This is a genomic window from Corynebacterium sp. MSK195 (assembly GCF_030228885.1).
GTDB lineage: Bacteria > Actinomycetota > Actinomycetes > Mycobacteriales > Mycobacteriaceae > Corynebacterium.
This window is the reverse complement of record NZ_JASPGT010000002.1, coordinates 112,837-165,889: the sequence shown is the minus strand read 5'-3', so window position 1 is coordinate 165,889 and position 53,053 is coordinate 112,837. Positions and strand designations below refer to the sequence as shown.

58 protein-coding genes, 1 pseudogene and 1 riboswitch are annotated in these 53,053 nt (G+C 58.9%); of the genes and pseudogenes, 40 read left to right on the top strand and 19 right to left on the bottom strand.

Annotated elements, in window-relative coordinates:
• From QP909_RS02660 to tuf, 11 genes and pseudogenes are all read left to right on the top strand, one after another.
• A partial coding sequence (locus tag QP909_RS02660; protein WP_284766036.1) for a putative Ig domain-containing protein occupies positions 1 to 1,647 on the top strand: 1,647 nt, incomplete at its 5' end.
• Positions 1,648 to 1,732: 85 nt separating this feature from the next.
• A pseudogene (locus QP909_RS02655) lies at positions 1,733 to 2,251 on the top strand (DNA-directed RNA polymerase subunit beta'); the annotation flags it as partial.
• A 533-nt stretch (positions 2,252 to 2,784) separates the two neighbouring features.
• The gene (locus QP909_RS02650) at positions 2,785 to 5,517 is read left to right on the top strand and encodes a Rib/alpha-like domain-containing protein (RefSeq protein WP_284766035.1); all 2,733 of its coding nucleotides are present in this window, start codon (positions 2,785 to 2,787) and stop codon (positions 5,515 to 5,517) included.
• 476 nt (positions 5,518 to 5,993) lie between these two features.
• Positions 5,994 to 6,135, top strand: a riboswitch (TPP riboswitch).
• Positions 6,125 to 6,739: an ECF transporter S component gene (locus QP909_RS02645; RefSeq protein WP_284766034.1), complete on the top strand. Its 615-nt coding sequence runs from the start codon at positions 6,125 to 6,127 to the stop codon at positions 6,737 to 6,739. (Overlaps the previous riboswitch by 11 nt.)
• Positions 6,740 to 6,753: 14 nt before the next feature.
• Positions 6,754 to 8,181, top strand: coding sequence for an ABC transporter ATP-binding protein (locus tag QP909_RS02640; protein WP_284766033.1), 1,428 nt, complete (start codon positions 6,754 to 6,756; stop codon positions 8,179 to 8,181).
• The gene (locus tag QP909_RS02635) at positions 8,174 to 8,944 is read left to right on the top strand and encodes an energy-coupling factor transporter transmembrane component T family protein (RefSeq protein WP_284766032.1); all 771 of its coding nucleotides are present in this window, start codon (positions 8,174 to 8,176) and stop codon (positions 8,942 to 8,944) included. Before QP909_RS02640 ends, QP909_RS02635 begins: the two co-directional genes overlap by 8 nt.
• Positions 8,945 to 8,970: 26 nt before the next feature.
• Positions 8,971 to 9,522 carry a nucleoside/nucleotide kinase family protein gene (locus QP909_RS02630; protein WP_284766031.1) on the top strand — a complete coding sequence of 184 codons (552 nt, stop codon included), beginning with the start codon at positions 8,971 to 8,973 and terminating at the stop codon, positions 9,520 to 9,522.
• A 232-nt stretch (positions 9,523 to 9,754) separates the two neighbouring features.
• The gene (rpsL, locus tag QP909_RS02625; RefSeq protein WP_005322866.1) at positions 9,755 to 10,126 is read left to right on the top strand and encodes a 30S ribosomal protein S12; all 372 of its coding nucleotides are present in this window, start codon (positions 9,755 to 9,757) and stop codon (positions 10,124 to 10,126) included.
• 6 nt (positions 10,127 to 10,132) lie between these two features.
• On the top strand, positions 10,133 to 10,600 hold the full coding sequence (rpsG, locus tag QP909_RS02620) for a 30S ribosomal protein S7 (RefSeq protein WP_005322865.1): 468 nt from the start codon (positions 10,133 to 10,135) through the stop codon (positions 10,598 to 10,600).
• Positions 10,601 to 10,923: 323 nt separating this feature from the next.
• On the top strand, positions 10,924 to 13,053 hold the full coding sequence (gene fusA / locus QP909_RS02615; protein ID WP_284766030.1) for an elongation factor G: 2,130 nt from the start codon (positions 10,924 to 10,926) through the stop codon (positions 13,051 to 13,053).
• A gap of 392 nt (positions 13,054 to 13,445) precedes the next feature.
• Positions 13,446 to 14,636 (top strand): elongation factor Tu, encoded by a 1,191-nt coding sequence (gene tuf, locus QP909_RS02610; protein WP_284766029.1) that lies wholly within the window; start codon positions 13,446 to 13,448, stop codon positions 14,634 to 14,636.
• Positions 14,637 to 14,858: 222 nt separating this feature from the next.
• On the opposite strand, the gene QP909_RS02605 is transcribed toward tuf, so the two are convergent.
• From QP909_RS02605 to QP909_RS02590, 4 genes are all read right to left on the bottom strand, one after another.
• Complete coding sequence (locus QP909_RS02605) at positions 14,859 to 16,553, bottom strand: ABC transporter family substrate-binding protein (RefSeq protein WP_284766028.1); 1,695 nt, start codon at positions 16,551 to 16,553, stop codon at positions 14,859 to 14,861.
• Between the two features lie 111 nt (positions 16,554 to 16,664).
• Positions 16,665 to 18,569 carry a dipeptide ABC transporter ATP-binding protein gene (locus QP909_RS02600; protein ID WP_284766027.1) on the bottom strand — a complete coding sequence of 635 codons (1,905 nt, stop codon included), beginning with the start codon at positions 18,567 to 18,569 and terminating at the stop codon, positions 16,665 to 16,667.
• Positions 18,566 to 19,558: an ABC transporter permease gene (locus QP909_RS02595; protein ID WP_005322860.1), complete on the bottom strand. Its 993-nt coding sequence runs from the start codon at positions 19,556 to 19,558 to the stop codon at positions 18,566 to 18,568. The genes QP909_RS02600 and QP909_RS02595 overlap by 4 nt, the downstream gene beginning before the upstream one ends.
• Positions 19,559 to 20,542, bottom strand: a complete 984-nt coding sequence (locus tag QP909_RS02590) for an ABC transporter permease (RefSeq protein WP_023020541.1) — start codon at positions 20,540 to 20,542, stop codon at positions 19,559 to 19,561.
• Between the two features lie 332 nt (positions 20,543 to 20,874).
• Between QP909_RS02590 and QP909_RS02585 the strand changes: the two genes are divergently transcribed.
• Positions 20,875 to 21,573, top strand: a complete 699-nt coding sequence (locus QP909_RS02585) for a hypothetical protein (RefSeq protein ID WP_284766026.1) — start codon at positions 20,875 to 20,877, stop codon at positions 21,571 to 21,573.
• Here QP909_RS02585 and amaP read toward each other — a convergent pair.
• Genes amaP through QP909_RS02555 form a run of 6 tightly spaced genes read right to left on the bottom strand, consistent with a single transcriptional unit; the run spans position 21,562 to position 24,683 of the window.
• Complete coding sequence (gene amaP / locus QP909_RS02580) at positions 21,562 to 22,137, bottom strand: alkaline shock response membrane anchor protein AmaP (RefSeq protein ID WP_284766025.1); 576 nt, start codon at positions 22,135 to 22,137, stop codon at positions 21,562 to 21,564. The genes QP909_RS02585 and amaP overlap by 12 nt on opposite strands.
• Positions 22,130 to 22,696, bottom strand: coding sequence for a DUF6286 domain-containing protein (locus tag QP909_RS02575; protein WP_284766024.1), 567 nt, complete (start codon positions 22,694 to 22,696; stop codon positions 22,130 to 22,132). Before QP909_RS02575 ends, amaP begins: the two co-directional genes overlap by 8 nt.
• A complete protein-coding gene (locus tag QP909_RS02570; RefSeq protein WP_284766023.1) occupies positions 22,689 to 23,654 on the bottom strand; it encodes a lysophospholipase in 966 nt (321 codons plus the stop codon). The genes QP909_RS02575 and QP909_RS02570 overlap by 8 nt, the downstream gene beginning before the upstream one ends.
• Positions 23,654 to 23,848, bottom strand: coding sequence for a hypothetical protein (locus QP909_RS02565; RefSeq protein WP_005322852.1), 195 nt, complete (start codon positions 23,846 to 23,848; stop codon positions 23,654 to 23,656). The genes QP909_RS02570 and QP909_RS02565 overlap by 1 nt, the downstream gene beginning before the upstream one ends.
• 2 nt (positions 23,849 to 23,850) lie before the next feature.
• Positions 23,851 to 24,198 (bottom strand): hypothetical protein, encoded by a 348-nt coding sequence (locus QP909_RS02560; RefSeq protein ID WP_049378862.1) that lies wholly within the window; start codon positions 24,196 to 24,198, stop codon positions 23,851 to 23,853.
• Positions 24,199 to 24,203: 5 nt separating this feature from the next.
• Positions 24,204 to 24,683 (bottom strand): Asp23/Gls24 family envelope stress response protein, encoded by a 480-nt coding sequence (locus QP909_RS02555; RefSeq protein ID WP_284766022.1) that lies wholly within the window; start codon positions 24,681 to 24,683, stop codon positions 24,204 to 24,206.
• A gap of 719 nt (positions 24,684 to 25,402) precedes the next feature.
• Between QP909_RS02555 and rpsJ the strand changes: the two genes are divergently transcribed.
• The 11 genes from rpsJ to rpsQ are packed head-to-tail and all read left to right on the top strand — an operon-like array spanning position 25,403 to position 30,564.
• Positions 25,403 to 25,708 (top strand): 30S ribosomal protein S10, encoded by a 306-nt coding sequence (gene rpsJ, locus QP909_RS02550; protein ID WP_003848085.1) that lies wholly within the window; start codon positions 25,403 to 25,405, stop codon positions 25,706 to 25,708.
• A gap of 23 nt (positions 25,709 to 25,731) precedes the next feature.
• On the top strand, positions 25,732 to 26,388 hold the full coding sequence (gene rplC, locus QP909_RS02545) for a 50S ribosomal protein L3 (RefSeq protein ID WP_238800390.1): 657 nt from the start codon (positions 25,732 to 25,734) through the stop codon (positions 26,386 to 26,388).
• Positions 26,385 to 27,038: a 50S ribosomal protein L4 gene (rplD, locus tag QP909_RS02540; RefSeq protein WP_005322847.1), complete on the top strand. Its 654-nt coding sequence runs from the start codon at positions 26,385 to 26,387 to the stop codon at positions 27,036 to 27,038. Before rplC ends, rplD begins: the two co-directional genes overlap by 4 nt.
• Positions 27,038 to 27,340 carry a 50S ribosomal protein L23 gene (gene rplW / locus QP909_RS02535; protein ID WP_005322846.1) on the top strand — a complete coding sequence of 101 codons (303 nt, stop codon included), beginning with the start codon at positions 27,038 to 27,040 and terminating at the stop codon, positions 27,338 to 27,340. The genes rplD and rplW overlap by 1 nt, the downstream gene beginning before the upstream one ends.
• 25 nt (positions 27,341 to 27,365) lie before the next feature.
• Positions 27,366 to 28,202: a 50S ribosomal protein L2 gene (gene rplB, locus QP909_RS02530; protein WP_204610252.1), complete on the top strand. Its 837-nt coding sequence runs from the start codon at positions 27,366 to 27,368 to the stop codon at positions 28,200 to 28,202.
• Positions 28,203 to 28,215: 13 nt separating this feature from the next.
• On the top strand, positions 28,216 to 28,494 hold the full coding sequence (rpsS, locus tag QP909_RS02525) for a 30S ribosomal protein S19 (protein WP_005276936.1): 279 nt from the start codon (positions 28,216 to 28,218) through the stop codon (positions 28,492 to 28,494).
• 3 nt (positions 28,495 to 28,497) lie between these two features.
• On the top strand, positions 28,498 to 28,860 hold the full coding sequence (rplV, locus tag QP909_RS02520; RefSeq protein ID WP_005276938.1) for a 50S ribosomal protein L22: 363 nt from the start codon (positions 28,498 to 28,500) through the stop codon (positions 28,858 to 28,860).
• The gene (rpsC, locus tag QP909_RS02515) at positions 28,860 to 29,603 is read left to right on the top strand and encodes a 30S ribosomal protein S3 (protein ID WP_023027807.1); all 744 of its coding nucleotides are present in this window, start codon (positions 28,860 to 28,862) and stop codon (positions 29,601 to 29,603) included. The genes rplV and rpsC overlap by 1 nt, the downstream gene beginning before the upstream one ends.
• Before the next feature lie 3 nt (positions 29,604 to 29,606).
• The gene (gene rplP, locus QP909_RS02510) at positions 29,607 to 30,023 is read left to right on the top strand and encodes a 50S ribosomal protein L16 (RefSeq protein ID WP_023020553.1); all 417 of its coding nucleotides are present in this window, start codon (positions 29,607 to 29,609) and stop codon (positions 30,021 to 30,023) included.
• On the top strand, positions 30,023 to 30,253 hold the full coding sequence (gene rpmC / locus QP909_RS02505; protein ID WP_005322842.1) for a 50S ribosomal protein L29: 231 nt from the start codon (positions 30,023 to 30,025) through the stop codon (positions 30,251 to 30,253). The genes rplP and rpmC overlap by 1 nt, the downstream gene beginning before the upstream one ends.
• Before the next feature lie 2 nt (positions 30,254 to 30,255).
• On the top strand, positions 30,256 to 30,564 hold the full coding sequence (gene rpsQ, locus QP909_RS02500; protein WP_049378865.1) for a 30S ribosomal protein S17: 309 nt from the start codon (positions 30,256 to 30,258) through the stop codon (positions 30,562 to 30,564).
• Between the two features lie 74 nt (positions 30,565 to 30,638).
• Here rpsQ and QP909_RS02495 read toward each other — a convergent pair whose 3' ends face one another.
• Positions 30,639 to 31,433 (bottom strand): siderophore-interacting protein, encoded by a 795-nt coding sequence (locus tag QP909_RS02495; protein ID WP_284766021.1) that lies wholly within the window; start codon positions 31,431 to 31,433, stop codon positions 30,639 to 30,641.
• 129 nt (positions 31,434 to 31,562) lie between these two features.
• Between QP909_RS02495 and QP909_RS02490 the strand changes: the two genes are divergently transcribed.
• From QP909_RS02490 to QP909_RS02475, 4 genes are all read left to right on the top strand, one after another.
• Positions 31,563 to 32,510, top strand: coding sequence for an ABC transporter substrate-binding protein (locus QP909_RS02490; protein WP_284766020.1), 948 nt, complete (start codon positions 31,563 to 31,565; stop codon positions 32,508 to 32,510).
• Positions 32,511 to 33,596 carry a FecCD family ABC transporter permease gene (locus tag QP909_RS02485; protein WP_284766019.1) on the top strand — a complete coding sequence of 362 codons (1,086 nt, stop codon included), beginning with the start codon at positions 32,511 to 32,513 and terminating at the stop codon, positions 33,594 to 33,596. It begins immediately after the preceding gene.
• 3 nt (positions 33,597 to 33,599) lie between these two features.
• Complete coding sequence (locus QP909_RS02480) at positions 33,600 to 34,634, top strand: FecCD family ABC transporter permease (protein WP_284766018.1); 1,035 nt, start codon at positions 33,600 to 33,602, stop codon at positions 34,632 to 34,634.
• A gap of 84 nt (positions 34,635 to 34,718) precedes the next feature.
• A complete protein-coding gene (locus QP909_RS02475) occupies positions 34,719 to 35,561 on the top strand; it encodes an ABC transporter ATP-binding protein (RefSeq protein ID WP_284766017.1) in 843 nt (280 codons plus the stop codon).
• A gap of 36 nt (positions 35,562 to 35,597) precedes the next feature.
• Here the strand turns inward: QP909_RS02475 and QP909_RS02470 are convergent, their stop codons facing one another.
• Positions 35,598 to 35,990, bottom strand: coding sequence for a multidrug transporter (locus QP909_RS02470; RefSeq protein WP_284766016.1), 393 nt, complete (start codon positions 35,988 to 35,990; stop codon positions 35,598 to 35,600).
• Positions 35,987 to 36,871 (bottom strand): carbohydrate kinase family protein, encoded by an 885-nt coding sequence (locus QP909_RS02465; protein WP_284766015.1) that lies wholly within the window; start codon positions 36,869 to 36,871, stop codon positions 35,987 to 35,989. Before QP909_RS02465 ends, QP909_RS02470 begins: the two co-directional genes overlap by 4 nt.
• A gap of 20 nt (positions 36,872 to 36,891) precedes the next feature.
• Here QP909_RS02465 and QP909_RS02460 point away from each other — a divergent pair, with 20 nt between their 5' ends.
• Together QP909_RS02460 and QP909_RS02455 are read left to right on the top strand one after the other, a co-directional pair.
• Complete coding sequence (locus QP909_RS02460) at positions 36,892 to 38,100, top strand: glycoside hydrolase family 32 protein (RefSeq protein WP_284766014.1); 1,209 nt, start codon at positions 36,892 to 36,894, stop codon at positions 38,098 to 38,100.
• A 133-nt stretch (positions 38,101 to 38,233) separates the two neighbouring features.
• Positions 38,234 to 40,255 (top strand): sucrose-specific PTS transporter subunit IIBC, encoded by a 2,022-nt coding sequence (locus QP909_RS02455; RefSeq protein ID WP_284766013.1) that lies wholly within the window; start codon positions 38,234 to 38,236, stop codon positions 40,253 to 40,255.
• 281 nt (positions 40,256 to 40,536) lie between these two features.
• Here QP909_RS02455 and QP909_RS02450 read toward each other — a convergent pair whose 3' ends face one another.
• Positions 40,537 to 41,448, bottom strand: a complete 912-nt coding sequence (locus QP909_RS02450) for a hypothetical protein (protein ID WP_284766012.1) — start codon at positions 41,446 to 41,448, stop codon at positions 40,537 to 40,539.
• Positions 41,449 to 42,007: 559 nt separating this feature from the next.
• Between QP909_RS02450 and rplN the strand changes: the two genes are divergently transcribed.
• The 3 genes from rplN to rplE are packed head-to-tail and all read left to right on the top strand — an operon-like array spanning position 42,008 to position 43,249.
• Positions 42,008 to 42,376 (top strand): 50S ribosomal protein L14, encoded by a 369-nt coding sequence (gene rplN, locus QP909_RS02445; RefSeq protein WP_049378875.1) that lies wholly within the window; start codon positions 42,008 to 42,010, stop codon positions 42,374 to 42,376.
• Positions 42,377 to 42,380: 4 nt separating this feature from the next.
• A complete protein-coding gene (gene rplX / locus QP909_RS02440) occupies positions 42,381 to 42,695 on the top strand; it encodes a 50S ribosomal protein L24 (RefSeq protein WP_049378876.1) in 315 nt (104 codons plus the stop codon).
• Positions 42,696 to 42,697: 2 nt separating this feature from the next.
• Positions 42,698 to 43,249, top strand: coding sequence for a 50S ribosomal protein L5 (rplE, locus tag QP909_RS02435; protein WP_005322808.1), 552 nt, complete (start codon positions 42,698 to 42,700; stop codon positions 43,247 to 43,249).
• 108 nt (positions 43,250 to 43,357) lie between these two features.
• Here rplE and QP909_RS02430 read toward each other — a convergent pair whose 3' ends face one another.
• Positions 43,358 to 44,239 (bottom strand): hypothetical protein, encoded by an 882-nt coding sequence (locus tag QP909_RS02430; protein WP_284766011.1) that lies wholly within the window; start codon positions 44,237 to 44,239, stop codon positions 43,358 to 43,360.
• A gap of 141 nt (positions 44,240 to 44,380) precedes the next feature.
• On the opposite strand from QP909_RS02430, the gene QP909_RS02425 reads away from it, so the two are divergent.
• Positions 44,381 to 45,166, top strand: coding sequence for a formate/nitrite transporter family protein (locus QP909_RS02425; RefSeq protein ID WP_284766010.1), 786 nt, complete (start codon positions 44,381 to 44,383; stop codon positions 45,164 to 45,166).
• Here QP909_RS02425 and fdhD read toward each other — a convergent pair.
• Together fdhD and QP909_RS02415 are read right to left on the bottom strand one after the other, a co-directional pair.
• Positions 45,163 to 45,981, bottom strand: coding sequence for a formate dehydrogenase accessory sulfurtransferase FdhD (fdhD, locus tag QP909_RS02420; RefSeq protein WP_284766009.1), 819 nt, complete (start codon positions 45,979 to 45,981; stop codon positions 45,163 to 45,165). The genes QP909_RS02425 and fdhD overlap by 4 nt on opposite strands.
• Positions 45,981 to 46,229, bottom strand: coding sequence for a DUF6457 domain-containing protein (locus QP909_RS02415; RefSeq protein WP_284766008.1), 249 nt, complete (start codon positions 46,227 to 46,229; stop codon positions 45,981 to 45,983). Before QP909_RS02415 ends, fdhD begins: the two co-directional genes overlap by 1 nt.
• 355 nt (positions 46,230 to 46,584) lie before the next feature.
• Between QP909_RS02415 and rpsH the strand changes: the two genes are divergently transcribed.
• The 7 genes from rpsH to QP909_RS02380 all read left to right on the top strand — a co-directional run bounded on the left by rpsH (position 46,585) and on the right by QP909_RS02380 (position 49,959).
• Complete coding sequence (gene rpsH / locus QP909_RS02410) at positions 46,585 to 46,968, top strand: 30S ribosomal protein S8 (protein ID WP_005322799.1); 384 nt, start codon at positions 46,585 to 46,587, stop codon at positions 46,966 to 46,968.
• 15 nt (positions 46,969 to 46,983) lie between these two features.
• Positions 46,984 to 47,520, top strand: coding sequence for a 50S ribosomal protein L6 (rplF, locus tag QP909_RS02405; RefSeq protein ID WP_005322792.1), 537 nt, complete (start codon positions 46,984 to 46,986; stop codon positions 47,518 to 47,520).
• Between the two features lie 3 nt (positions 47,521 to 47,523).
• Complete coding sequence (gene rplR / locus QP909_RS02400) at positions 47,524 to 47,925, top strand: 50S ribosomal protein L18 (protein WP_005322788.1); 402 nt, start codon at positions 47,524 to 47,526, stop codon at positions 47,923 to 47,925.
• 40 nt (positions 47,926 to 47,965) lie between these two features.
• Positions 47,966 to 48,589, top strand: a complete 624-nt coding sequence (gene rpsE, locus QP909_RS02395; RefSeq protein ID WP_005322780.1) for a 30S ribosomal protein S5 — start codon at positions 47,966 to 47,968, stop codon at positions 48,587 to 48,589.
• Positions 48,590 to 48,592: 3 nt separating this feature from the next.
• Positions 48,593 to 48,778 (top strand): 50S ribosomal protein L30, encoded by a 186-nt coding sequence (gene rpmD, locus QP909_RS02390; protein ID WP_239278110.1) that lies wholly within the window; start codon positions 48,593 to 48,595, stop codon positions 48,776 to 48,778.
• Between the two features lie 3 nt (positions 48,779 to 48,781).
• On the top strand, positions 48,782 to 49,228 hold the full coding sequence (gene rplO, locus QP909_RS02385; RefSeq protein ID WP_005322777.1) for a 50S ribosomal protein L15: 447 nt from the start codon (positions 48,782 to 48,784) through the stop codon (positions 49,226 to 49,228).
• Between the two features lie 242 nt (positions 49,229 to 49,470).
• Positions 49,471 to 49,959: a hypothetical protein gene (locus QP909_RS02380; protein WP_284766007.1), complete on the top strand. Its 489-nt coding sequence runs from the start codon at positions 49,471 to 49,473 to the stop codon at positions 49,957 to 49,959.
• A 110-nt stretch (positions 49,960 to 50,069) separates the two neighbouring features.
• Here QP909_RS02380 and QP909_RS02375 read toward each other — a convergent pair whose 3' ends face one another.
• Positions 50,070 to 51,572: an FAD-binding oxidoreductase gene (locus QP909_RS02375; RefSeq protein WP_284766006.1), complete on the bottom strand. Its 1,503-nt coding sequence runs from the start codon at positions 51,570 to 51,572 to the stop codon at positions 50,070 to 50,072.
• Between the two features lie 11 nt (positions 51,573 to 51,583).
• The gene (locus QP909_RS02370) at positions 51,584 to 52,891 is read right to left on the bottom strand and encodes a class I SAM-dependent methyltransferase (protein WP_284766005.1); all 1,308 of its coding nucleotides are present in this window, start codon (positions 52,889 to 52,891) and stop codon (positions 51,584 to 51,586) included.
• Positions 52,892 to 53,053: the final 162 nt, after the last annotated feature.

The window sequence follows — 53,053 nt, the reverse complement described above, 5'->3', positions numbered from 1 at the left end:
GCCAAGGTTGTTGTTAAGGACAGGGATGGCAACAAGGTTGGTGATCCGATTGATGTGAAGATCACTGCGCCGAAGACCGATGCCCCAGACACCTCTAATGCTTCTGTAGTGCCTGACACTGTGACCGTAGTTGAGGGTCAGGAGGCTAAGCCGTTCGAGGTTGCTAAGAACATTCCTGAGGGTGGCAAGGTTGTTGTTGATGGCTTGCCGGATGGTTTGAGCGTTGATGAATCCACTGGTGAGGTCACCGGTACTCCGTCGGTTTCTGACTGGGGTAAGGATGAAGAAGAGCGCGATGTTGAGGTAGCTGTTTCTGTCACCGATAAGGATGGCAAGGAAGTTGCTCAGGGCACCAAGATTGTTACGGTTCAGCGTGATACCGATGGCGATGGCCAGCCGGATGTCACCGACACTGATGATGACAATGATGGTGCAACCGATGCAGAGGAAGCTGCGGCAGGTACCGATCCGAAGGATGCCTCCTCCAAGCCTGCTCAGACTGATGAGCCTTCGGTTGTTACCGATAAGGTAACCGTTGTCGATGGCCAGGAAGCTGACCCGTTCGAAGTTGCAAAGAACATCCCAGAGGGTGGCAAGGTTGCTGCTGAGGGTCTTCCTGACGGCTTGAGCATTGATGAGTCCACTGGTGAGGTCACCGGTACTCCGTCGGTTTCTGACTGGGGTAAGGATGAAGAAGAGCGCGATGTTGAGGTAGCTGTTTCTGTCACCGATAAGGATGGCAAGGAAGTTGCTCAGGGCACCAAGATTGTTACGGTTCAGCGTGATACCGATGGCGATGGCCAGCCGGATGTCACCGACACTGATGATGACAATGATGGTGCAACCGATGCAGAGGAAGCTGCGGCAGGTACCGATCCGAAGGATGCCTCCTCCAAGCCGGAAGCCAAGCCAGGTGATGACCAGGGTGCAACCTCCGTCGATAAGTCCGATGTGAAGGATGTAAAGCCTTCCGGTGAAGAGCAGAACACCGGCATCAAGGTGACCAACCCTGATGAAGGCACCAAGGTTTCTGCCACGGATAAGAATGGCAAGGACGTTCCTGCCAAGATTGATGACAACGGCAACGTTGTTGTTACTCCGGGTAAGGATGTTGAAGGCCCGATTACCGTAGTCGTCGAGGACGAAGACCTTGATGGTGGTAAGGCCGAGGTTGAGGTCGGCGTTAAGGACGAAGAGCCGGACAACCAGGGCGGTTCTTCCGACCTGCCTGACGGATCCTCCTTGCCGGGCCAGTCTTCTGGTTCTTCCAATGTTGATTGGAAGCGTTGTGCGCCGGCTGCTGCTGGTGTTGGCATCCCGCTGCTGTTCCTGATTCCGGTTGGTTTGGCTTCCCAGATGAACATCCCGGGCTTCTCCCCGTTGATGAAGCAGATTTCTGCACAGATTGACGGCATCAACCGTCAGCTGGGTGCGCAGACCGTTCAGTTCCAGAAGCAGCTGGGTATCTACAACGGTCCGTTGGCTCGCCAGGCCAACCAGATCAATGTGATGCTCAAGAAGTCTGGTGTTGACCGTGTTGCTGGTGGCGTCGCTTTGGCTGCTGCTGGTGCGTTGGCTCTGGGTCTGGTTGCAAGTGCTTGTTCTCCGAACGGCGGTTCTTCCAGCTCCTCCAGCTCCTCTAAGTAATCGGTTCCGTGTGGGGCCTTGGCCCCACATTTCCGCGCCAGGGGGAGGGCGTTAGCTTCCCGTCTACTAGGGAATGAGATGCTGCCGTACCCAGGGTGTGGCTATTCACGATAAGCACATCGAGATCATCATCCGCCAGATGCTGCGCCGCGGTACCGTCATTGATGCGGGTACCACGGACTTGTTGCCGGGTAACCTCATTGACCTTTCTGAGGCTAAGCAGCTCAATGCTGCCCAGGTTGCAGAGGGAGGTGAGCCGGCTCAGTTGCGTTCGGAGATTATGGGTATTACCAAGGCTTCCTTGGCTACTGAGTCTTGGCTGTCTGCTGCATCGTTCCAGGAGACCACTCGCGTGCTTACCGACGCCGCTATTAATAAGCGCTCCGATAAGCTCATTGGCCTCAAGGAGAATGTCATCATCGGTAAGCTGATTCCGGCTGGTACCGGTATTTCCCGTTACCGCAATATCTCCGTTAAGCCGACCGAGGCTGCGCGCAATGCTGCATACTCGATTCCGACTTATGGCGATTCCATCTATGGTGATGACGGCTTCGGTGAGTTCACCGGTGCTTCCGTTCCGCTGGATGAGGACTTCACCTTCTAGGTAGAAGCGAGGGCAGCAACGCCGTAATTGCTGCTTCAACAGAAAGCGTGTCTGGACTTCCAGACACGCTTTTTCATGTCCAAAACGGAGACAGATAAAAGGCAACGCATTGCTTTCCAAGAATAAAATTTAGGCGCCTTATCACATACTTAGCTTGGGTGAGGGAATCTTAAACCCCGCTGACTGGGAACATTGCCGAAGGCTGTGAATGTATACAACGTTAACCAGTGATAATAATGTATTTAAATGACGTCATAGCTTGCGGTGGCCGGCGGATTTCAATAATATGACAGGCTGAGGACAGTTCAGAATCAGCTAAAAGTCAGCTGCGCGTACGCTCGAGCACAGGTTGCCCGGCCTACTCCTGTTCTCTGATGTTCCCTAATTTTTCTTAAGGAAGGACTTTTCATGAAAATGAAGAGTTTTAACGGCGTAACTCGCCGTCGCGGCACTACTATCGCTGCCGCTGCTCTCTCTCTGTAGCTCTCGTTTCTCCGTTTGTCCATGCGGTCGCAGCGCCTCAGAGTGCCGCAGTGGCACAAGCTCAAGAAGCGGCAGCTGCCAATAATGCCTCCAACGCTCAAGAAGCAGACGCCATTGCAAACGGCTACATTAAGTCTGCTACCGACATGACAAATGCGAAGTCAACACTGTCCGGTCGCGCTTATATTGATGATGGTTCAGGCTTTGGTCCAACCGATGCAGGTAATTTGCCCGTGCCAGAGGGGACCACTGTCTACATGCAATGGATTGATAAGGATGGGGCAGTCTCTCCAGTCTATTCCGCCAAAACTTCCAACCAGTTAAGTGGTGATAAGACTTCCCAAGCGGGCCCTGGTGCATATGCATTTGACCTCCGAGAGCCGTGGACGGACGTTCATGGCAAGGAGCATACCTACACTGCAAGCACGGACCAGTACTACAAGTTGTGGATTAATCCATTCAAGGATGAACGCAATGGTGCTACGGTTTCTCCTTTCCGTCAGGTGGGAGGCTTCTTCCCTGGCGCGTTCCGTAACTCGATGGGCGCCGATCAGCAGGGTGCCTGGAACAGCATCGGAACCAATATGCAGCGCACTGCGGTTTTCATGCAGAATGAGGGAGATACCTCTTATATGCATAAACCCAAGGCTGAATGGGTTAAGGATGAGGACGAAACTCTGCCAAACCAGGCGGGCAATTTGGCTATGAAGAACCATGTGGGTGGTCGAGTTTGGCTTGAGACCCGCGATGCTCGTGTCGATGGTCCAGATATGACCGGTAGTGACGTGGCAGCTGCAGGGTATAACGTCGTCATGAGTGTACTTACCCCTGAGGGAATCGGCGCGTATGCGGCAAAGGTTGAAACACTTCCTGTGGCGCAGCAGCAGGCTGCTGCTAAAGAGCTGCTCGAAGAGCACCCCGAGTATATTGCCGAGACGGTAACCACAAAAACCGATGCAGATGGCCGGTATTCGCTCAAGTTTTCCGATGGCAATCTAACGAACGAGTCCAAGAAGTATCTGTACGGACATGTAGAGTCTCCGGACGGGAAGTCTACCCTCGCTTACTCAGGCTGGCGTCTCCCGCTGTTCCAGAGTCCAACGGCGAATGGGGACCGTAACCCACATCCAATTGCGGGAGCGAATCTCGTCGCAAACCCAATGTGGTACAACGTCAATTTCGCATTGGTACCTCGCCATAACGTTTCTCTAGACATCACCAACTATGACATGACCGAGAACCCCGCCCGCAAGGGCGATAAGCCGGTCTTGGATGTTAAGGGTCCTTTCCCAGTAACTCCGAACAAGATTGTTTGGAAGAAGAATGGTGAAGAATTTAAGACTTGTGAGGGCATCACTACTGAGGCACAGGCTAATCAGTGTGTGTTCACGGTCCCTGAGGACGCCGTCGAAGGTGATGTGTTCACTGCTGAGTTCGTAACTGGCGATGACACTGCAATCGCTGCGGATTCTTTCGTTGTGACGGAAAAGCCTCAGGCTGATGAGTTTGATCCGCAGGGTAAGGATCAGTCTGTAGAGGTTGGTGAGACTCCGAAGGCTGAGGATTCGATTGAGAATCCGGGTGACTTGCCGGAGGGTACCAAGTTTGAGTACAAGGAGCCGGTTGATACTAAGTCTGAGGGTGAGAAGGATGCCACTGTTGTGGTGACTTACCCGGATGGTTCTACCGATGAGGTTCCGGTTAAGGTCACCGTCACCGAGAAGGACACAGCTGTTCCTCCAGTTCCCGAGGACAAGGATTCTGATGGTGATGGTCTGACTGATAAGGAAGAGGAGGAGCTCGGTACCGATCCGAATAAGGCTGACACTGACGGTGACGGCATTAACGACGGTGACGAGGTAAACGGCACCAAGAACCCGTTCGATAAGGACGGCAACAAGGTTGAGGACGGTAAGCCGGGTGCTCCGACTGACCCGACCAACCCTGATTCCGATGGTGACGGCACCAATGATGGTGATGAGGTAACCGGTTCTAAGAACGACGGTGAGCCGACCGATCCGAATGACCCGGAGTCTAAGCCGGCTGATAAGGATACCGATACCGATGGTGATGGTCTGACCGACGACGAGGAGAAGGAGCTCGGTACCGATCCGAATAAGGCTGACACTGACGGTGACGGCATTAACGACGGTGACGAGGTAAACGGCACCAAGAACCCGTTCGATAAGGACGGCAACAAGGTTGAGGACGGTAAGCCGGGTGCTCCGACTGACCCGACCAAGGCTGATACCGATGGTGACGGCACCAATGATGGTGATGAGGTAACCGGTTCTAAGAACGACGGTGAGCCAACCGATCCGAATGACCCGGAGTCCAAGCCAGCTGACAAGGATGACGAAGGTTCGTCCTTGACCCCGGATTTGTCCTCTGGTTCTTCCAACGTTGATTGGGAGCGCTGTGCACCGGCCGCTGCAGGCCTTGGCTTGCCGCTGCTGTTCCTGCTGCCGATTGGTCTGGCTTCCCAGATGAATATCCCGGGCTTCTCCCCGCTGGTAAAGCAGGTTTCTGCTCAGATTGATGGCGTCAACCGTCAGCTGGGTGCACAGAATGCTGCGCTCCAGAAGCAGCTGGGTATCTTCAATGGCCCGCTTGCAAAGCAGGCTAACCAGATTAACCTGATGCTGAAGAAGGTTAGCCCAGAGGCTGGCCGCATTGGTGGCGGAATTGCTCTGGCTGCGGCTGGCGCACTGGCACTGGGATTGCTTATCAACTCCTGTGCTCCGGGCGCTGGTTCCTCCAGCTCTTCTAGCTCCTCCAAGTAATCGTGAGTGCGGGGCTGTTTAAAGGCCTGCACTCACGCGCCACGGAAAGGGCGTAATCTTCCCACCGATTAGGGAACGGTATTGGCCGTTAGCCCAGTACAGTCCATAGGGATTGCTGGTGCTAACGGGCTATCGTCTTTTATCGTCTGAAGTTCGAAAGCACCGGTATTTTGCCGGGCAATTGACTTCAAGACTTGACCCTGTGGGGCGTGCTGTGCGCCGCGCAGGGTCTATTAGTTTTGACTGGTTTAGTGCTCCGCCGTGGCTGACTGTCGAGGGCTTTGTGCAAACGTACGGTAATGCGCCTGTTAACACTGTGAGGGGCAAGTTTGCATTGTTGTACGAGCTAACCCTTTGCTGGTGGACGTGGTCGGGTGGCAGTAGGGGGTAGGCGTAGTGGAGCTTGCTAGGCTTAATACAGCTTTTGGTCAGGAATGCAGCAATGCCTGTGTGACTCTTGACTGAGGCTTGATAACTGCACAACTCACGGGTGCTTTTGCTTGCGCTGACGCTGAGGTCGTTGAGCAGGGTAGAGGCTGAGATGCCACAGGTGTTGTGGCGAACCGTTGAACCTGATCCGGATAATGCCGGCGAGAGGGAGGAAATTATGACTATTAATACACGTGTGTCCGCTGCCCCGAAGCGCAGCCTGAATTGGCGCGTGGTCGATATTGTGGTGGCATCCGTGTTGGGTGTGGCCTGTGGCTTTGTGTTCCTAGGGTGGAATGCGGTGGGCTATGCCTGGTTTGAGGCCATGGATGCCGTGACACCGGGTCTGGGGGGTATCGCTACGGGTATTTGGCTTATCGGTGGCGTGCTTGGTGGCCTGATTATTCGCAAGCCGGGTGCGGCCATCTATGTTGAGGTATTGGCCGCCACCGTATCGGCGGTGCTGGGCTCCCAGTGGGGCATTAGCACCTTGTACTCCGGCCTCGCGCAGGGCATTGGTGTGGAGATCATCCTGGCCATTTTCCTCTACCGTAAGTTTGGTCTGGGCGTGTCTATCTTGGCCGGCATGGCTGCCGGTTGGGGTGCTTTTGTTCTGGAGCTATTTCTCTCCGGCAACCTGGCGCGTAGCTTTGAATTCAAAGTTATTTACCTTGCTACGCTGAGCGTTTCCGGTGCTATTTTGGCCGGTGCGTTGGGCTACTTTGTGGTCAAGGCGTTGGCAAAGACCGGTGCTTTGGACCGCTTTGCCGCAGGCCGTGAACAGCGCGCTTAGGGCGAGTTGTTTCGGTGTCTGATTTTTCGACGCTGGCGGGAAACGCCACCAAGATAACCGCCCGAGGCTTTGGGTGGACCCATGCGGGACGAAAGCAGCCGGCCTTGGCCGATATTGACTTGGTCATTGAGCCAGGCGAGCGGGTACTGCTGTGCGGTGACTCGGGATCGGGTAAGTCTACTTTGTTAGCTGCGATGGCTGGAGTGCTCGGCTCCGATGAGGAGGGAACTCGCACGGGTGAGCTTCTTTTGGAGGATTCCAGCGGCCTGGTGGAGGAACCGGGGCGCTCCATCCCGGTGGGGTTGGTGCTTCAAGACCCAGACTCGCAGGTGATCTCCGCGCGTGTGGGGGACGACATTGCCTTTGGCTGTGAGAACCTGGCTTATCCACGTGAGGAAATTTGGCGTCGAGTAGCGACTGCCAAGGAGTTGGTGGGTCCTTTTGTACCGCTGGATTTCCCCACTGAGAGGCTTTCCGGTGGCCAAAAACAGCGTTTGGCGTTGGCCGGCGTCATTGCGATGGGTGCGGGTGTGGTGCTGCTGGATGAGCCCACGGCCAACCTAGACCCCGAGGGTGCGCGAGATGTCGTGCGCGCCGTGTCTAGGCTGGTGGAAGAAACCGGTGCGACGCTCGTGGTGGTAGAACACCAGCACGCTGCGTGGGACGGAGTGCTCGAGCGCGCGGTGGAGTTAGACCATGGGCGCATAGTCTCCGATGGCTCCTTCGCGGAGGTGGCCCAGCGCCGCCAGGTCTCCGGCCTGCCGCAGGCGCGACGCCTCAGTGAAGCCGAGCTTGCGCAGCGCGAACCCGCACTGTGGAGTACCGACCTCATCACGCGCTATGGTCCGCCGCGCACGATTGCGTTGCCGGCGGGAGCATCGACGGTCATTACCGGGCCGAATGGCGCGGGTAAGTCCACCTGGTTGATGACCATGGCCGGGTTGCTGCCGGCAGAATCCGGTGAGATTGGGGTGGCCGATTTCGTGCGTCGCGGGGTCAAGGGGCCGCCGCTGCGCTGGAAGTCGCGCGAGCTGGCGGACCGCATTGGCTTTGTCTTCCAGAATCCGGAGCACCAATTCGTCGCCCGCACGGTGGCCGAGGAGCTGCGGGTTGCGCCCAAGGTAATGCGCGTGGACCCGCCAGAGGAGAGGATCGCGCAGCTGGTGGAATCACTGCGGCTGGAGCATCTCTTGGAGGCCAACCCGTTTACACTCTCGGGCGGTGAGAAAAGGCGCCTGTCGGTGGCCACTGCCTTGGTGACCGCGCCGTCGGTGCTGCTCTTGGATGAGCCCACCTTTGGTCAAGACCCCCAGACCTTCGTGGAGCTGGTGCGCTTGCTGCGGCAATTGGCAGATGATGGCACCACCATCGCCTCTATCACTCATGACCCGCTATTTATCCAGGCCTTGGGGGATCACCGAGTGGAGGTTCACGGTGCCTAATCTTTTGCGCGGGGCTAACCCGCTAAGCCGCATCTTCTTGATGTTTATCTGGGTTACCCCACTATTGGCCTCCATTGACTGGGTTTCGGCCGCGGTGTCGCTGGCGTTGACACTGACCTTCGCCCCGCTGTGCGGGGTGTCGTGGGTGCGGCTTTTTAAATCCGGTTGGTTCCTTCTTCTCATAGCGCCGATTTCCGGTATTTCCATGCTGTTGTACGGCGAGGCAGGTGGCAAGGAGTATTTCAGTTGGTGGCTCATTGCGGTCACACAGAACTCGCTGACCCTCGCTATCGCCATTACGCTGCGTGTTTTTGCCGTGGCGCTACCTATGGTGGTCTTAGCCCGCGATATTGACCCGACGGAATTGGGCGATGCACTCTCGCAGATCCTGAAGCTGCCCTCGCGCTTTGTCATTGGTGCGGTCGCCGGCGTGCGTATGATGACGCTCTTCCAGTCCGACTGGCAGTCGTTGGGGATGGCGCGCAGGGCGAGGGGGCTGACGGACGTCGGCAAGCTGCAGCATTTGCTGACCATGTCCTTCGGGCTTTTGGTGATTGCGCTGCGCCGCGGTGGCAAGTTGGCCACCGCCATGGAGGCGCGCGGTTTCGGCCGTACCCCGCCTGGCGGTGGGAAGCGCTCGTGGGCGCGTGAGTCGCGGCTGCGGGCCCGCGATGGGTGGATTATGGCCTGCGGCGCCGTCCTTGCTTTCGTACCGGTGGTAGTTTCGGTACTCACTGGGGCCTGGAGATTCTTCGGCCTATAGACCGCGAAAGCAGTGATTAAGCGACCATGGACTTAGATAGCCAACAAGAGCGCCTTTTAGAGGACATCGTCAAGCTGGCCGCAGCCAGAAAGCGGGCCTTTAAGCCGGTGACCGTGCTTATCGACGGCCCCTCGGGCGCCGGCAAAACCTGGACCTCCGCCGCGCTGGCCGAGCGCACCAATTGGCGGGTGGTGCACCTCGATGAGTTTTACCCCGGCTGGCACGGCCTGGATAAGGGTTCCGATATGGTGGCCAAGCAGGTATTGCGCACCATGAACCCCGGCTACTGGCGCTGGGATTGGGAAGCAGGTGCCCCAGGGGACTGGGCCAGCTTGGATGTGCGCGATGATCTCATCGTGGAAGGCGTGGGCTCGGTAACCGCAGCCAATATTGCTGCGGCCAAGGAGAGGGGAGCGGTAGTAAGCGTGCTTATCGACGGCCCCCGTGACCAACGCCGCGAACGCGCCATCGCCCGCGAGCCTGGCTACGAGCAGTGGTTTGAAACGTGGGAGGAACAGGAAAAGGACTACTTTGCCACCAAGGCCGCCGCGGCGGACCTGGTCTGGGAATGGTCCTAGCAGGAAGAAGCCGCCGACCGCGTTTTGTATAAAGCGCGGTCGGTTTGCTACTCTAAACCTCAGTTCACTATGCGTGTCATAATGGCGCGCGGTGAAGAGTCTGATCCTTAACAAGGCACCGGCCTTGGAAAGAGTTCTGGACATGCGGCAGCGCCCCGGGAAAGAGCGCCCATTTTTGCATGTTTGGTTCCTTTCTTTTGGTTTCGGTGCGATTCGACAGAAAGACTGTTAAATGCCAACTATTCAGCAGCTGGTCCGCAAGGGCCGCCACGATAAGCGTAAAGAGGTTTCCACCGCTGCGCTGAAGGGTTCCCCGCAGCGTCGCGGCGTGTGCACCCGCGTGTACACCACCACTCCTAAGAAGCCGAACTCCGCACTGCGTAAGGTTGCTCGTGTTCGCCTGACCACCGGTATTGAGGTTTCCGCCTACATTCCGGGTGAGGGCCACAACCTGCAGGAGCACTCCATGGTCCTCGTTCGCGGCGGCCGTGTGAAGGACCTTCCTGGTGTTCGTTACAAGATCATCCGCGGCGCTCTGGATACCCAGGGTGTCAAGGACCGTAAGCAGGCACGTTCCCGTTACGGCGCAAAGAAGGGACAGTAATAAACAATGCGTAAGAATGCTGCTCCGAAGCGTCCTGTAGTCAAGGACCCGGTATACAACTCCGAGCAGGTAACCATGCTCGTCAACAAGATCCTCCAGGATGGCAAGAAGTCCACCGCAGAGCGCATTGTTTACGGCGCTCTCGAGGCTTGCCGCGAGAAGACCGGTACCGATCCGGTTGGCACCCTGGAGAAGGCACTGGGCAACATCCGCCCAGACCTCGAGGTTCGCTCCCGCCGTGTCGGTGGCGCTACCTACCAGGTGCCGGTTGAGGTCCGCCCTGACCGCGCTAACACCCTGGCACTGCGCTGGATGGTGACCTTCACCCGTCAGCGTCGCGAGAACTCCATGATCGAGCGTCTTGCAAACGAGATCCTGGATGCCTCCAACGGCCTCGGCGCTTCCGTTAAGCGTCGTGAGGATACTCACAAGATGGCAGAGGCCAACCGCGCCTTCGCCCACTACCGCTGGTAATTTCAGCACCCACATCAATGGCCCAAGCAACGAGAAACAAGTTTCGCGCTGGCTGCCGGCAGTTTTCCTGCCGCGGCAACACAAAACTCCATATCTCTTGCTTGGGTCATTTTTTGCCCTAATGGGTGTGATCTCTGGGCGGTATACCTGCCCAGTCCAGCGGCATCGTGGAGTGTCCAGTACACTGAAGCGATGGAAGTCTAGGGGCAGGCTGCCCCGAGGACGGCCAAATAGTGGCAAAAATATACATGACCTTATCCATGCAGGCGTCATAGCCAGAAACCTGGTCACGGCGTCGACGACTATTAAGTTGGGGTATAAACGTGGCACAAGAAGTGCTTAAGGACCTGAACAAGGTCCGCAACATCGGCATCATGGCCCACATCGATGCTGGTAAGACGACGACCACCGAGCGTATTCTCTTCTACACCGGTATCAACCGTAAGGTGGGCGAGACCCACGACGGTGCTTCCACCACTGACTGGATGGCACAGGAGAAGGAACGCGGCATCACCATTACCTCCGCTGCCGTGACCTGCTTCTGGAACAACAACCAGATCAACATCATCGACACCCCGGGTCACGTTGACTTCACCGTTGAGGTTGAGCGTTCCCTCCGTGTTCTCGATGGCGCCGTCGCAGTCTTCGACGGTAAGGAAGGCGTTGAGCCGCAGTCCGAGCAGGTGTGGCGTCAGGCTGCTAAGTACGACGTTCCGCGTATCTGCTTCGTCAACAAGATGGACAAGCTGGGCGCAGACTTCTACTACACCGTCTCCACCATCGTTGACCGCTTGGGCGCTAAGCCGTTGGTTATGCAGCTGCCTATCGGCGCTGAGGACGACTTTGACGGCGTCGTTGACCTGCTGAACATGCAGGCCATCACCTGGCGCGGCAAGGTCGAGACCGGTGCTGAGCCTACCTACGAGGAGATCCCTGAGGACCTCAAGGACAAGGCAGCAGAGTACCGCGAGAAGCTGGTTGAGACCGTTGCTGAGTCCGACGAAGAGCTCATGGAGAAGTACTTCGGCGGCGAGGAGCTGACCATTGACGAGCTGAAGGCCGGCATCCGTAAGCTGACCATCAACTCCGAGGTTTACCCGGTTTACTGCGGTACCGCTTACCGCAACAAGGGTGTGCAGCCGCTGCTGGACGCTGTCGTTGACTTCCTGCCTAACCCGCTGGACGTTGGCGAGGTTATCGGCCACGAGGTCGGCAACGAGGACAACCAGCTCACCCGTAAGCCTTCCGTGGAGTCTGCCTTCTCCGCACTGTCCTTCAAGATTGCAGCTCACCCGTTCTTCGGCCAGCTGAACTTCATCCGCGTGTACTCCGGCCAGGTCACCCCGGGTACCGAGGTCATGAACTCCACCAAGGGTAAGAAGGAGCGCATCGGTAAACTCTTCCAGATGCACGCCAACAAGGAGAACCCTGTTGAGCAGGCAGACGCCGGCAACATCTACGCAGTTGTTGGCCTGAAAGAGACCACCACCGGTGACACCCTGTGTGACAAGGATGACCAGATCATCCTCGAGTCCATGGACTTCCCGGATCCGGTTATCAAGGTTTCCATTGAGCCGAAGACCAAGGCTGACCAGGAGAAGCTGGGCAACGCCATTCAGAAGCTTGCTGCTGAGGACCCAACCTTCACCGTTGAACTGGATGAAGAGACCGGCCAGACCGTTATCGGCGGCATGGGCGAGCTCCACCTCGACGTTCTGGTTGACCGCATGAAGCGCGAGTTCAAGGTCGAGGCAAACATCGGTAACCCGCAGGTTGCATACCGTGAGACCATCCGCAAGAAGGTTGAGTCCATGGAGTACACCCACAAGAAGCAGACCGGTGGTTCCGGCCAGTTCGCAAAGGTTATCTGCACCATCGAGCCGTACAACCCGGACCCAGAGACCCTGGAAGAGGGCGAGTCCGCAACCTACGCATTCGAGAATGCCGTTACCGGTGGCCGCGTTCCGAAGGAATACATTCCTTCCGTCGACGCTGGTATCCAGGACGCTATGCAGTACGGCTACCTGGCAGGCTTCCCGATGGTGAACATTAAGGCCACCCTGGAAGACGGCCAGTACCACGACGTCGACTCCTCCGAGATGGCCTTCAAGTTGGCCGGCTCCCAGGTCTTCAAGGAAGCAATGGCCAAGGCTAAGCCGGTTCTGCTCGAGCCGATGATGGCCGTTGAGGTTGTCACCCCTGAGGAGTACATGGGTACCGTGAACGGTGACATCTCCTCCCGTCGTGGCCAGGTCTTCGCTATGGAAGACCGCTCCGGCGCGAAGGTTGTGAAGGCTAAGGTGCCGCTGTCCGAGATGTTCGGTTACATCGGTGACCTGCGTTCTTCCACCGCAGGCCGCGCAAACTTCACCATGGTCTTCGATTCCTACGCAGAGGTTCCTTCCTCCGTGGCACAGGAGATCATCGAGGAGCGCACCGGCGGCGCTAACTAAGCGCTAGCCCCCGTCTCCTCCGCGGTTTAGTCGGGCTGGTACTCTTCGCCAGTAGATGCCAGACCCGCCGCGGGGCGGGACAACTGGGCCAGGGTAGCGGCGGGCTGAGTTTGCAGCTTAGTACTCTAAGTTGTGAATTGAGCCGGCCGTTACCCTCCCAGGATCCTTTTAAAAGATTCTTGTCGAGGGAAATGGCCGCGATTTTTCGCGGGGTTACCTCCTATAACGGCGGTTTGAAAAAACCGCGACATAAATCTAGGATCGTGTAACTGGCACGTAAAGAAAGCGTCATTAGCGCTTTGCCCCACATACTGTGGGTCGGGTGCCAATGACAACTGTCAACCACGTGGCTGCGAAGGTCGTAGCCACCATATAGTCCAGGAGGACATACAGTGGCAAAGGAGAAGTTCGAGCGTACGAAGCCGCATGTGAACATCGGCACCATCGGACACGTCGACCACGGCAAGACCACCACCACCGCAGCGATCACCAAGGTTCTGGCTGACCAGTACCCTGAGGAGAACGAGGCATTCGCGTTCGACATGATCGACAAGGCTCCTGAGGAGAAGGAGCGCGGTATTACCATCAACATCTCCCACGTTGAGTACTCCACCCCGAAGCGCCACTACGCACACGTTGACGCTCCGGGCCACGCCGACTACATCAAGAACATGATTACCGGCGCTGCTCAGATGGACGGCGCTATCCTGGTTGTTGCTGCAACCGATGGCCCGATGCCGCAGACCCGTGAGCACGTTCTGCTTGCTCGCCAGGTTGGCGTTCCTTACATCCTCGTTGCACTGAACAAGTGCGACATGGTTGATGATGAGGAAATCATCGAGCTCGTTGAGATGGAGATCCGTGAGCTGCTCGCAGAGCAGGACTACGATGAGGAAGCTCCTATCGTTCACATCTCCGCTCTGAAGGCTCTCGAGGGCGATGACAAGTGGGTACAGTCTGTCGTTGACCTGATGGAAGCCTGCGACAACTCCATCCCGGATCCGGAGCGCGCTACCGACCAGCCGTTCCTGATGCCTATCGAGGACATCTTCACCATTACCGGCCGCGGTACCGTTGTTACCGGCCGTGTTGAGCGTGGCCGTCTGAACGTCAACGAGGACGTTGAGATCATCGGTATCCAGGAGAAGTCCCAGACCACCACCGTTACCGGTATCGAGATGTTCCGCAAGATGATGGACTACACCGAGGCTGGCGACAACTGTGGTCTGCTTCTGCGTGGTACCAAGCGTGAGGACGTTGAGCGTGGCCAGGTTGTTATCAAGCCGGGCGCTTACACCCCGCACACCAAGTTCGAGGGTTCCGTCTACGTCCTGAAGAAGGAAGAGGGCGGCCGCCACACCCCGTTCATGAACAACTACCGTCCGCAGTTCTACTTCCGTACCACTGACGTTACCGGTGTTGTTAACCTGCCAGAGGGCACCGAGATGGTTATGCCTGGCGACAACGTTGAGATGTCCGTTGAGCTCATCCAGCCGGTCGCTATGGACGAGGGCCTGCGCTTCGCTATCCGCGAGGGCTCCCGCACCGTCGGCGCTGGCCGCGTTACCAAGGTTATCGAGTAATCGATACCCCGTAACCGCTCAGTAGAGCTTTAAAGAGTCCGCTCCACCTTCGGGTGGGGCGGATTTTTTGATCTCGCGCCATCGGAGGTGTGCGCAGAGCTACCGCGAGTAATTGATGCCGCCTGCGTGGACTTTTGCGGGCAGAAGAAAGCCTCCCGCGGCATAGACTGTTCGGGATGCCGCGGGAGGCTTGAGCGTATTGCCCTAGTGACCTTTGTGCTCTTACTTCTCCCAGCCGATATCTTCCTTGGGGAGGATAGCGAAGCCGTTGGCGCCATAGTTGGCCAGGCCCTTCTTCACACCGACCATCTGTGGGCCGTTGGCGAAGGGGAGGATGCCGTATTGACCAAAGGCCTCAGACTCTAGTTCATTGACGCGGTCGATCTGCTCGTCCTTGGTTGGCAGGTTCTGCAGCTCCTCAATCTTCTTATCGAATTCCTTGGTGCCGGTGCTCGACATGTTCAGCGTGGAATCGCTGGCGTAGGTCTGGCCAAAGTAAGCGACGCCAAACGGGTCAGAGGAGGCAAACGCGGAAAGGAAGAGGTCGAAATCTCGCTCCGAGGTTACCTTGGAGAACTCGGACGAAGGGCGCTCTTCAATCTTGAGGTCAACGCCGACGTCCTTGAGCATCTTTTGCACCGCCGCGGCGAGGGACTTCGACACTTCGTCATCGCCGATGAGGATATAACGCAGGGAGAGCTTCTCGCCGTCCTTAGCGTAGATGCCATCATCGCCTTGCTGGTAGCCGGCGTCCTCTAGGAGTTTCTTGGACTGCTCAGGATCAAACTTGATGACGTCCTTGATGTTGTCTTTGTAGCCCTCCTGGGTGGAGTAGAGGGTAAGGGAGCCCGGCATTTCCTCTTCGTAGCCCAGGCCGTTATAGCGGATTTCGGCCAGCTGATCGCGGTCGATGGCGGAGAAGACGGCGTGGCGTACATCCTCGTCCTTGAGCTGTGGTGCCTTGGAATTGAGGGTGAAGATGACGTTGGCGGGGCGCAGTGCGGCACGGATGTCGATGGCATCGCCCATCTCGCCGGCAATGGTGAGGCTGTTCTTATCGGCCACACCGGCGGCATCAATTTCGCCGGCTTGGAAAGCGTTGATGGTGGCCTGGGATTCCATGACGCGGAAGCTGACCTTCTTCAGCTTCGGCTTATCGCCCCACCACTTTTCGTTGGGCACGAGGGTGAGGGTGCCGCCCTTGAAGTCCACGTTGTCGACCTTGAACGGGCCGGCGCCGTATTGCGGGTTCAGCTTGCCAAGATACGCCTTGTCAAACTTCTCTGGGCTGTCGATGGCGGGGTGGAGAAGCTCGTTGAAGAGGCCCTGCCACCACGGGTAGGGGCCGTCGAAAGTGACAACGACGTCCTTGTCGGTATCGCCCTTTTCTACGGAGGTAATGCGCTCGAAGCCATCGGTGGCGTTTACCTGGACGTCTTCATCCTTACCGTTGTTGAAGCGCCAGGTATTGTCAAAGGCCTTCCAGTCAATAGGCGTGCCGTCGTTGAAGGTGGCATCCTTGTTGACCTTGAAGGTGACGACGGTGTTCTCGCCCTTCTTATCTTCCTTGACATCATCGATGTAGTCGGGGTTTGGGGTGTAGTTTCCCTCGCCGTCGTATAGCGCCAGCTGTGGGTTGTACCAGCCCCAGACCTTGCGGGTATCGGCGGTCATGTTGGCGTGGAACATGTTTTGTTGCTCGGTGAGTTCATCGAGAGCGAGGGTGAGCTCGCCGTCGTCCTTGAGCTCGTCGCGGGACTTTTCGTTGTAGTCGCCAGCCGGATTAACCTCGATGTCGAGGCCGCCGACTGCCTTGGAGGAGTCGCCGTCCGAGTTAGCGGCGCAGCCGGTGAGGGCGAGGGCTGCGGCGGAGAGGGTAGCTACGGTAGCAATCCGGAAGCGGGTGAACTTTTTCATGGTCGGGTTTCTCCTTGAGTGAGAGGAAAGTGAAGGATGCGGTAGCGGGGTAAGCTGCCGCAGCACTTCAGGTGTGAGGTTAACTATATATAACGCGGACTGTGTGTCGAATCACTTTTGCGAAATTGGTGAGGCATTAGTTGGACCGGGGTTGCGTCGCCTGCGGGCAGCCTCCGGATCCGGAATCGGAATGGCATCCAGGAGCTTCTTGGTGTAGTCCGCTTGAGGGTTCTCGAAGATCTCATCGGTTGGCCCAGACTCCACAAACTGACCCTTGTACATGACGGCCACCCTGTCTGAAAGGTGGCGCACCACGGACAGGTCATGGGCGACGAAAAGGTAGGATAGGCCCAGCTTTCGTTTGAGATCCTCGAGCAGGTTGATAACACCAGCCTGGATGGAAACGTCGAGCGCGGAGACGGGCTCGTCCAACACCAACACCGAAGGGTTCGTGGCCAGCGCGCGGGCGAGGCCGATGCGCTGGCGTTGCCCGCCGGAAAAGTGGCTGGGGAAGCGATCCAGCTGAGAGGAGTCCAAACCGACAAGGCCCATGAGCTCGTTCACGCGGGCGTCCACGTCGCCGTCGTAGCCTAGGGAGTTGAGCGGTTCGGCGATGACCTCGCGCACGGTCAGGCGCGGGTTGAGGGAGCTCATCGGATCCTGGAAGACAATCTGGATGTCCTTGCGGGCCTCGCGGCGCTCGGAATTGCTCATCCCGGCCGCGTCCTTCCCGTTGAGCACTACCGCGCCGTTTTCGGGCTTTAAGTCCATGATTTCTAGCAGGGTGGTGGTCTTACCGCAGCCAGACTCGCCTACGATGGCCATGCATTCGCCCTTGCGAATATCAAAGGTGAGGCCGTCCACTGCCTTGACCGTGCCCACGCGGCGCTTGACCAGTGCGCCCTTGGTAAGCGGGAATTCCTTGCGCAGGTCCGTGACCTCCAAGGTGGTGGGACGCTCCTCGCGGGGGATACCGGCCATGACGTCCTCCGCGAGCTGCGGGGGCTTGAACATGAGCTCGCCGCCGATTTTGCGGTCGTGGATCTCGGGCGCGCGCAGGCAGGCGCTTTGGTGCGTGGGGGCGTCGTCAAGCGGGATAAGCGGCGGCTCGCCGTCGGAGCAGGCGGGCTGCGCTACGGGGCAGCGCGGGGCAAACTGGCAGCGCTGCTTGAGGTCCACCAGCACCGGCGGGCTGCCCACGATGGGCGTGAGCGGCTCTTCTGCCGATACGTCTGGGCGCGGCGTGGATCCGAGCAGACCCACGGTATAGGGCATGCGGGGTTGGGAGAAAATGGTATCCACATCGCCGCGTTCCACGGGCCGGCCGGCGTACATGACCATGACATCATCGGCCGTTTCTGCCACCACGCCCATGTCATGGGTAATCATGATGGTGGCGGCGCCGGTTTCGCGCTGGGCGAGCTTAATAACGTCCAAAATCTGTGCCTGAATGGTCACATCCAGCGCGGTCGTGGGCTCATCGGCGATGAGCACGCGCGGATTATTGGCAATTGCGATGGCAATGACCACGCGCTGGCGCATGCCGCCCGAGAACTCGTGTGGGAAAGACTTCAGGCGCAGGTGCGGATCGGGGATGCCCACGAGGTCGAGCAGCTCCGTGGCCTCTTTGAGGGCCTGCTTCTTGCCGACGTCCCTATGGGCCTGAATTGCCTCCACCAACTGCGATCCAATATCGAAGACCGGGGTGAGCGCGGAGAGCGGATCCTGGAAGATCATGCCTATGCCGTTGCCACGGATCTCGGACATCTGTTTGTCGCTGAGGCCGAGAAGCTCGCGGCCGTCGAACTTTACGGACCCGGTGATCTTCGCGTAGTCCGGCAAAAGCCCCATGATGGACATGGAGGTCACGGACTTACCGGAACCTGATTCGCCCACGATGCCGAGCGTGCGGCCAGGGTAGAGATCAAAATCCACTCCACGGACCGCGGAGACGGATCCGGCTTCGGACGGGAAGTTAACGCGCAGGTCTTTGACGGATAAGACGGGCGAGGTCATGCTTTACCTCCGGAATTTGAGTTGGGGTCGAGCGCATCGCGTAGGCCATCGCCAATGAAAGCCATGGACACGGTGAGCAAGGTCAAGGTTGCGGCAGGGAAGTAGAACAGCCACGGAGAGGATTGCACGGCGGCGGTGCCGCCCTGCAGGAGGGTGCCGAGGGAGACGTCGGGAAGCTTGACGCCCAACCCCAGGAAGGACAGGGCCGTCTCGGAGCCCACGGTGCCCACCACGCCGAAGACGAACTGGATGATGAGCAGCGAACCAATATTGGGAATGACGTGGCGCACGATGGTGCGCAGCTTGGACACGCCCATGTAGCTTGCCGCGCGGACGTAGTCTTGCTCGCGCACCGTAAGCGCCAGCGACCAAATCACGCGGGCCTGGTACATCCAGCCAAAGAGGATGAGCACAACGATAAGCAGCTTCCAATCGCCGCCGGAATCCGCCACCACCAGTGCGATCAGCAGGAAGGTAGGGATGGACAGCAGGAAGTGAATGACCGCCAGCACCGCCTTTTCGGCAATGCCTCCCCACAAGGCTGCAGCGGATCCAATGAACGCGGAGATGACCAAGGTAGCCAGGGATACCACGATGGCGATGGTCAGGGACCTGCCTAAACCGTGAATGGTCTGGGCATAAAGGTCATTGCCGGTGTCATTCGTGCCAAACCAGTGCTCGGGGCTCGGCGGTTCCGATAGTGCAAGGAAGTCCGGCTCGGTGTAGTCCCACTTGGCAAAGAAGCCGCCAAAAAGCGCCGCAAGGACCAAGAAAGCCAGGATGATAAGGCCCAGGGTGGCGAGCTTATTGCGGAAGAAGCGGCGCAGGTACAGCTTGTAGCGCGAGGTGCCACGAGGCATTTGCTCCAGGGTGGCTACCTGCTCGGCCTCGGCGGGGGAGAAGGGGTCTCCCGAAGTGACCTCGCTGTGTGCGGTGATTTCCCCGCGCGGTTCCTGCTTGAAATAGTTGCGGTCTTTAGATGGGGTCATTTAACTCACCCTCACTCGTGGATCAAGCGCGACGACAACCAGGTCCGCTAATACCGCGGAGATGGCCGTCATGGCGGCGCCAAAGGCAGCGACAGCCGCTGCACCGTTGACGTCGTTCTTGCTAATGGTCTCGATGAAGTACTGGCCCATGCCGTTCCAGCCAAAGATGCGCTCGGTCATCACCGCACCGGTGAAGATGCCCGGGATGGAAAAAGCCACCGAGGTTGCCACCGGGATGATGGAGGTGCGCAGTGCGTGCTTGCGAATCGCCTGTTGGCGGGTCAAGCCCTTAGCGCGGGCGGTGCGCACATAGTCCGCATCCAAGTTATCCAGCAGCAAGGTGCGCTGGGTCATGTGATAGCTGGCGTAGCTAATGAAGACCAGTGAAATGGTGGGAAGAATCAAGTGCTGTGCGGAGTCCACCAGCTTGGGAAAGAAACCTTCCACGTCCAGCGAATGGGAGCCGACGACATAGAAAATCTTCTTGCCGCTGAGCTCGTTGATTTTCAGTGCGCCCCACACCACGGCGATGGACGCCACCACTACGTGGGTGTTCATCGCGATGATGGAGATGCCCTGCCAGATGCGGTCGCCGGTCTTGTACTGGCGCGAAGCGGTGTAAACGCCCACGGCCACGCCGATGAGAATGGACAAAATGGTGGAGAGTAAGAGCAGCTGCGCGGAAACCCAGATGCGGTAGCTAATTTCTGAATTCACCACCTCGCCCACCGGGGATTGGCCCCAGTCCCATTTGGTGAGGATATTGGTCAGCCAGGTCCACCAGCGTTGCACAAGTGGGGTATCGGGGCTGAGGTTATAGGGCTCGAGGAGGCTATTGATTTCCTCCGGTGAAAGCGGTGGTCGGCGGCCGGTGTAGTTGGACCGTGGGTCCAGGAAGCTGGCCGCCAAGAGATAGGCGAGGTTGGTAGCCAAAAAGATCATGAGTAACCAGCCCAAGGTCTTTTTGATCAGATATTTAGTCATAGAGATTCTCCGTGCGCGGTTAAGCAGGAAACGGGGTGCAAAGGTGTATCCAACGAGCAAAACGTTGTATGTGACTAATCTAATAACCTGTTACGCGGAGCACAATCACATTAGCCCCGTGACATAAATCCCCAATAAAATGACAGGTATTACTGAACGCGGCTAAGGTGGGAAAACCTTCAATAAATACACCTTGAGCAGGAAATACGCGGCTCGAGATTGTTGAACACTTATAGTATTTATTTAATTGAATGAAATTACCTCGGGGGTGAAAATTCTCCTCTCGGCCCCGGCTGCCGGACCGGCGTGGGTGCTGGGTAATCTTGGCGGATATGGATGACCCCACCCGCATCGATCCCACGCTTGAGTCCCTCCGCCGCGCCTGGGAGGGGCAGCCTGACCTCAGCCTTCCCACTTTCTTTGCCATGCTGGCTAATCAAGGCATTGGATGGGGTGCTACCGACGCCGAACTCGTTGCGGAATTGGAGCGCCAGGCGGGCGTGCATCCGCCCTTGCTTCCCTTGGAGGGCGGCCGCATTGTGGAAGGGGAATGGCTCGTGCTTGCCGACGCCCCCACCTACCGCATCACCGCCACCCCTACCCACATCATTGTGCGCCGCCTTGACACCCAGCCCGTGGTGTGGGCCTATGAGTCCATTCGCCCCACGGGCCCTGGCCGCCCATTTACCATTCGGGATACCGAGGGCTTCGAACACCGCTTTGGCGTGGTCTCAAGTCTCATGCGGTTGAGTGCTGAGTGCCCAGACCTTAATGGCCTGAAGCGGCAGGATTTGGGTGATTTCGTGTTCATTCTTCGCTTCGCAGGGGCCATCGGCGTGCTCGATCATGGGCTGCACCTATTTGCTAAGGAAAACCGCCGCGTAACTCGCCAGGACTACTCTTGGCAGCGCATAGAAAAATGCCGCCCCGGTGAGGAACTGGAAATGATCCTCGGGGGCGGCGAGTCGGCCCGCCTTGGGGCCGTTGAGGAGGTCTTGGTGGCGGAGACTCCTAACCCGCTATTCGGATAGGTCCTTCATCGGACCTACCTTGCTGAACTGCAGCTTGTAGATGGTGTCCAAATCGGCGTCGGGAAACGCTGCGCGGAAATCGCGCTCATTGGTTTCAACCGCACCGGTAAGGCGCTCCACTGGAGTATCCGGATTTGCCGTCACCGTGTACTGCAGCGTGGGCCGCGCGCGGTCATAAGCCACAAGGCGCTCTACGTGGTCTACGCCCTTGACTCCATCCAAATCCTGGGCCACGGCACCGGCGATAGCGTTCATCGAGGTCGTGATAGAGCCCTTGTCATTGGAAGAAGCGGACTCCACATTGTTGAAACGGCGGTGGCGCAGGTTAGCCACCACAATCCACAGTCCCAGAATGAGTAGCAGTGCGGAGCCACCGGCCAGAGCCCACACCCACCAGTCATTGTCCGCCAAGCTCTTCCATGTATCGTGGTCCACCCACAGGGCTAAGTACTTGGCAAACTCGACGTTGAAGTGGATCAAGATAGGCCACACGCCCAAAGCGATGAGGACTATTCCCAGCAGGCCCAGCAGGATGCGGTCAAAGGTAGCAAGTTTTCTAGACATTGTTATCCAACTCCGGAATCTTCTCTACAGCTACGGTGACCTGCGGCGGGTTCTTGAGGTGGGCCAGGCAGCGCGTTACCGCGGTCTCCACCCGGCTCTGCAGCTCCGCATCGTCCGTATCGCCATTAACGGTGACCTTGGCCGTCTTGCTATCCGCGGAGGTCTGCGCCGAGGCCACGCCCGGAACACGGCGAGCAGTAGCCGACGAGAGGCGGGCGATATCTACCGGTCGCATCCACATGGACGCGGTATCGGAGGCAAGTTGCATGTGCGTGGTGCGGCGCGTCTTCACTGCTGCGAAGAGGAAAATCAGGCCTACGACAATGGAGGCAACGCCGGCCCAAATCATCCACGTCTGCAGCTCTTCGGTGGCAATGAGATTAAGCACCGGCTGTACCCAGGACTGGGCATCGGAGCCGGAGCCCACCAGCCACGTCTCGCGCACGCCAACGATGCCCGCGGCGAGCAGCAGGAGCCCAAGGATCACAGCCCAAGTACGCGCCGCCGGAGACGCCTTCGGCTGCTGCCCAAAGTGTTCAGGCATGTGCTGATCAGCCATTATTGCCTCCTTGTGGGCGGTACGGGTTAATGGAAATGGCGCGCAACGGCTCGGGGCGCGGCGCATCGACGTGCACCGGCCGAGGATTCGCCGGCGTGACCTCAATGCGCTTGAGCGGTTGTGGCCGCGGGGCCTTTACCGTGCGCGCAGGAGCAGACTTGGGGGCCTCGACGCGGCGCGGAGTCCACTCGTGGCGAATCTCGATCTCGCGCAGCGGCTGCGGCCGAGGGGCTGCTACCTGAACCTTTCGTGCCAGTGGACGAACCTGCCCACTAGGGATCAACCTGGTTGGGCGAGGTGCAGCCACGCTGTGCACGCGGACCGGCTTGGGTTCCCTGATCGGTCGCACCGTGTGGTCGCTCGGGGACGTCACCTCGCGCAGCTGGTGGTCTGGGAGGTCAGCGGAAATGTTGCGTACCTCGGCCTCGCGCGGGGTGTCCACGGACCGCACCGCGACACCGGTGGCAGGGGCAGCGATGGTGCGCACCGGTGCCTCCTGCGGTGTGGCAATGCTGCGTACATTCACCGACTCCGCAGTGACCGGCTGCCATACCGGCGAGGGCGTGATGTGGGGCGCGACGGCAGCAGCGACTTGGCGCTGTTCCACCTCTGCGGCAGTCACTCGATTGCCCGGAACGGAACCGCCGACGGTGACGTTGACGCGCGTGGTGGAATAACCGGTGTGCGCCGCGATGGCCTCCGAGATGGCGGCACGAGTGTGTTCCGCCACCGTGGTGACCGGCGAAGGCCACACCACGCCAATGGTGGCGTTGACGGCTGCTACCTCGCGCTCTGGGTCCATTTGGACCGAGACCCGTGGAAAACCGCGGCCGCCGATGCCCGCTAGCTTGGCCTCTATAGCCTTGGTGCCGGGCACGCTAGCAATCGCGGCGGTAACGATGTGTTCCATGGTCCGCAGCGAGATACGCGTGTGGCCCTGAGTGGAACTATCTGTCATTAACCTTGGCCTTTCTCCTTACCAATGAGGCCATTCCACACAGAAGTGAGATCAATACGGCCATCAAAGTGTGCACCCACAATGCCGCCGATTGCGGCAAGAAGTACTGCGAGCAAAGTAGGACCCCAGCCTAGGTACAAAAAGAAGGCAAGAATAAGGCCGGAAATGATGCCCAAAGTGGTGTAATTCTTCATATCTATTCCTTCGATGGAGCAGCGGATAAGCCATCTACGGCGTCAGAAAACTCAACGTCAATGCGCTGCAGTTCGGGACAAGCCCCACGGGCGGCGGACCGAATATCTTCTGCCAAGGCATAAAGGTCCGGTGCGGCGCTGATATCAACGCGAATGTTGATCTGCAGGTGGCGATCATCGCGCGGGTCGGGCCGCCGCATGCCGACGATGCGTTCGCCCGGTAGGTACAAACTCACCGAACCGAACGAACCGCCGTCGAGAGCGGCGACGCCGCGTACCTTCTGGACTGCCTCTGCAATAGCGCGGGCGTGGCTTACCTCGAGCTCGAAACGTGCTCGGGGCTCAGGCATTGGGCTTAAGCCTGACCCTGGTTCAAAGCAGCCTGGTCTTCCGCCTCGGACTCATCCTTCGGCAGCTTTACGTCGTGAACGACAACGTTGACGCGCTCGACGCTCAGGCCGGTCATGCGCTCAACGGCATTCATGATGTTGCGGCGGATAGCCTCAGCGAGCTCATGGATGGCCACGCCGTACTCGGCGGTGATGGCAATCTCGATGCGAGCGCTGCCGTCTGCTACCTCTACGTCCACGCCCTGGCGGACGTCTTCAGAAGCACCGAAGGACTCGCGGATATTGCCGATCATGCGAGCACCGCCGCCACCCAGGGCATCCACGCCGGAAACCTCGCGGGCAGCAATACCGGCAATCTTGGACACCACGACATCATCGATGGTGGTGGTGCCGTACTGGGTTTCCAGGTTGTTATTGACCTCGCGCTCCTCGGAAGCAGGAACCTGGTTGTCGGTGTTGTGGGCAGGAGTCTTGTTTTCAGACATGGGCGAGTATGCCTTTCTTTATTGGGGGATACATGAACGCGATATTCAACTATCTAGGCAGGACAAAGTGTCCACAGCCAATGCCTCCGAGCTTAGATACTTCTCAAGCGAGTGTGGGGTGCGAGGCAACAAAATTTTCCAAAACGTGATTTTTGGCACGGTTTAAAGCGCGGCTTGAAAAACCGCAGCCCAACATGCTTAAATACAAAGGTTGCTTTAACAGGGCAGCGAGAACCGAGATTCGGTGATGGCGGCGGACGTCGCCAAGCGTGAGTCTCGGGGAGACGCTGAGCTGGTAAAGCGAACATGACACCTTCGTTGTCGCCATGGTTCAGGGAAACCTGAAGCATTGACTGGAAGGTCATCCAATCGGGCTAGGTCCGCGTTAGAGCAGTGACACCCCGAGAAGATGGACCGGAGAAGGGGCATGGCAAATAAACAGCGGCAGTAGACGAATTGGACACTCTCCACGTGTAATGCGTGAAAACCGTCCTCTTCACAATACTTTGACTACGGGTCTTGTACCCCGTCGAGAGCACTGCGTTCTGGCACTTGCCATGTACCGCAACTCTTGGTCGTCATGGCAGTCAGACCACTGGCGTTGTGTCAGGCCCCAAGCCCGGACAACGTTATAGAGAAATCGAGAAGCAATTTCCCACCGCTTCACGCCCCGGAAACGCCGGGAATGTGAAAGTGGGGAAGCGAGGAAGAGGATAAGCGTGGCGGGACAAAAAATCCGCATTCGGCTGAAGGCCTATGACCACGAGGCTATCGACGCTTCTGCAAAGAAGATCGTCGAGACCGTTACCCGTACCGGTGCTCGTGTAGTTGGCCCAGTGCCGCTCCCAACTGAGAAGAACGTATACGCAGTTATTCGTTCTCCGCACAAGTACAAGGACTCTCGCGAGCACTTCGAGATGCGCACTCACAAGCGCCTGATCGACATTCTCGACCCAACCCCGAAGACCGTTGACGCTCTTATGCGCATCGATCTTCCGGCAAGCGTCGACGTGAACATCCAGTAAGCGACTTTGGTGGAGAACAAATAATGAGTGAAAACGAGATCAAGGGCATTCTGGGCAAGAAGCTCGGCATGACCCAGGTCTTCGACGAGGACAACCGCGTTGTGCCGGTTACCGTCGTCGAGGCAGGGCCATGCGTTGTCACCCAGATTCGCACCCCCGAAACCGATGGCTACAGCGCCATCCAGATCGCCTTTGGCGAAATTGACCCACGCAAGGCAAACAAGCCGGTTGGTGGACACTTCAAGAAGGCTGGCGTAACCCCGCGCCGTCACGTTGCGGAAATCCGCATGGACGACACCTCTGCATACGAGGTTGGCCAAGAGGTCAAGGTTGACATCTTCGAAGGCATCTCCTTCGTTGACGTCACCGGCAAGACCAAGGGCCACGGCTACGCCGGCGCCATGAAGCGCCACGGCTTCGCAGGCCAGGGCGCAGCTCACGGTAACCAGGCCGCTCACCGCCGCGTTGGCGGCATCGGCGGCGCTGCTACCCCGGGCCGCGTCTTCAAGGGCAAGCGCATGGCTGGCCGTATGGGCCACGACCGCGTGACCACCCAGAACCTGAAGATTCAGAAAATCGATGCCGAGTCCAACCTGCTGCTCATCAAGGGTGCTATCCCTGGTGCGCGCGGCGGCCTCGTCACCGTTAAGACCGCAGTGAAGGGCGGTGCACACGCATGAGCAACCTCAAGCTAGACGTCCACACTTCCGAGGGTAAGACCAACGGCTCTGTAGACCTGCCAGCTGAGATCTTTGACACCGAGGCATCCATTGCTTTGATGCACCAGGTTGTTAACGCTCAGCTTGCTGCTGCACGCCAGGGCACCCACGCAACCAAGACCCGCGGCGACGTCCGCGGTGGTGGTCGCAAGCCTTTCCGTCAGAAGGGCACCGGCCGTGCACGCCAGGGCTCCATCCGCGCACCGCACTACACCGGTGGCGGCACCGTCCATGGCCCACAGCCACGCGACTACGCACAGCGCACCCCTAAGAAGATGATCAAGGCTGCTCTCTTCGGTGCACTGTCCGACCGTGCTCGCAACGAGCGCATCCACGTCATCGAAGAGCTCGTACCGGGCCAGAAGCCGTCCACCAAGTCGGCCAAGGCCTTCCTCGAGTCCCTGACCGAGCGCAAGAACGTGCTGCTGGTCATCGGCCGCGAGGACATCAATGCTCGTCGTAGCGCTAATAACCTGCCTAACGTTCAGATCCTGGACGCTGGCCAGCTCAACACCTACGACGTTCTCTACTCCGATGACGTTGTGTTCTCCGTTGAGGCGCTACACACCTTCATCAACCGCGCAACCGGCGCGGATAAGGAGGAGAACTAATGGCTAAGATTTCTAACCCACGCGATATCATCATCGCCCCGGTTGTATCCGAGAAGTCCTACGGTCTGATGGAGCAGAACGTCTACACGTTCTACGTCTCCACGGACTCCAACAAGTCCCAGATTAAAGATGCCGTAGAGCAGATCTTTGACGTAAAGGTCGACTCCGTGAACACCGTGAACCGTGCAGGTAAGCGTAAGCGCACCCGCACCGGTTACGGCCAGCGTAAGTCCACCAAGCGTGCATACGTGACGCTCCGTGAAGGCAGCGACTCCATCGACGTCTTTGGCGCACAGGCCTAAGACGGAGACGAAGTAAGGAAGAATTATGGCTATTCGTAAGTACAAGCCGACAACTCCGGGTCGCCGCGCATCCTCCGTTTCTGAGTTTGACGAGATCACTCGTTCTACTCCGGAGAAGTCCCTGCTGCGCCCGCTGAGCAAGACTGGTGGCCGTAACAACTACGGCCGCATCACCACCCGCCACATCGGCGGTGGCCACAAGCGCCGTTACCGTCTCATCGACTTCCGTCGTAACGACAAGGACGGCATCCCGGCAAAGGTCGCTCACATCGAGTACGACCCGAACCGCACCGCAAACATTGCACTGCTTCACTACGTTGATGGCGAGAAGCGCTACATCATCGCCCCTAAGGGCCTGAAGCAGGGCACCATCGTCGAGTCCGGCCCGAACGCAGATATCAAGGTTGGCAACAACCTGCCGCTGCGTAACATCCCGACCGGTTCCATCATCCACGCTGTTGAGCTCAAGCCGGGCGCTGGCGCTAAGCTGGCCCGCTCCGCTGGTGCTTCCATCCAGCTGCTGGGTAAGGAAGGCAAGTACGCAGTTCTGCGTATGCCGTCTTCTGAAATCCGCCGTGTGGACATCCGCTGCCGCGCCACCGTTGGTGAGGTTGGCAATGCCGAGCAGATGAACATCCGCTGGGGCAAGGCCGGCCGCATGCGCTGGAAGGGCGTACGCCCGACCGTCCGCGGTGTCGTTATGAACCCGGTTGACCACCCACACGGTGGTGGTGAGGGTAAGACCTCGGGTGGTCGCCACCCTGTGTCCCCATGGGGCCACAAGGAGGGTCGCACCCGCAACCCGAACCGCTACTCCAACAACATGATCGTGCGCCGTCGTCGCCCGAACAAGAAGCGCTAAGAGGAGGTAAACAATGCCACGCAGCCTTAAGAAGGGCCCGTTCGTCGATGAGCACCTCCTCAACAAGGTGGATGCTCAGAACGATGCAGGCACCAAGCAGGTCATCAAGACCTGGTCTCGCCGCTCGACCATTCTCCCCGATTTCATCGGTCACACCTTCGCCGTCCATGACGGCCGCAAGCACGTGCCGGTTTTCATCGAGGACTCCATGGTCGGCCACAAGCTGGGCGAGTTTGCACCAACCAAGACCTTTAAGGGTCACGTCAAGGATGACAAGAAGGGACGTCGATAAGCGATGAGTGAGACCATCACCTCCGCATCCGCCACGGCCCGCTACGTCCGCGTCACCCCGATGAAGGCACGTCGCGTGCTCGATCTGGTCCGCGGCAAGTCCGTAAGCGAAGCCCTGGCTATCCTGAAGTACGCACCGCAGGGTGCTTCCAAGCCAGTTGCAAAGGTCGTTGCTTCTGCAGCCGCTAACGCTGAGAACAACTTCGGCCTCGACCCACGCACGCTGGTCATCTCCGAGGCTTATGCCAACGAGGGTCCGACCATGCGTCGTTTCCAGCCGCGTGCACAGGGTCGTGCATTCATGATTCGTAAGCGCACCAGCCACATCACCGTGGTGGTCGAAAGCCAGCAGGAAGGGGCCAAGTAATGGGCCAGAAGATCCATCCTCACGGCCTACGTTTGGGCATCACTTCCGACTGGAAGACCCACTGGTTCGCCGATAAGGACTACGCGAACTACGTAGCCGAAGACATCAAGATCCGTAACTACCTCAACAAGGGCCTTGAGCGCGCCGGCATTGCCGACGTCGTCATCGAGCGCACCCGCGACCGCGTCCGCGTGGACATTCACACCGCCCGTCCGGGCATCGTGATTGGCCGCCGCGGTGCTGAGGCTGACCGCATCCGCCGCGAGCTGGAAAAGCTCACCGGCAAGATGGTTGCCCTCAACATCCTCGAGGTCAAGCAGGTAGACGCAAACGCAACCCTGGTTGCTCACTCCATCGCGGAGCAGCTGGTTAACCGTGTCGCATTCCGTCGTGCAATGCGCAAGGCTATCCAGTCCGCTATGCGCCAGCCACAGGTTAAGGGCATCAAAATTCTGCTGTCCGGCCGCCTGGGCGGTGCAGAAATGTCCCGCGTTGAGCGCTACCACGAGGGTCGCGTTCCGCTGCACACTCTTCGCGCCGAAATCGACTACGGCACCGCAGAGGCCCACACCACCTTTGGCCGCATCGGCATTAAGGTGTGGATCTACAAGGGTGACGTCGTCGGTGGCGTACGCGAGTCCGAACTGAACGCTCCGGCACAGGGCCGTGGCCGTGACCGCAATGGTCGCTCCCGCCGCGGTGGCCAGCGCCGCCAGCGTGCACAGCAGAAGCAGGAGGGCTAATCCATGCTGATTCCTAAGCGTGTTAAGTACCGCCGTCAGCACCGCCCGAACCGTCGCGGCGTGTCCAAGGGCGGTAACCGCATCAACTTCGGCGATTACGCAATCCAGGCTCTCGAGCCGGCGTACATCACCAACCGTCAGATTGAGGCCGCACGTATTGCCATCAACCGCCACGTCAAGCGTGGTGGCAAGGTGTGGATCAACATCTTCCCGGACCGTCCGTTGACCCAGAAGCCGCTCGGCGTTCGTATGGGTTCCGGTAAGGGCCCGGTTGAGAAGTGGGTGGCTAACGTTAAGCCAGGCCGCGTACTTTTCGAGATGAGCTATCCAAACGATGCCGTTGCAATTGAGGCTCTGCGCCGCGCTGGCCAGAAGCTTCCTTGCAAGGTCCGTATCATCAAGAAGGAGGACCAGTTCTAATGGCAACCGGTACCCCCGCCCACGAGTTCCGTGAGCTCGACAACGCTGAGCTGCAGTCCCGCCTGAAGGATGCGAAGGAAGAACTGTTCAACCTCCGTTTCCAGAAGGCCACCGGCCAGCTGACCAACAACCGCCGCATCGGCACGGTTAAGCGCGACATTGCCCGCATCTACACCGTTCTGCGCGAGCGCGAGCTGGGCCTGTCCGTTGCTCCGGGAGCTGAGGCTTAATCATGAGTGAGGCTAACGTGACTGATTCCAAGAAGGCACCTACTCCGAAGAAGGAGAAGGTCAAGGGCGCTCCTAAGGTTCGCACCGGCTACGTAGTATCCGACAAGATGACCAAGACCATCGTTGTCGAGCTGGAAGACCGCAAGCAGCACGCCCTGTACGGCAAGATCATGCGCTCTAACAAGAAGGTTAAGGTGCATGATGAGGAAGAAACCGCAGGCATCGGCGATCTCGTACGCATCGCCGAGACCCGCCCGCTGTCCAAGGACAAGCACTTCCGTCTCGTTGAGATCATCGAGAAGGCTAAGTAAAACCTAGCCAGCAGAAAGCCCCCGCTAACGAACCTAGAGTTCGGAGCGGGGGCCTTCGCCGTTTTAGGACTTCTTTACGGCCGGGCCCTGCCATAAAACCAGTATGGAACCCACGTGACGTCGGTGGTATCTAGGCCCCATTCATTCACCGCGAGGCCTCGCACGCTTTTTGCTAGCCTCCCCTCGCCGGAAGCCCATACGTACCCTGGCCTCGGCGCACCAGCATAGTCCGCTCTCAGGGCGGCAACGACAGCCTCCGCCTCCTCGTGCGGTTGGGTATGAATAATCCGCAGGCTGCGTACGCTCGCCTCCCATCTAGCTGCGAGGCCTGGTTCTACCTCGTCGTTGCTGGTAACCACGGCCATAACGTCGGTGGCCCGAAGCATTTCCGGGTTATGGTCTTCTTGGTAGGCCAAAATGTGCCGCAGCGCGGGCAGGGCGGATGCGTCGGCGACTAGAAGTTGTGGCTTCTCGGTTGGCCGCCACAGGTCGTTGCAGGTGAAGAACCCCGCTGTATCCCCGGCTTGTGCGCGGCGAATCCACCGCGAGCCAGGTCCTGAATCACCGTGTGTCACCACGTCGACATCGACTGTGGCCTCCTCCGAGTGGAGCGCGCGGATGGTGTACCAGCGCAGGTCCGGCCGCCTCTCCTCGTCGATCGCGCTCACAGCCGAGCGGAGGTTTATGCCGTCGACGGGGAAGGGGGTAAATTCTTGTTCAGCTCGGGGCATGACGAGTCCAAAGAATTCATCGGGACCGGAGAGTGTGTATGTCCGGAAAGCCTCGGCGTAGAACGTGAGCCGGTGCAAGCGCGGACGGATCCGTCTATTGGCGGTCAAAGTAACGGGGATGAGTTCGTGCGCAGACATTGGGGCCGATTGTAGAGAAGGGTTCATGTGTCTAATAAACTACTATTTTAGTTTAGCCTTGCCTAATCGTGCCTATGCGTTATAAGGTAAGCAAGGCTATTTTCCTCCTTTATTGAAAGGCTTAACCTCATGAAGATTTTCGGCCGTCGCACCATGGGCGCAGTAGCAATGCTTTCCGCCGGAGCCTTAGCTTTAGGCGGTTGCTCGCGTGGTGAGGGCAATGAAACAGCTCAGGCGACCGACGCTGCCAGCGAGCAGCGCGTGGCTAGCCTGGGTCTAGGTGATGCCGACACGCTGCTTGCCTTGGGGATCACTCCCGTAACGGTGGCGCCGTGGGGCGCTGAGGGCGATGGCGACCCTTCGGGCGTCGGACCCTGGGCAGAGGAACTTTTGGGCGAGGCAAAGCCTGAGGTGATTTATAATACCGCAACCGGATTTACGGCGGATACCTTTGAGCAGGTCACCGCGGCTGACCCCACCCAGATCATTGCGGTGAACCAGGCGGTGGATGCACGCACGAAGGGATCCCTGGAAGAAATCGCGCCTACCACCGTCAAGCCGAACGGCTATGAAGACTGGCAGGTGCCCTGGGAAAAGCAGGTAGAGACCATCGCGGATGCGGTGGGCAAAAAAGACGAAGGCGATAAGCTTATCGATGACACCGAAAAGGCATTCGAGGAATTCCGCCACGAGCACGCGGAATTGCAGGATAAGTCTGCGGCCATCGTCATGCCTTATGACGGCAAAATTGGTCTATACACCGAGGAGGATGGGCGTGGACAATTTATCGAGAACCTTGGCATGGAGATCCCCGATGCATTGCAGGGCGATGGAGGCAGCTTCTTCGTCGACATTGCCCCAGAAAACTACGCGAAGCTTAACCAGGTTGATTACCTCTTTGTCCTGGACTACAACGGCTCCTCCGATGTCTTGAAGAAGGATAAGACCTTCCAAGGCCTCGACATTGTCAAGGATGATCGCGTTCGCTACTTGGATACGGATACCGGCAATGCCATGAGTATGCCGAACCCGGTGACCATCCCCTGGGCAGTAGATAAATTTGAAGAGAAACTGTAATTGTCAACAACCACGATGGACGGCCAACAAATCCAGTCGGATTCCGCAGCAGATAGTCCTACGACCACCGGCACCCACGCACCGGTAGTGGCGCGGGCACAGAGTCATAAGATGCTCCTTGTCGTCTTCATCCTCGCCAGCCTGGTGTTGGCGGTGGCGTCTTTGGCGGTGGGATCCCGCTCGATTCCGCCCGGGGAGGTTATTGCTGCCTTGCACGGGGCAGGGGAGCAGGATATCCGCGATATCGTGTGGAACCTGCGCCTGCCGCGCACCTTCTTGGCTTATTTCGCCGGCGCGGCTCTTGCTGTGGCCGGTGTGCTGGCACAATCGTGGACCAGAAACCCGCTAGCGGATCCAGGATTTATTGGTGTTACCGCGGGCGCGTCCTTCTTCGTTGCCTTAGGCACGGCCATTGGCATTGCTACCTCCATCAGTATGCGGACCGCCCTCGCGCTCGTTGGCGCGGGTATTACTACGCTGCTGGTCTTAGCCGTATCGCGGCGGTTTGAGGATCCCCTGACGCTCATTCTGGTGGGTGCCGGCGTCTCCGCAGCCTTGGGATCGGGCGCGACGATCATCGGTCTATATTCCACGGACGTCCTCGATAGCATGCGGCGGTGGACTATCGGCTCGACCTTTGGCCGCGGCCCAGAAGATGTCGCGATCGCGGGCATAGGGCTAGTTATTGGCGTAGCGTGTGCGGCGATGGTGGCTAGACCCCTCGACCTTCTGGCAATGGGGGAGGAGTCCTCCCTCGCCTTAGGTGGGTCCCCCACTACCGCGCGGGTAGGCGCGGCGCTCAGCGTCGTGGTGTTGGCTGGCAGCGCAACGGCAGCAACGGGTCCCATTGCCTTCGTCGGTTTTGCCATTCCCCACATCGTGCGGAGGGTGGTGGGCCCTAGCGTTGCCACCTTGCTTTTGCCCTCTGCGCTCTTGGGCGGTTGTGCCGTACTTGGCGCCGATATCACCGGCCGCCTCATTGCGGGTAACTCGGAGCTGGAGATGTCGATCGTCCTCGCGATAGTGGGCGCACCTTTCCTCATTTGGGGTGCTCACCGCGGCGTGGGCAGAGCATGGGGGCAGTAAAGCATGACCGCAATCAGCACTATTTTAAAAGCTCAACAACGCCGCCGGCACGTGCGCGTGTTCGCTTCCACGCTGGCATTCATCCTCATCGCCCTTAGTGCGTACCTAGTATTACTCGGGCAAGGTCCCATGGCATTGAGTCCGAGGCAGGTCATCGACGTCCTCACCGGAGGCGGCAGCAAGAACCACATCAGAGTGGTGTGGGACTTGCGCCTTCCGGTTGCCATCGCCACCGTTATCGTGGGCGCAGCCCTCGGCTTGGCCGGTTCTTGGACGCAAACCATGGCTCGCAACCCGCTGGCCTCCCCGGATATTTTAGGCGTTACCGGCGGGGCGTCGGTGCTGGTGGTCTTGGGCACCGTGCATTCGCGCCCCAGTTTCGCCGAGGGTATCCCGGAGTTTTGGTGGCGGGCATGCTTGGCGATGATCGGCGCCCTCCTCGTTGTCATCCTCCTCGCTGTTCTGGGTGGCATCGGTACGAGCAACCGCATCGTCATCATCGGTATTGCGTTATCGCTGATGTTTAACGCCCTCGTCGCGTATTTAATGCGCAGCGCCCAGATCCTGCGCGCTGCGGAGGCGCAGACTTGGCTCGCGGGATCGACTGGATTTGTACATATGGAGGTCATCCTCCCCCTCCTGGCGGCATTAGCGCCGTTTCTCGCCATAGGCATCTGGTGCGCGCGGGAGCTGCCGCTGCTTGCCCATGATGATTCCTCCGCAACCACCCTGGGCGTGAACATCGCCCGCCAGCGCGCCCTCCTGCTTATTGCGGCAACCGGTATCAGCGCCGTGGTGGTCTCGGTGGTGGGGCCCATTGGGTTTATCGCGCTGTTGGCGCCGCACCTGGCGCGGATGGTGGCGCGCACCCCCACGCCATCGCCGCTGGCATCGGCAGCCGCGGGTGCCGCATTACTGACCGTGTGTGCTGTGATCGCTGGCGCTATCCCGGTAAATGCACCGGTGGGTGCGGTTTCCTCGGTCATTGGTGGCTGCGCCTTGGTGATATTGGTGTGGAATGCGGCCGGGCGCAGCTAAACGTTGTGCCGCGGCACAGCAGGGGAACGGATAAGCACGGTGCCAGATGGTGCTAGACAGTCAGACGTGGATGAAGGAAAAGAAATGAAGGATAATCAGCCTAATCAGCCTAAACAGACCACGACCCCGAAGCCTCGGTGCAGCCTCCACGCCACCGGCATTCATGCGGGATATAAGGATGGCGAGGATATCCTTGCCGGCGTTGATCTGCACGCCCGCGCCGGCGAAGTCACCACGCTCATTGGGCCGAATGGCTGCGGCAAGTCCACGCTGCTGAAAACTCTCTCGAAAATCCTGGCCCCGCGGCAGGGCAGCGTCATGGTCGGGGAAGTTGACCTACACGCCATGTCCGCGAAGGATGCCGCGCAGCAGGTGGCGCTGCTGCCACAGCACCCCGTGGCCCCCGATGGGCTGCGGGTGGGGGAGTTGGTCGCGCGCGGGCGTCATCCCTATCAGGGGAGGATGCGCGGCCTTTCCGCGACGGACCGGGAGATCATTGCGCAGGCCTGCGAGGCTACCGACATTGTGGACTTCCTCGATCGTGATATCGCTTCGCTATCGGGCGGGCAGCGCCAGCGCGTCTGGCTGGCGTTGGCACTGGCACAAGATACGCCCGTGCTGCTTCTCGACGAACCCACGACCTTTCTCGACCCTGCCCATGCCATGCGCATGCTGGAGTTGGCCCGCGCACAGGCGCAGGCGGGAAAGACAGTGGTTGTAGTCCTACACGATCTCATGCTGGCGGGCCACTATTCTGATTCCATGGTGGTGATGAAATCCGGCGATATCATCGCTCGTGGGGCACCGAAACAAGCGCTGTCGCCGAAGGTATTGGCGCAGGCCTATGGCATCGAGGCTGAGGCCTGGGAGGATCCGCTTGGCGATGCCCCCATTATCGTTCCCCGCCGCGTCGTAGCGGCGCATTAGTGAAGACCTGACAATGGTGGCTGTGTGCCAGAGGCTTTACTTGACCTTTCGTTGTACATCTAGAAAGGAAATTGCCACTACAAAAAGATTGAGCACGCTTCCCGCGCCGAGCAAAAAGGTGCCGATTCGATAGGAGCCTGTGCCTACGGCGGCCATATTGCCGTAGATATAGACCCAGATGCCCCAGCCGATGAGCAGAACGAGGCCGGCAAGACCAGAGAGCAGGCGGAGGCTACGAGGGGAGGAGGGGGCGAAGAATTTATAGGCGGCGTCGACAAGCGCGCAGGCAGCAATGCCCAAGCTCAAACCGCCAGTGAGCCAGACCGGCAGCAGAGCGGAGGTGCCAAAGACCACCGGCAAAATGAACGCGAGAAACGCCAGGACAAAGAGCGCGGCGTGCAGCCACAGAGTGCGCTTGGTGTAGGTCATAGCGAAGCCTCTACTTCCTCGCGGCGCGGGGGATTGGCGCCCTTGCGGGAGACGGTGATGCCGGCGGCAGCCACGGCGAAGGACAAGATGTCTTTCCACTGCGCCGGATCCAGGGCAACAAGGGCGGCGGCGTCGAGCCCGCGTTCATCAATCTGGGTCAGCAGGGCGGCCATGATGGTGTCGCCGGCACCGATGGTATCGGAGACGGTTACTTGCGCGGCCGGCACCGAAAGGGTGGTATCGCCCGCGCGCACGCTCAGGCCCTCGCCGCCGTGGGTGACTACTACGATGGGGACCTGCGAAATGAGGTCGTCGCCCAAGAACTCGACCTCTTCATCAGAAAGCTTCAACAAAGTCACGTAGGGGAGAATCTCCGCCAAGAATTCGCGGTGTTCCGCCGTGGCGTAGAACGGCCGGATATTCGGATCCAAGGCGACCAACGTGCCTTGGGCGGCAAAATCCTTCAGCAGTTGCGCATAGCGGGAGGCACCAGGTTCAAGGGCGAGGGAGACCGTGCCGAAGCAGGCGATATCGGCCGGCACCAGCTGTGGCTCAACCAGGCGATCGGTCGTGCCCTCGATATAGAAGTTATAGGAGGCCGAGCCGTCCTCATGGATGGTGGTCACGGCCAAAGTGGTGGGCTCATCGCCGCGCTGCAGGTGAGTGGTGGTGACACCCTCGGCCTCGAGGCGGGCGACGAGCTCCTGCCCAAAACCATCGGTGGAAATGCGGGATTGGAATTCTACGTCCGCCCCCAGCCGCGCCGCCGCGATGGCCACGTTAAATGGCCCGCCGCCCAGCGCCGGGGTGTGGTCGTTCAAGCTGCCTGGGGCCACGGGAACGAGGTCCACCAAGCCTTCGCCGCACACATGAATAGTCATGTTTCCATAGTATCGGTGACATGAACTACCGTCCCAATTTTCACCTCGCCCCGCCGCAAGGACGCCTTAATGATCCCAATGGCGTCTTTGTGGATGGCGATACCCTGCACGTGTACTACCAGCACGACCCGGCCTTTCCCCGCAAGCCCAAGCGCACGGGCTGGGGGCATGCGACGGCGAGCGTATCGGTTCCCACGCCGTGGCAGCACCACCCCGATGCCTTGTACCCGGACCTGCCCTATGACAAGGATGGCTGCTACTCGGGCGGGGCGGTGGTCGATGGCACCGACGTCTGGCTGTTTTATACGGGCAATGTGAAGGAGGACGGCCGCCGCATTCCGTCCCAGAATCGCGTGCGGGCCATCGATCCTTCGGGCCCAGAGGGTGGAATCTATCTCCGCGATGAGAATAACCCCCTTATCCCGGACTCCCCGGAGGGCTATACCGGGCACTTCCGGGATCCACAGATTACCCGCGATGGTGATGGCTGGCGGATGGTCATCGGTGCCCAGACCGAAGACGAGCGCGGCACCATTGTCCTGTACCGATCGCAGGACCTGGCCCAATGGGAATTCCAGGGCGAGATTTCCTTCGACGATCCTTCGCAACTGCCTGGGGGCTACATGTGGGAGTGTCCCAACCTCCTCACCTTGGGTGATAAGCAGGTGCTTATCTTCTGTCCACAGGCAGAAACGGATCGCTGCGGCTATATCGTGGGCACGCTGGATGGCTTAGACTTCCATATCGAGCGCGGTTTTACCCTCTTGGACCATGGCACCCAGTTCTATGCGCCGCAGGCCACCGAGGATGGCATCTTGCTGGGCTGGATGGGCATGCCCGCACAAGATGACACCCCGACGCAAGGTTGGGTCCACACTTTGACCCTCCCGCGCCGCATCTGGTTGGAAGATAACTATCTGCACCAGGAGCCGCTGTGGTCCGCGTTGCCGGAGACCCACGGGCGCGAGGGCTTTGGCTCCACCATCGACATCAAGGGTGAAGGCTCCTTTGCTCTTATCGACGCCGCCGGGGACGAAGCCTTCCGCGTCACCCAGCACGACGGCACCATCGCCTTTAACGGCGGCGATCCCATCGACTGCCCGGATGGCGAGATGCGCTTGATTGCTGATGGCTGCGCCGTTGAGGTCTATGCCGGTGGTGGTCGCGTCGCCGCGTCCTTCGCCGTGTTTGGCCAGTCCCCTTGGCAGGGGTGGGAGCCGCGCGGGTAGGTGTACCCGGAACCGGTGAAGTTGCCAACACTCCGCCCGAATGTGTGGACTTAGGCCCGAATCCCGGCTGTAATGGAAATAAGCAGTCACGTTCGGTATTCGGATGTGAGCCATTACACTGAAGGGCTCTTCTATGGACCATAAGGAAGTAGCCGCCCGCACGCTTAAGGCGCTGGGCGGCGAAGACAACATCATCGCACTCGCGCACTGCGCCACGCGCCTGCGCATGGTGCTGCAAGATTCTGACAAGGTAGACACCGCCGCGCTGGATAATGACCCCGACCTCAAGGGCACCTTTGAGGCCGGCGGTATGTTCCAGGTCATCGTCGGTCCCGGCGACGTCAATATCGTCTTCCAGGAAATGACCAACCTCATTTCCAAGGACGTGGCCGTATCCACCGACCGCTTGAAAGACATCGCCGCCGAATCCGGCAATTGGTTCAGCCGTGCGGTCAAGGTGCTTGCGGATATCTTCGTTCCGCTCATTCCAATTCTGCTTGGCGGCGGTCTGCTCATGGCGCTCAACAACGTCTTGACAGCTGAGGGGCTCTTCGGTGACCAATCCGTCATCCAGATGTTCCCCGCCTGGGAAGGTTTTGCCGGCTTGGTGAACCTGCTTGCCTCTGCGCCGTTTGCCTTCCTGCCCATCCTCGTGGGCTTTACCGCGACAAAGCGCTTTGGCGGCAATGAATTCCTCGGTGCCGGTATGGCCATGGCCATGGTCATGCCCGATTTGGTCAGCGGCTACAGCGTGGCCGAGGCGATCGAAAACGGTGAGATGTCCTACTGGAACATCTTCGGCTTCGACGTTGCCCAGGCCGGCTACCAGGGCTCCATCTTGCCCATCCTGGTGATTTCGTGGATTCTCGCCACCTTAGAGAAATTCCTGCACAAGCACCTCAAGGGCACGGTGGACTTCATGCTCACCCCGCTGCTCACCCTGCTGATTACTGGCTTCTTGACCTTCATGGGCTTGGGCCCCATCCTGCGCACGGCCGGCGAGTGGCTGGGTATGGGCCTGGCCAATCTCTATGACTTTGCCGGTCCCGTCGCCGGCTTCCTCTTCGGCCTCGTCTACTCGCCGATTGTGATTACCGGCCTGCACCAATCCTTCCCGCCGATTGAGACGATGCTGTGGAACGAGGGCGGCTCCTTCGTCTTCCCGATTGCCTCCATGGCCAATATCGCCCAGGGCGGCGTCGCACTCGCCGTGTACTTCCTGGCCCGCTCCGAAAAGCTCAAGGGTCTGGCCGGCGCGTCCGGTATTTCTGCCCTCTTTGGCATTACCGAGCCCGCCATCTTCGGTGTGAATCTCCGCCTGCGCTGGCCGTTCTATATCGGCATGGCAGCATCTGCGATTGCTTCTGCCTTCATCGCCATCTTTGGCGTGCTTGCCGACGCCCTCGGTGCCGCCGGCTTCATTGGCTTCGTCTCCGTCCCCCGTTTCGTCCCGACCTTCCTGTTGTGCGGCGTTATCTCCTTCGTAGTCGCCTTTGTGGGCGCGTACCTCTACGGACGGGTCCTCATTCGTAAGAATGGCTCCATCGACCCGGATGAGGTCAACCCTCCTGCAGCCGATGCGCAGGCCGCCGCAGCCACCCCGGCCGCGGTAGCTGCCGACGATGCGTGCACCATCTTCTCCCCGCTGGAGGGCACCGCCGTACCGCTGTCCCAGGTCAGTGACCCCATGTTTGCTGGCGGCAAGCTGGGCCAGGGTGTGGCAATCGAGCCGACCGTGGGCAAGCTCGTTGCGCCTGCCGACGGCAAAATCACCGTCACCTTCCCCTCCCACCACGCCTACGCCATCCGTACCAAGGATCCAGCGGTGGGAAATATCGATATCCTCATGCACATTGGTTTCGATACGGTAAACCTCAAGGGCGAACACTTCACCTCCCACGTCACCAAGGGCGATGAAGTCAAGCGAGGCGATATCCTTGCCGAATTCGATATCGACGCCATCAAGGCCGCCGGCCTTCCGGTAACCACCCCGGTGGTGGTCTCCAACTCCAAGAAGACCGGCCCCGTAATTCCTACCGAGGCCTTCCGCCCCGGCGAGCTCATTGGCTCCGGCACCGATATCTTTACCGTGGACCCCAAGCCGGCCGCAGTACCTGCACAGACAGCCTCGCCGGCTTCCGAATCCGCGTCTTAATGCGCATCCTTTAAAAGCCAACGGTGGGCTTTCGGGCCCATCATTTTAGGGCCACCCCATTAGGTCCATAGTGATCAGGCCGATCTGAGGAAAACCACCCCTCAGATCGGCCTTTTCCACCTCAATTCAGCCTGATCAGATCGGCCTTAAATCGGATGGGCCCTTGATTCTGTGTGACCGCAGTTTTAGTCAGGCATACAAAAAGCTGTGCCGGCCGGACCGTAGTCCGACCGGCACAGCCAGTCTCAGTTTCAGACCCTACTCAGTAGGGGAGTTCTTTCTTAAGCGAAGAACTTGCGGCGTGCAGCGAAGGCGCCAGCAGCAACCATTGCAGCTACGGCCAGAGCAGCCAGAGCCTGTGCAACGGAGTTGGAGCCGGTCTCAGCGGCCATGCCGCGAACAGAGTCGGTGCCCTCGCCAGCAGCCGGTGCAGCCGGTGCGCCAGCCTGAGCGGCGTCGCCCTCAGCCAGCTTGCCGCCCTGAGCAATAACCTCATCCTTGTTGGCGTTCAGCATCTGCTCGGAAGCAGCCTTCTCCTCAGCGGTTGGCTCCTGGCCCTTGCGTGCCTCGTCCTTGACGTAGGTCTTGCCGTCCTGGGACAGGTACCAGGTGATGCCACCGATAACCAGGGCAGCCGGAAGAGCCAACCAAGCCAGCTTCTTCTTGTCGAAGCCAGGCTTCGGATCCTCAGATGGGAAAGCCTTGGCGTAAGCGTCGCGCATCTCGTCGGTGATCTCTTCGTTCACCTTAGCCGGGTCGTTAACGTAGATAGCCGGATCCTTCAGGCTCTGGTACCACTCGTTGCCCTCAGCGTCCTTCTTGGTAGCCGGAGCTGGGACGTCGCTGGTGTCCTGCTGTTCATTTACGAACTTTTCGGCCTGCTCAGCGGTCAAGCGAACAGGGTTACCATTTTCTGGCTTAGACAGCCAAGAGCCGTCTTCCTGCTTGAAGTAATCAACGCCATCGACGTTGATTGGATCGGCAGCGGTATCGTGGCGCTCGATTTCACCTTCGCCCTCTTCGACAGGGGCGTCCTCAGCGCCGGTCTCCTCCTCTGCGGTCGGGGTCGGCATCTCGGTCAAAGGCTTGTCCTCGACTGGATCCGGAATCTGAGCCTGGGCAACAGCTGCGCCGCCGAAGGCGAGCGCGCCGGTCAGTGCTGCAGCGGTCAGAGTCTGTGGCAAACGCTTCATGTGTTTCTCCTTTAGGGAATGTGTTGTTACGCGCATCCGGTGGAGGTACGCGCCAAAAGATACGAGTCGTTCTCGACGCCAATCACAATAGTCACAAGGTTCACAGTTGTCACGCGAAAAACGGCAGTTAACTGTAATTTTCATGCGTTGCGACTGTGGAAAACCTAGAAAAATAGAACAGCTGTGTGACTGAAATTGCACTAAGGGTCGGTATGATGCTGTATGTAAGTGCAGATAGTGCGGTCAACTTCGTCATATATGCGTGTCGCTGCATTCGAAATCAGAGGCCAAGGGGTAAGTGGGGGTGTTGGCGAAAATAATTTGGGAAGAGAGAGGGGGCGTCGGCAAGCGCTAAGCGGTGTTTTGGTATGGGCGCTGACGTGTGGTTGAATGTATAGGTTGCAAAAGCTGGTCGGCCCGTAGCGGTGCGTTTCCGAACCGCCGGTCCGAGACCCTTCGGCACAGTCTGTTGTAAAGGCTTGAGCATCGTAAGTTTGTAGACCGCGTGTGGCAAGGACGGAAATCTTACCGCACATCAATCCAGGTCAGGAGACCCATAGTGATTCAGCAAGAATCGCGTCTGCGCGTCGCCGACAACTCTGGTGCACGTGAACTGCTGTGCATCCGCGTTCTCGGCGGCTCTGTCCGACGCTCCGCTGGCATCGGCGACGTCATCGTCGCGACTGTCAAGGACGCTGTCCCAGGTGGCAACGTCAAGGAAGGCGACATTGTAAAGGCAGTTATCGTCCGCGCGAAGAAGGAAACCCGTCGTCCAGACGGCTCCTACATTCGCTTTGACGAGAACGCTGCAGTTGTTCTCAAGGGCGATAGCGAGCCTCGTGGTACCCGTATCTTCGGACCGGTTGCTCGCGAACTTCGTGACAAGCGTTTCATGAAGATCGTTTCTCTCGCACCGGAGGTGATCTAGTCTTATGAAGATCCATAAGGGAGATATGGTGATCGTCATTTCGGGCCCAGATAAGGGCGCGAAGGGCAAGGTCATCGAGGCATACCCAAAGCGTGAAAAGGTCCTCGTAGAGGGCGTTAACCGCATCAAGAAGCACGTCGCAAACTCTGCTGCCGAGCGTGGCGCCGAGTCCGGCGGAATCGTTACCCAGGAAGCTCCGATCCACGTGTCTAACGTTGCGATCGTTGACTCCGAAGGCAACCCGACCCGCGTGGGCTACCGTTTCGACGAGAACGGCAAGAAGGTCCGTATCGCGCGTAGCAACGGGAAGGACATCTAAAAATGAGCGAGAACTACACCCCGCGTCTGAAGACTCGCTACCGCGAGGAAATCCGCAAGTCCCTGAATGACGAGTTCAAGTACGACAACGTCATGCAGATCCCTGGTGTCACCAAGGTCGTCGTCAACATGGGTGTTGGCGAAGCCGCACGTGACTCCAAGGTCATCAACGGCGCACTCGAGGACCTGACCGCTATTACCGGTCAGAAGCCGCAGCTGCGTCGTGCTAAGAAGTCCATCGCGAACTTCAAGCTTCGTGAGGGCATGCCCATCGGCGCACGCGTTACCCTGCGCGGCGACCGTATGTGGGAGTTCTTGGACCGCCTGCTGACCATCGCGCTGCCACGTATTCGTGACTTCCGCGGCCTGTCTGATCAGCAGTTCGACGGCCACGGCAACTACACCTTCGGCCTGTCCGAGCAGTCCATGTTCTACGAGATCGACATCGACAAGATCGATCGCCCTCGTGGTATGGACATCACCGTCGTTACCACCGCTACTAACGACGACGAGGGCCGCAAGCTCCTGCGCGAGCTCGGCTTCCCGTTCAAGTAAATAGAGCGCTAAAAATCCCAACTCCCCGGAAGGGGCGTTGGGATTTTCTAGTTTTACCGAGCATCTTGATTTCAAAGATGCGGAGGCGCTGGCGTGTGCGGGCCTGGCTTAAGCGCTTTCGGCCTCTGTGCGCGTGGTGCCCTCATACTGCCAGCCGACGACCGCGTTGCGCACCGCTGGCTCCAGCGGATTCGCAGGTTGGATACAACTGATGGTGAGTAGGCGGCCGGGCATGGGGCCATCGCCCCAGATAGAGGCGTCGTCAGACAGGCCTTGCTTATCAGGGTCGTGCAGGTCAGTTGCGGTATAGATGAGCCAGTTCTGCCCGGAGTCTTGGGTGCGTACGTAGAGCTTGTCTCCCAGATGAACCTTGTGCTCATTGGCGGAGCCATCGTAGAGGTTATTGAATACGCCTGGCACGCCCGCACCCGTATGCCCGGCGATGACTACGATGTCCTGGGCCGTCGTGCCCGGCAGTGAATAAGGACGGTCTTCGGCTGTATAGGTGCAGGCCTTATTCATGGAATCCGGATTGATGGCGCCGTTAACTACACGGCAGGAGCCGTCCTGGAAATCGGCATGGACCTCAATAGCCGGGATGAAGAGCTCGACCGCAGGTGAAGGGTCGATGGCAGGCGCCTCTTCTGCGGTGACTTCATTGGTCTCTAGTCCCTCTGGAGGCTTGACCACGCGGTTAATTGTGCTAGCGAGTAACACGGTGGCGACGATGCCGATAACCACGCGAAGGATGCCAGAGGACTTCCATACCCTTTTGATCCGCTCCCACAGGGTGGGTTTGCGGCGGTGCCGGGGAAGCGATGTGTCCTCAATGCGGCGCGGTGGGCGGCGGCGCTGTTGTTGGCGGGTGCGCGTTTCGGTCTGGCGCCATTGGCGATCAGCATCTGTGCGGTCGGATCGCGATGGAACGCTCCGGCGCCCATGAGCGGGAAGCCGATTCGGTTCCCTCCGCGGCCGGTAGTGGGAATCCATGCGACCTCCGAAGAGAAATTAAGGGTTATAGGAAAGCTCTAGCTTACAACGCAGGGGTATGCATACCCGGAATTGACGCGGAATCAGGTGGTCACGATAAGATTAGAGCGATTTAATTCGCTCTAATTAATGAGGTAAAAGATGTCTCTCAATGATGCCGCAAAGGCGGCGGCTGTCAAGAAGGTCACCTTATTAGATGAATCCTTCGCTCGCTTTGCAGTTCGTGCTACTTTGGCCGGCGTGTACCTGTGCATCGGTACCGCCTTCGCCGGTGTGGTAGGCCAAGCCGTCAACGGCGTTGCGCCGGGAATGGGCTCCGTGGCTTTTGCCCTATTTTTCGGCGTAGGCCTATTCGCCATTTTGCTCTTGGGTGCGGATCTGGCTACCGGCAACATGATGTACATGGTCTATGCCGCCAGCAATAAACACGTGGCATGGGGCAAGGCCTTTTACTTGCTGCTTATTACCACCATTTTCAACCTGGTGGGGGCGATCATCTTTGCCGCCATTATGGCGATGTCCGCCAAATTTGCTGACTTGGATCCTTCGCACCTGCTGGTGACGGTTTCTGAAGGCAAGCTCATCAAGTCCCCGCAAGGCATGCTGGTAGAGGCCATCGCCGCGAACTTCGTGGTCAACATGGGCATCGTCGGTGCCATCTTTGCCAAGGATGCGGCTTCAAAGTTCTTTGTCATCATCCCGATTATCGGAGCCTTTGTAGCGTTGGGCTTGGAGCACGTTATCGCGAACTTCTGCTTGTTTAGCATCACGCTATTCGCCTCCGATCCGGTGCCTGCAACTCTGACCGCCGGCAACGTAGCTCTCAATTGGATCCTGGTATGGATCGGCAACTTCATCGGTGGCGGCCTATTGGTTGGCGGCGTATACGCCTGGCTTAACCGCGGGCCGGAGGCCTACCGCGATTAGGCGAGCTCGCCGGAATACAGATTAAAGCGGTCGCCGCGGGCGAAGCCGACGAGCGCCATGCCGGTTTCGCGGGCCGTTTCTACGGCCAGGGAGGAGGCGGCGCTGACGGCAACCAGCATGCCAAAGCCGGCCATCGTAGCCTTTTGGACGAGCTCGAAGCTGGCGCGCGAGCTCATCACCAAAATGAGGTCATCGGCGGGGAGTCGTTCCTCTAATAGGAGGTGGCCGATGACCTTATCTGCGGCATTGTGACGGCCGATGTCCTCGCGGATGACTACCGGTTCACCGTCTAAGGTGAACGCACCGGCGGCGTGGATGCCGCCGGTCTTTTTAAATTGCTTCTGCTCGGCCCGAAGCTTGTCTGGCAGCTTGGCGACGACATAGGGGTCCACTGGTATATGCGGAATCGGGTAGCGGGTCTGCTTAGTCAAAGCCTCGATAGAAGAGGTGCCGCATACTCCGCAGGCAGAATTTGTGGTGGTCAACCGAAGATCGCTCAGATCCAGCACATTCTTCTTCGCCAGATCGATGTCGAGCAGGTTGTAGGTATTCATGCCGTTGACGGTGGCGCCGGCGCAGTAGCGGGCCTCGGTGACGTCGCTAAGCGAAGCAATATGGCCCTCTGAATGCAAGAATCCATGCGCCAGCTCAATGTCATGGCCGGGAGTGCGCATGGTGGTGGTGATGGTCTGGCCGCCCGCGCGGATTTCCAGGGGCTCCTCGCCGGCGACGGTATCGGCGCGGGTATCGACCTGCAGGCCATCTCCCAGGCGGACCTTGGTGACGGCAAAAGTAGAGTTCTTGCGGCCGGCCATTACTGCAGCTCCTGCTTCAGGACATCGATATTGCTGCGGGCTTCCTCTGCGTTGCCGGAAGCTAGTCCCACGAGGAAGGCAGTAAGTGGGGCCGCGGGGCGGGAGCGCTTGTGCGCGACGTCCTTGGTGAGGTCCAGGATTTCGCGGGTGAGTGCGGTCGCCTCCTGGGGATCGAGGCCGAGGTGACGGGCGGCTTCTTCGAGCCACTCGTGTGCGGATTGGATGGGGTCCTCGTGTGTTTGGCTCATCACCATCTCCTTATTCACGTTCGTGCTGGTCTCGACTCTAATGAAGGCACAAGACTATTTGGAAAACCGCAGGTTATGGCGTAGCATAGTACCTCGTGCTTGCGCCGAGGCGTCAGCGTGCCCCAATCATTACGGATTTTGGCGCGCTGAGCTGCAGAAAGCGCCGAGCCGATGCAAGAACTGAACATCAACTTTGTTGTAGGCCCCTCGCCGTAGATAGCGGACCGTTGTCTGAATCAAAGGGTGGCGAGCGCCTTACGGTATTGACCGTAGGGAGCGTGAGTAGCCCGAAATCACACGGAGAACGCTTTGGTGAGCACGGGAACCGCAACGAGAAAGGTACACGGTCACTCATATGACTATGACTGATCCTATTGCCGACATGCTGTCGCGCGTGCGCAACGCAAGTAATGCGCACCATGACACCGTGTCGATGCCTACCTCCAAGCTGAAGGCAAACATTGCCGACATCTTGAAGCAGGAAGGCTACATCGCTGACTACACCGTCGAGGGCCACACCCTGTCCCTCGAGCTGAAGTACAACAACCGCGAGCGCTCCCTGTCTGGCCTGCGTCGCGTGTCTAAGCCGGGTCTGCGTGTGTACGCAAAGTCCACCGAACTGCCACAGGTCTTGGGCGGCCTGGGCGTGGCTATCATTTCCACGTCCCACGGCGTGCTGACTGACCGTCAGGCTGAGGAGAAGGGCGTAGGCGGAGAAGTTCTCGCCTACGTCTGGTAAAGGGAGGTTTGACACATGTCTCGAGTCGGTCTAGCACCAATCGCCGTACCGAACGGCGTCGAAATCAAGATCAACGGCCAAGACGTTGAGGTTAAGGGCCCAAAGGGCACCCAGAGCGTTAACGTTCCAGAGCCTATCGCCATCAACCTGGAAGACGGCGTACTGTCCGTCTCCCGCCCTGATGACCACCGCAAGCACCGTGCTCTGCACGGTCTGTCCCGCTCCCTGCTGAACAACGCCGTTGTTGGCGTGACCGAGGGCTACACCATCAAGATGGAAATCTTCGGTGTCGGCTACCGTGTCCAGCAGAAGGGTAAGGACCTGGAATTCAGCCTGGGCTACTCCCACCCGATCCTCATCGAGGCTCCGGAGGGAATTACCTTCGCAGTGGACGGCGCAACCAAGCTGTCCATTACCGGTATTGACAAGCAACTAGTCGGACAGATCGCCGCAAATATCCGTCGTCTGCGTAAGGACGATCCTTACAAGGGCAAGGGTATTCGCTACGAGGGCGAGCAGATCCGTCGCAAGGTCGGAAAGACGGGTAAGTAAGCAATGGCAAACACTGAAAACACCAAGCGCACTCCAGTCGGCAAGGACATTTCCTCTCGTCGTCGCGAAGCACGCGCACGCCGTCACTTCCGTATCCGTAAGACCCTGCGTGGCACCCCTGAGGCACCGCGCCTGGTTCTTCACCGCTCCTCCCGTCACATGCACGTACAGGTCATCGATGACCTGGCAGGCCACACCCTGGTCTCCGCATCCTCCATGGAGGCGGACGTTCGTGCACTCGAGGGCGATAAGAAGGCCAAGGCTGCCAAGGTAGGCGAGCTGGTTGCCGAGCGCGCTAAGGCCGCTGGCATCGAGCACGTCGTATTTGACCGCGCAGGCTACAAGTACCACGGCCGCGTCGCTGCGCTGGCTGACGCCGCACGTGAAGGTGGTCTGAAGTTCTAATGATCATCGTCAACGGAAACATCAACGGAAGGAACGCCTAATGTCGGACCGTGAACAGCGTGACGGCGGACGCTCCGCCGAGAACAACAAGAACAACCGCGGTGGCAACGGCCGCCGCAACGATCGTCGTAACCAGCAGGACAACGAGCGCGATAAGTACATCGAGCGCGTTGTGACCATCAACCGCGTCTCCAAGACCGTTAAGGGTGGCCGCAACATGTCCTTCACCGCCCTCGTCGTCGTTGGTGACGGCCAGGGTCAGGTTGGCGTTGGCTACGGCAAGGCCAAGGAAGTCCCGGCCGCAATCCAGAAGGGCGCTGAAGAGGCTCGCAAGAACTTCTTCCGCGTTCCGATGATTGCCGGCACCATCACCCACCCGGTTGAGGGTCGCGACGCAGCTGGCATCGTCATGATGAAGCCTGCCGCACCTGGTACCGGTGTTATCGCTGGTGGTGCTGCTCGTCCAGTGCTCGAATGCGCTGGCGTGCAGGACATCCTGTCGAAGTCCCTGGGCTCCGACAATGCACTCAACGTCGTCCGCGCTACCGTGGACGGCCTCAAGCAGCTGGTCCGCCCTGAAGAGGTTGCCGCACGTCGTGGCAAGTCCATCGAAGAGGTCACCCCGGCCCGTATGCTGCGCAAGCGCGCAGGTCAGGAGGCATAAGCAATGGCTCTGAAGATTACACAGGTAAAGGGCCTGGTGGGCACCAAGCCGAACCACCGCAAGAACATTGAGGCTCTCGGCCTCAAGCGCATCGGTCACTCCGTAGTTAAGCAGGACACCCCGATCGTTCGCGGTATGGTTCACAAGGTTCGCCACCTGGTCACCGTCGAAGAAGTGGCAGGGGAGTAAACCATGGCTGATATCATCAAGCTGCACGACCTGCGCCCAACCGCAGGAGCAAACAAGCCTAAGACCCGCGTCGGCCGCGGTGAGGCATCCAAGGGTAAGACCGCTGGTCGCGGTACCAAGGGCACCGGTGCTCGTAAGCAGGTTTCCGCTGCTTTCGAGGGTGGCCAGATGCCGATCCACATGCGTCTGCCTAAGTTGAAGGGCTTCAAGAACCCGAACCATGTTGAGTACCAGGTAGTTAACGTAGCTGACCTGGCTGAGAAGTTCGCAGATGGCGGCGACATCACCGTTGCTGACATCGCAGCTGCCGGCCTGGTCCGCGCTAACAAGCCGGTCAAGGTTCTGGGCAACGGTGACATCAACGTTAAGTTGAACGTCACCGCTGACAAGTTCTCCAAGTCTGCTGTAGAGAAGATCGAGGCTGCTGGCGGTTCCGCCAACACCAAGTAATCTCCTCTAGGTAGATTTCATCCCCCTCTCCGCACACGCGGGGCAGGGGGATTTTTAGTGCTTTATGACGGACGCACCGGGGTTGGTGCGAATAGTTGGGCGGGGCGAATGCCAGCACTCGGCAGTGAACATTGTTGACAGCAAACCTTTATAAATAAATAAGGTTGGTGGTATAGCGATATATATTCACGAGTGTTACAGTCATCCTTAGTTGAAAATCATCTAACGTTAAGGAGCCTCTTATGTCGTCTGTTTCTTCCCTGCTCGCAACCGCAGTTGCTGCCATCATGCCATTTGCTGGCTCTACCGGCCCGGTCGATGCCCAAGAACAGCTCTCCCAGCCGGATCCTGCTGAGAACGCCCAGACCGCACCGGTCGAGGCTGGTGAGCAGCCTGCGCAGGACCAGCAGCCGGGCGCCCACGCTGAAAAGGGCCGTATCACCGGTGACAAGGAAGACGTCATCAACGGTGACGCAGAGGGTGCCGAAGAGGTCGACCCAGGGTTCAACGGTGGCAACCTGCAGAGCGGTAAGCTGGCCGTGCAGCGCGAGCTCGCCCTGGCTACCCAGGAGGCCGGCCACGAGTTCATGAAAATCGAGTTTAAGGACGATCACTCTGCTCACCTGACCTTCCCGGAGACCTACAACCCGGAGAAGGATGAGGCAGCTGTGCAGCGCGTCATGGACGCCCTGAAGATCAACGGCTACGACAACATCACCGCTGCCTACTAAAGCGCGAATGTCCCGAGACTTTGGGACGAAAAAGGAGGGTGGAACGCTCGGGGAGGGCGTTCCACCCTTTTTGCTTCTCCCACCAGAGTAGCCGCGGGGGGAGGAAAGGCCTAGGCCTCGTCCACGGTCTTTTCGTATAGGCCGGGGAAGCGGTCATCCGGGTCGGTAACCGCCTTAATGGTAGCGGGAAGGTTGCCGCCGTAGAGCTCTTCGAACTTCTCCCGGGAATAGAAGGCCTCTGAGTAGAGGGACTTGTGCCCGCCCAGCTCGTTGACCTTGGATTCGATGACTTTGTTGAACGCGCCATTATTCGGAGCGGAGGGATCCACATGATCCCCGTCCACGCCGGACCAAAAGCCAACGTTGACCCAGGTTTGTCCGGGGCGCAGCGGATACAGCGGCCATGGGTCAGCGGAGTCAGAGGCAATGTCGCCGGTGCCAACAAGTTCGTTTACGCCATCTCGCAGTCGGATAGGGCACAGCCACACCGGTTGTATATCGGAGGCGTTGAAGAACCAGTGGAGGAAGTCTGGCAGGTTCTCCGGGGTGACTTCAATATCCTGCACCACGCGCTCGGCGCGCGGCTTGCCGTGCGGCTTTTTGATGAAGTTATATTCCAGCTCGTACTTGCGGTCGAGGCGGACTAGCTTCCAATAGAAGGAGCTGCGGCGAAGCTCGCGCGGCCACACCTTGCGCACCTTCGGGTTCTGCGCACCAAAGGCGCGCGAGCACCAGAACCAGTCGGTATCCCAGCGCCAGATGTAATCGCGGATGGTGAGGCGATCGCGGCGGATGCCAGAGGCGTGCTGAAGGCTGCGGTAGTAAATCTTGTCCCGCGTGTAATCGGAGGTCGGTCCCTCCTCGTCAGTGAAGCGGGCAAAGACAAGGTAGGCCTCGTCCTCGGAGAAGACCACTCCGTCGAGGCCGTGGACGGGTTCGCCGCGGTGGGTGTGGGAAGAGGCGACGTCGGCAAGCGCGCGGCTCGCCTCCTCCACGGTGTGGAAACGCTCTTCGCGCAGCTCTACATAGGCGGGCACGGGTTCCAGCTCAATCTTGAGGCGCACCGCGTAGCCCAGCGAGCCATAGGAGTTGGGGAACAGGCGGAAGAGATCGACGTTGTCTTCGCGGGAGCAGGTGAGAATCTCCCCGGTGCCGGTAAGGACATCCATCTCCAGCACGGACTCGTGTGGGAGACCATTGCGGAAGCTGGTGGATTCCACGCCCATGCCAGTTACCGCACCGCCCAAAGTAATGGTCTTAAGCTGCGGTACGACGAAGGGCATGAGGCCATGGGGCAGGGTGGCATCGACTAAGTCCTCATAGGTGCACATGCCTTGCACATCGGCCGTGCGGGCAACTGGATCGACCTCAATGACGCCGCTAAGGCCGGACACATCGAGGCCCTCCTGCTCCTCGCTGCGGCTACGGAAGAGGTTGGAGGTCTTCTTAGCTAGGCGCACGCGCTTTCCGGCCGGGACAGCACGGAAGCTCGCCAGCAGCTTATCGACGCCCTCCTGGTGCGCCGTCCACCCCACCGGCTCAATGGGCATGGCATCCACCGGCCGCGGCTGGGCGGCGGCGAGGCGTTCACGCAGGTTATCAATGAGAGTCATGACACCCCTCCTTAAAAGCGGCTATCTTCCCACCAGCGGCGCTCGGGAACGCCGGCGCGGGAACCGGCCTCGCCCAGCTTGACGCCGAGGAAGTGATACAGGTTGATGATATTGCGCTCAAAGCCCCACTCAGATCCGGCCATATAAATGCCATAGAGGCGGGCGGTGGGCAGGCCCACGGTTGCGCAGGCCTCGTCCCAATTGTCCTTCAGGTTCTCGCACCAATCGTGCAGCGTGCGCATGTAATCAAAGCGCAGAGACTCGGTGTGAATGACTTCAAAGCCATTGTCCTGCATGGCCTTGGTGACATTGCCGGAGCCGGTGAGCTCGCCGTCAGGGAAGATATAGCGGTCAATGAAGCCGCCCTTGGGCGTCTTGTGATTATCCGGGTAGGTGATGTTGTGGTTGAGCATCAGGCCACCGACCTTCAATTTGCCGTGGAGGAACTTGAAGAAGTCGTTGTAGTTCTTCACGCCAATGTGCTCGATAATGCCGATGGCGGAGATAGCATCGAAGCCCTCTTCGGTGATATCGCGGTAGTCCATGAAGCGGACCTCCGCCAAGTCTTGGAGGCCTTCCTCCTCAATCTTGCGCTGGCCCCACTCGGCCTGTTCCTTGGAGAGGGTGACGCCGATGGACTTCACGCCGCGGCGTGCCGCGTAGCGCACCATACCGCCCCAGCCGCAGCCCACATCCAAGTGGCGGTCGCCCTCTTTGAGGCGGAGTTTGTCAAAGATGAGGCGGTACTTATTTTCCTGCGCTTCCTCTAGCGTGGCGTCTGGGGAGGGGTAGTAGGCGCAGGTGTAGGTCATCGAATCGCCCAAGAACAGCTCGTAGAAATCATTGCCAACGTCATAGTGATCAGAAATGACATCGGCATCGCGCTGTTTCGAGTGCTTGGACAGGCCGTCGTGTAGCTTGCGGCGCAGCCATGAAGCGCGCTCCACCTCGGGGACCGGCTGGATTTGGAAGGCGCCCATGGATGCTAGGGAGCGAACAACGCGCGCCAGGGTCTTGACATCCGGCTTCTGGAATTTGTCATACATGGCATGCAGCGCATCAAAAATTCCATAGGGGTGGGCCGGGTGATCGCCATGCACCGTGATGCCGTCCGTGACATATGCACGCGCAAAACCGACATCGCCGGGATGGGTAGCAATAAAAGAGAGGCCCTCAAGGCTATTAATAGTCACCTTGTATTGGGCGTCTTCTGGTCCGGTCGCGGACCCGTCAAAGGCCTCCCAGCGGAAGGGGTTGGGGCTAGGGACAAAAACGTCGATGATCTCAGCAACGGTCATCGGCGTGAATTTCTTGCTCATAAGTACTTCTTTCGAAACATTTGGTTCACACCAATAACGGCCTCGAAGCGCAAGGCTGTGAGGTCGGAGACTATTTAAGGGGATTGCGCGGGGGCAATACCCCTCATGGTAAACCCCGGATGCAAAACGCGCGAAAGATCAAGCAATCATGGTCACACTATT

Coding starts and splice junctions, on each gene's coding strand:
- QP909_RS02430 (WP_284766011.1), bottom strand. CDS start 44,239: ATGGATTCCCACTACCGGCCGCGGAGGGAACCGAATCGGCTTCCCGCT.
- QP909_RS02495 (WP_284766021.1), bottom strand. CDS start 31,433: ATGTCTGCGCACGAACTCATCCCCGTTACTTTGACCGCCAATAGACGG.
- rplO (WP_005322777.1), top strand. CDS start 48,782: ATGGCTGATATCATCAAGCTGCACGACCTGCGCCCAACCGCAGGAGCA.
- QP909_RS02370 (WP_284766005.1), bottom strand. CDS start 52,891: ATGAGCAAGAAATTCACGCCGATGACCGTTGCTGAGATCATCGACGTT.
- rplX (WP_049378876.1), top strand. CDS start 42,381: ATGAAGATCCATAAGGGAGATATGGTGATCGTCATTTCGGGCCCAGAT.
- QP909_RS02415 (WP_284766008.1), bottom strand. CDS start 46,229: ATGAGCCAAACACACGAGGACCCCATCCAATCCGCACACGAGTGGCTC.
- QP909_RS02645 (WP_284766034.1), top strand. CDS start 6,125: ATGACTATTAATACACGTGTGTCCGCTGCCCCGAAGCGCAGCCTGAAT.
- rpsQ (WP_049378865.1), top strand. CDS start 30,256: ATGAGTGAGGCTAACGTGACTGATTCCAAGAAGGCACCTACTCCGAAG.
- rpmD (WP_239278110.1), top strand. CDS start 48,593: ATGGCTCTGAAGATTACACAGGTAAAGGGCCTGGTGGGCACCAAGCCG.
- rpsE (WP_005322780.1), top strand. CDS start 47,966: ATGTCGGACCGTGAACAGCGTGACGGCGGACGCTCCGCCGAGAACAAC.
- QP909_RS02605 (WP_284766028.1), bottom strand. CDS start 16,553: ATGAAAAAGTTCACCCGCTTCCGGATTGCTACCGTAGCTACCCTCTCC.
- QP909_RS02600 (WP_284766027.1), bottom strand. CDS start 18,569: ATGACCTCGCCCGTCTTATCCGTCAAAGACCTGCGCGTTAACTTCCCG.
- rplV (WP_005276938.1), top strand. CDS start 28,498: ATGAGTGAGACCATCACCTCCGCATCCGCCACGGCCCGCTACGTCCGC.
- QP909_RS02630 (WP_284766031.1), top strand. CDS start 8,971: ATGGACTTAGATAGCCAACAAGAGCGCCTTTTAGAGGACATCGTCAAG.
- rpsG (WP_005322865.1), top strand. CDS start 10,133: ATGCGTAAGAATGCTGCTCCGAAGCGTCCTGTAGTCAAGGACCCGGTA.
- rplR (WP_005322788.1), top strand. CDS start 47,524: ATGGCAAACACTGAAAACACCAAGCGCACTCCAGTCGGCAAGGACATT.
- QP909_RS02595 (WP_005322860.1), bottom strand. CDS start 19,558: ATGACCCCATCTAAAGACCGCAACTATTTCAAGCAGGAACCGCGCGGG.
- QP909_RS02555 (WP_284766022.1), bottom strand. CDS start 24,683: ATGTCTGAAAACAAGACTCCTGCCCACAACACCGACAACCAGGTTCCT.
- QP909_RS02475 (WP_284766017.1), top strand. CDS start 34,719: ATGAAGGATAATCAGCCTAATCAGCCTAAACAGACCACGACCCCGAAG.
- QP909_RS02425 (WP_284766010.1), top strand. CDS start 44,381: ATGTCTCTCAATGATGCCGCAAAGGCGGCGGCTGTCAAGAAGGTCACC.
- QP909_RS02565 (WP_005322852.1), bottom strand. CDS start 23,848: ATGAAGAATTACACCACTTTGGGCATCATTTCCGGCCTTATTCTTGCC.
- QP909_RS02590 (WP_023020541.1), bottom strand. CDS start 20,542: ATGACTAAATATCTGATCAAAAAGACCTTGGGCTGGTTACTCATGATC.
- QP909_RS02575 (WP_284766024.1), bottom strand. CDS start 22,696: ATGGCTGATCAGCACATGCCTGAACACTTTGGGCAGCAGCCGAAGGCG.
- rpsS (WP_005276936.1), top strand. CDS start 28,216: ATGCCACGCAGCCTTAAGAAGGGCCCGTTCGTCGATGAGCACCTCCTC.
- fdhD (WP_284766009.1), bottom strand. CDS start 45,981: ATGGCCGGCCGCAAGAACTCTACTTTTGCCGTCACCAAGGTCCGCCTG.
- rplB (WP_204610252.1), top strand. CDS start 27,366: ATGGCTATTCGTAAGTACAAGCCGACAACTCCGGGTCGCCGCGCATCC.
- rpsL (WP_005322866.1), top strand. CDS start 9,755: ATGCCAACTATTCAGCAGCTGGTCCGCAAGGGCCGCCACGATAAGCGT.
- rplW (WP_005322846.1), top strand. CDS start 27,038: ATGGCTAAGATTTCTAACCCACGCGATATCATCATCGCCCCGGTTGTA.
- rpmC (WP_005322842.1), top strand. CDS start 30,023: ATGGCAACCGGTACCCCCGCCCACGAGTTCCGTGAGCTCGACAACGCT.
- rpsC (WP_023027807.1), top strand. CDS start 28,860: ATGGGCCAGAAGATCCATCCTCACGGCCTACGTTTGGGCATCACTTCC.
- rplE (WP_005322808.1), top strand. CDS start 42,698: ATGAGCGAGAACTACACCCCGCGTCTGAAGACTCGCTACCGCGAGGAA.
- rplP (WP_023020553.1), top strand. CDS start 29,607: ATGCTGATTCCTAAGCGTGTTAAGTACCGCCGTCAGCACCGCCCGAAC.
- QP909_RS02560 (WP_049378862.1), bottom strand. CDS start 24,198: ATGCCTGAGCCCCGAGCACGTTTCGAGCTCGAGGTAAGCCACGCCCGC.
- QP909_RS02465 (WP_284766015.1), bottom strand. CDS start 36,871: ATGACTATTCATGTGTGCGGCGAAGGCTTGGTGGACCTCGTTCCCGTG.
- QP909_RS02470 (WP_284766016.1), bottom strand. CDS start 35,990: ATGACCTACACCAAGCGCACTCTGTGGCTGCACGCCGCGCTCTTTGTC.
- QP909_RS02570 (WP_284766023.1), bottom strand. CDS start 23,654: ATGACAGATAGTTCCACTCAGGGCCACACGCGTATCTCGCTGCGGACC.
- QP909_RS02450 (WP_284766012.1), bottom strand. CDS start 41,448: ATGAAGCGTTTGCCACAGACTCTGACCGCTGCAGCACTGACCGGCGCG.
- amaP (WP_284766025.1), bottom strand. CDS start 22,137: ATGTCTAGAAAACTTGCTACCTTTGACCGCATCCTGCTGGGCCTGCTG.
- QP909_RS02585 (WP_284766026.1), top strand. CDS start 20,875: ATGGATGACCCCACCCGCATCGATCCCACGCTTGAGTCCCTCCGCCGC.
- QP909_RS02380 (WP_284766007.1), top strand. CDS start 49,471: ATGTCGTCTGTTTCTTCCCTGCTCGCAACCGCAGTTGCTGCCATCATG.
- rplC (WP_238800390.1), top strand. CDS start 25,732: ATGAGTGAAAACGAGATCAAGGGCATTCTGGGCAAGAAGCTCGGCATG.
- rplF (WP_005322792.1), top strand. CDS start 46,984: ATGTCTCGAGTCGGTCTAGCACCAATCGCCGTACCGAACGGCGTCGAA.
- rplD (WP_005322847.1), top strand. CDS start 26,385: ATGAGCAACCTCAAGCTAGACGTCCACACTTCCGAGGGTAAGACCAAC.
- QP909_RS02460 (WP_284766014.1), top strand. CDS start 36,892: ATGAACTACCGTCCCAATTTTCACCTCGCCCCGCCGCAAGGACGCCTT.
- rpsH (WP_005322799.1), top strand. CDS start 46,585: ATGACTATGACTGATCCTATTGCCGACATGCTGTCGCGCGTGCGCAAC.
- QP909_RS02480 (WP_284766018.1), top strand. CDS start 33,600: ATGACCGCAATCAGCACTATTTTAAAAGCTCAACAACGCCGCCGGCAC.
- QP909_RS02490 (WP_284766020.1), top strand. CDS start 31,563: ATGAAGATTTTCGGCCGTCGCACCATGGGCGCAGTAGCAATGCTTTCC.
- QP909_RS02375 (WP_284766006.1), bottom strand. CDS start 51,572: ATGACTCTCATTGATAACCTGCGTGAACGCCTCGCCGCCGCCCAGCCG.
- QP909_RS02455 (WP_284766013.1), top strand. CDS start 38,234: ATGGACCATAAGGAAGTAGCCGCCCGCACGCTTAAGGCGCTGGGCGGC.